This is a genomic window from Streptomyces sp. NPDC048415 (genome assembly GCF_040651675.1).
Lineage (GTDB): Bacteria > Actinomycetota > Actinomycetes > Streptomycetales > Streptomycetaceae > Streptomyces.
In genome coordinates, this window is the sequence record NZ_JBEZKJ010000029.1 from 1 (window position 1) to 57,216 (window position 57,216).

General features: G+C 71.4%; 47 protein-coding genes (1 of these 47 only partly in view). 21 read left to right on the plus strand and 26 right to left on the minus strand.

Going from position 1 to position 57,216, the window contains the following annotated elements; genetic code table 11:
* Positions 1-109: 109 nt before the first annotated feature.
* The 9 genes from AB0D27_RS20330 to AB0D27_RS20370 form a co-directional block, all read right to left on the minus strand.
* Positions 110-1,861 carry an FAD-dependent monooxygenase gene (locus AB0D27_RS20330; protein WP_362510379.1) on the minus strand — a complete coding sequence of 584 codons (1,752 nt, stop codon included), beginning with the start codon at positions 1,859-1,861 and terminating at the stop codon, positions 110-112.
* A 149-nt stretch (positions 1,862-2,010) separates the two neighbouring features.
* Positions 2,011-2,469, minus strand: a complete 459-nt coding sequence (locus AB0D27_RS20335; protein WP_362510382.1) for a pyridoxamine 5'-phosphate oxidase family protein — start codon at positions 2,467-2,469, stop codon at positions 2,011-2,013.
* The gene (locus tag AB0D27_RS20340) at positions 2,466-3,593 is read right to left on the minus strand and encodes a GntG family PLP-dependent aldolase (protein WP_362510385.1); all 1,128 of its coding nucleotides are present in this window, start codon (positions 3,591-3,593) and stop codon (positions 2,466-2,468) included. The genes AB0D27_RS20335 and AB0D27_RS20340 overlap by 4 nt, the downstream gene beginning before the upstream one ends.
* 6 nt (positions 3,594-3,599) lie before the next feature.
* Positions 3,600-5,177 (minus strand): aldehyde dehydrogenase family protein, encoded by a 1,578-nt coding sequence (locus AB0D27_RS20345; RefSeq protein ID WP_362510388.1) that lies wholly within the window; start codon positions 5,175-5,177, stop codon positions 3,600-3,602.
* Positions 5,174-6,274 (minus strand): hypothetical protein, encoded by a 1,101-nt coding sequence (locus AB0D27_RS20350; protein ID WP_362510391.1) that lies wholly within the window; start codon positions 6,272-6,274, stop codon positions 5,174-5,176. Before AB0D27_RS20350 ends, AB0D27_RS20345 begins: the two co-directional genes overlap by 4 nt.
* The gene (locus AB0D27_RS20355; RefSeq protein WP_362510394.1) at positions 6,213-8,054 is read right to left on the minus strand and encodes an asparagine synthetase B; all 1,842 of its coding nucleotides are present in this window, start codon (positions 8,052-8,054) and stop codon (positions 6,213-6,215) included. Before AB0D27_RS20355 ends, AB0D27_RS20350 begins: the two co-directional genes overlap by 62 nt.
* Positions 8,042-9,046 carry an alpha/beta hydrolase-fold protein gene (locus tag AB0D27_RS20360; protein ID WP_362510397.1) on the minus strand — a complete coding sequence of 335 codons (1,005 nt, stop codon included), beginning with the start codon at positions 9,044-9,046 and terminating at the stop codon, positions 8,042-8,044. Before AB0D27_RS20360 ends, AB0D27_RS20355 begins: the two co-directional genes overlap by 13 nt.
* Positions 9,043-10,449 (minus strand): MBL fold metallo-hydrolase, encoded by a 1,407-nt coding sequence (locus AB0D27_RS20365; protein ID WP_362510400.1) that lies wholly within the window; start codon positions 10,447-10,449, stop codon positions 9,043-9,045. The genes AB0D27_RS20360 and AB0D27_RS20365 overlap by 4 nt, the downstream gene beginning before the upstream one ends.
* Positions 10,449-11,771, minus strand: coding sequence for an SUMF1/EgtB/PvdO family nonheme iron enzyme (locus AB0D27_RS20370; protein ID WP_362510403.1), 1,323 nt, complete (start codon positions 11,769-11,771; stop codon positions 10,449-10,451). Before AB0D27_RS20370 ends, AB0D27_RS20365 begins: the two co-directional genes overlap by 1 nt.
* A 357-nt stretch (positions 11,772-12,128) precedes the next feature.
* On the opposite strand from AB0D27_RS20370, the gene AB0D27_RS20375 reads away from it, so the two are divergent.
* Positions 12,129-12,926: a phytanoyl-CoA dioxygenase family protein gene (locus AB0D27_RS20375; protein ID WP_362510406.1), complete on the plus strand. Its 798-nt coding sequence runs from the start codon at positions 12,129-12,131 to the stop codon at positions 12,924-12,926.
* 37 nt (positions 12,927-12,963) lie between these two features.
* On the opposite strand, the gene AB0D27_RS20380 is transcribed toward AB0D27_RS20375, so the two are convergent.
* On the minus strand, positions 12,964-14,241 hold the full coding sequence (locus tag AB0D27_RS20380; protein ID WP_362510409.1) for an ATP-grasp domain-containing protein: 1,278 nt from the start codon (positions 14,239-14,241) through the stop codon (positions 12,964-12,966).
* Between the two features lie 78 nt (positions 14,242-14,319).
* Here AB0D27_RS20380 and AB0D27_RS20385 point away from each other — a divergent pair, with 78 nt between their 5' ends.
* Together AB0D27_RS20385 and AB0D27_RS20390 are read left to right on the plus strand one after the other, a co-directional pair.
* A complete protein-coding gene (locus tag AB0D27_RS20385) occupies positions 14,320-15,519 on the plus strand; it encodes an MFS transporter (protein WP_362510412.1) in 1,200 nt (399 codons plus the stop codon).
* Between the two features lie 131 nt (positions 15,520-15,650).
* Positions 15,651-16,919, plus strand: a complete 1,269-nt coding sequence (locus AB0D27_RS20390) for a nucleotide disphospho-sugar-binding domain-containing protein (protein ID WP_362510415.1) — start codon at positions 15,651-15,653, stop codon at positions 16,917-16,919.
* Positions 16,920-16,973: 54 nt separating this feature from the next.
* On the opposite strand, the gene AB0D27_RS20395 is transcribed toward AB0D27_RS20390, so the two are convergent.
* Positions 16,974-18,491: an alpha/beta fold hydrolase gene (locus AB0D27_RS20395; RefSeq protein ID WP_362510418.1), complete on the minus strand. Its 1,518-nt coding sequence runs from the start codon at positions 18,489-18,491 to the stop codon at positions 16,974-16,976.
* A 191-nt stretch (positions 18,492-18,682) separates the two neighbouring features.
* Here AB0D27_RS20395 and AB0D27_RS20400 point away from each other — a divergent pair, with 191 nt between their 5' ends.
* The 4 genes from AB0D27_RS20400 (at position 18,683) to AB0D27_RS20415 (ending at position 24,121) form a co-directional block, all read left to right on the plus strand.
* Complete coding sequence (locus AB0D27_RS20400) at positions 18,683-19,039, plus strand: VOC family protein (protein ID WP_362510421.1); 357 nt, start codon at positions 18,683-18,685, stop codon at positions 19,037-19,039.
* Between the two features lie 132 nt (positions 19,040-19,171).
* Positions 19,172-21,565 (plus strand): excinuclease ABC subunit UvrA, encoded by a 2,394-nt coding sequence (locus tag AB0D27_RS20405; protein ID WP_362510424.1) that lies wholly within the window; start codon positions 19,172-19,174, stop codon positions 21,563-21,565.
* Positions 21,566-21,755: 190 nt separating this feature from the next.
* Positions 21,756-22,736, plus strand: a complete 981-nt coding sequence (rfbB, locus tag AB0D27_RS20410) for a dTDP-glucose 4,6-dehydratase (protein WP_362510427.1) — start codon at positions 21,756-21,758, stop codon at positions 22,734-22,736.
* Positions 22,733-24,121, plus strand: a complete 1,389-nt coding sequence (locus AB0D27_RS20415) for an NDP-hexose 2,3-dehydratase family protein (protein WP_362510430.1) — start codon at positions 22,733-22,735, stop codon at positions 24,119-24,121. The genes rfbB and AB0D27_RS20415 overlap by 4 nt, the downstream gene beginning before the upstream one ends.
* A gap of 68 nt (positions 24,122-24,189) precedes the next feature.
* Here AB0D27_RS20415 and AB0D27_RS20420 read toward each other — a convergent pair whose 3' ends face one another.
* Positions 24,190-24,642 (minus strand): carboxymuconolactone decarboxylase family protein, encoded by a 453-nt coding sequence (locus tag AB0D27_RS20420; protein ID WP_362510433.1) that lies wholly within the window; start codon positions 24,640-24,642, stop codon positions 24,190-24,192.
* A gap of 134 nt (positions 24,643-24,776) precedes the next feature.
* Positions 24,777-25,520, minus strand: coding sequence for a gamma-glutamyl-gamma-aminobutyrate hydrolase family protein (locus tag AB0D27_RS20425; protein WP_362510436.1), 744 nt, complete (start codon positions 25,518-25,520; stop codon positions 24,777-24,779).
* A gap of 230 nt (positions 25,521-25,750) precedes the next feature.
* On the opposite strand from AB0D27_RS20425, the gene AB0D27_RS20430 reads away from it, so the two are divergent.
* The 3 genes from AB0D27_RS20430 to AB0D27_RS20440 all read left to right on the plus strand — a co-directional run bounded on the left by AB0D27_RS20430 (position 25,751) and on the right by AB0D27_RS20440 (position 28,845).
* The gene (locus tag AB0D27_RS20430) at positions 25,751-26,677 is read left to right on the plus strand and encodes an ATP-binding cassette domain-containing protein (RefSeq protein ID WP_362510438.1); all 927 of its coding nucleotides are present in this window, start codon (positions 25,751-25,753) and stop codon (positions 26,675-26,677) included.
* Positions 26,674-27,507 (plus strand): ABC transporter permease, encoded by an 834-nt coding sequence (locus AB0D27_RS20435; protein ID WP_362510441.1) that lies wholly within the window; start codon positions 26,674-26,676, stop codon positions 27,505-27,507. The genes AB0D27_RS20430 and AB0D27_RS20435 overlap by 4 nt, the downstream gene beginning before the upstream one ends.
* A gap of 144 nt (positions 27,508-27,651) precedes the next feature.
* Positions 27,652-28,845 carry a ParB N-terminal domain-containing protein gene (locus AB0D27_RS20440; protein WP_362510444.1) on the plus strand — a complete coding sequence of 398 codons (1,194 nt, stop codon included), beginning with the start codon at positions 27,652-27,654 and terminating at the stop codon, positions 28,843-28,845.
* 10 nt (positions 28,846-28,855) lie between these two features.
* On the opposite strand, the gene AB0D27_RS20445 is transcribed toward AB0D27_RS20440, so the two are convergent.
* Positions 28,856-29,716 (minus strand): AraC family transcriptional regulator, encoded by an 861-nt coding sequence (locus AB0D27_RS20445; protein ID WP_362510447.1) that lies wholly within the window; start codon positions 29,714-29,716, stop codon positions 28,856-28,858.
* A gap of 344 nt (positions 29,717-30,060) precedes the next feature.
* Positions 30,061-30,435, minus strand: coding sequence for a hypothetical protein (locus AB0D27_RS20450; protein WP_362510450.1), 375 nt, complete (start codon positions 30,433-30,435; stop codon positions 30,061-30,063).
* 10 nt (positions 30,436-30,445) lie between these two features.
* Here AB0D27_RS20450 and AB0D27_RS20455 point away from each other — a divergent pair, with 10 nt between their 5' ends.
* A complete protein-coding gene (locus AB0D27_RS20455; protein WP_362510453.1) occupies positions 30,446-30,859 on the plus strand; it encodes a DUF4232 domain-containing protein in 414 nt (137 codons plus the stop codon).
* A gap of 693 nt (positions 30,860-31,552) precedes the next feature.
* A complete protein-coding gene (locus AB0D27_RS20460; RefSeq protein ID WP_362510456.1) occupies positions 31,553-32,341 on the plus strand; it encodes an HAD family hydrolase in 789 nt (262 codons plus the stop codon).
* Between the two features lie 98 nt (positions 32,342-32,439).
* Here the strand turns inward: AB0D27_RS20460 and AB0D27_RS20465 are convergent, their stop codons facing one another.
* The 5 genes from AB0D27_RS20465 to AB0D27_RS20485 form a co-directional block, all read right to left on the minus strand.
* Positions 32,440-32,649, minus strand: a complete 210-nt coding sequence (locus AB0D27_RS20465; RefSeq protein WP_362510459.1) for a hypothetical protein — start codon at positions 32,647-32,649, stop codon at positions 32,440-32,442.
* Between the two features lie 69 nt (positions 32,650-32,718).
* Positions 32,719-33,831: a ketoacyl-ACP synthase III gene (locus AB0D27_RS20470; RefSeq protein WP_362510462.1), complete on the minus strand. Its 1,113-nt coding sequence runs from the start codon at positions 33,829-33,831 to the stop codon at positions 32,719-32,721.
* A gap of 28 nt (positions 33,832-33,859) precedes the next feature.
* Positions 33,860-34,750: a hypothetical protein gene (locus tag AB0D27_RS20475; RefSeq protein ID WP_362510465.1), complete on the minus strand. Its 891-nt coding sequence runs from the start codon at positions 34,748-34,750 to the stop codon at positions 33,860-33,862.
* A gap of 138 nt (positions 34,751-34,888) precedes the next feature.
* Positions 34,889-35,512: a hypothetical protein gene (locus AB0D27_RS20480; RefSeq protein ID WP_362510468.1), complete on the minus strand. Its 624-nt coding sequence runs from the start codon at positions 35,510-35,512 to the stop codon at positions 34,889-34,891.
* A 69-nt stretch (positions 35,513-35,581) separates the two neighbouring features.
* Positions 35,582-36,373 carry an AfsA-related hotdog domain-containing protein gene (locus tag AB0D27_RS20485; protein WP_362510471.1) on the minus strand — a complete coding sequence of 264 codons (792 nt, stop codon included), beginning with the start codon at positions 36,371-36,373 and terminating at the stop codon, positions 35,582-35,584.
* A 262-nt stretch (positions 36,374-36,635) separates the two neighbouring features.
* Here AB0D27_RS20485 and AB0D27_RS20490 point away from each other — a divergent pair, with 262 nt between their 5' ends.
* From AB0D27_RS20490 to AB0D27_RS20520, 7 genes are all read left to right on the plus strand, one after another.
* On the plus strand, positions 36,636-37,238 hold the full coding sequence (locus tag AB0D27_RS20490; RefSeq protein WP_362510474.1) for a TetR/AcrR family transcriptional regulator: 603 nt from the start codon (positions 36,636-36,638) through the stop codon (positions 37,236-37,238).
* Positions 37,239-37,495: 257 nt separating this feature from the next.
* A complete protein-coding gene (locus tag AB0D27_RS20495) occupies positions 37,496-38,284 on the plus strand; it encodes an SDR family oxidoreductase (protein ID WP_362510477.1) in 789 nt (262 codons plus the stop codon).
* Between the two features lie 59 nt (positions 38,285-38,343).
* Entirely contained in the window at positions 38,344-38,574 is a 231-nt protein-coding gene (locus AB0D27_RS20500) for a tautomerase family protein (RefSeq protein WP_362510480.1), read from the plus strand.
* A 78-nt stretch (positions 38,575-38,652) separates the two neighbouring features.
* Positions 38,653-40,080, plus strand: a complete 1,428-nt coding sequence (locus tag AB0D27_RS20505; protein WP_362510483.1) for an MFS transporter — start codon at positions 38,653-38,655, stop codon at positions 40,078-40,080.
* A gap of 227 nt (positions 40,081-40,307) precedes the next feature.
* The gene (locus AB0D27_RS20510) at positions 40,308-41,903 is read left to right on the plus strand and encodes an acyl-CoA carboxylase subunit beta (RefSeq protein ID WP_362510486.1); all 1,596 of its coding nucleotides are present in this window, start codon (positions 40,308-40,310) and stop codon (positions 41,901-41,903) included.
* Positions 41,900-42,115, plus strand: a complete 216-nt coding sequence (locus tag AB0D27_RS20515) for an acyl-CoA carboxylase epsilon subunit (protein WP_362510489.1) — start codon at positions 41,900-41,902, stop codon at positions 42,113-42,115. The genes AB0D27_RS20510 and AB0D27_RS20515 overlap by 4 nt, the downstream gene beginning before the upstream one ends.
* 26 nt (positions 42,116-42,141) lie before the next feature.
* Entirely contained in the window at positions 42,142-42,585 is a 444-nt protein-coding gene (locus AB0D27_RS20520) for a MerR family transcriptional regulator (RefSeq protein ID WP_362510492.1), read from the plus strand.
* On the opposite strand, the gene AB0D27_RS20525 is transcribed toward AB0D27_RS20520, so the two are convergent.
* Entirely contained in the window at positions 42,510-43,670 is a 1,161-nt protein-coding gene (locus tag AB0D27_RS20525) for an acyl-CoA dehydrogenase family protein (RefSeq protein ID WP_362510495.1), read from the minus strand. The genes AB0D27_RS20520 and AB0D27_RS20525 overlap by 76 nt on opposite strands.
* A 120-nt stretch (positions 43,671-43,790) precedes the next feature.
* Between AB0D27_RS20525 and AB0D27_RS20530 the strand changes: the two genes are divergently transcribed.
* A complete protein-coding gene (locus AB0D27_RS20530; protein ID WP_362510498.1) occupies positions 43,791-44,402 on the plus strand; it encodes a TetR/AcrR family transcriptional regulator in 612 nt (203 codons plus the stop codon).
* Here AB0D27_RS20530 and AB0D27_RS20535 read toward each other — a convergent pair.
* The gene (locus tag AB0D27_RS20535) at positions 44,372-45,475 is read right to left on the minus strand and encodes a ScbA/BarX family gamma-butyrolactone biosynthesis protein (RefSeq protein WP_362510501.1); all 1,104 of its coding nucleotides are present in this window, start codon (positions 45,473-45,475) and stop codon (positions 44,372-44,374) included. The two genes, AB0D27_RS20530 and AB0D27_RS20535, sit on opposite strands and share 31 nt — an antisense overlap.
* A gap of 130 nt (positions 45,476-45,605) precedes the next feature.
* Between AB0D27_RS20535 and AB0D27_RS20540 the strand changes: the two genes are divergently transcribed.
* The gene (locus tag AB0D27_RS20540; RefSeq protein ID WP_362510503.1) at positions 45,606-46,268 is read left to right on the plus strand and encodes a ScbR family autoregulator-binding transcription factor; all 663 of its coding nucleotides are present in this window, start codon (positions 45,606-45,608) and stop codon (positions 46,266-46,268) included.
* Positions 46,269-46,281: 13 nt separating this feature from the next.
* On the opposite strand, the gene ccrA is transcribed toward AB0D27_RS20540, so the two are convergent.
* The 4 genes in view from ccrA to AB0D27_RS20560 are tightly spaced (at most 23 nt apart) and all read right to left on the minus strand, a layout consistent with a single transcriptional unit that may run on beyond the window.
* The gene (ccrA, locus tag AB0D27_RS20545) at positions 46,282-47,526 is read right to left on the minus strand and encodes a crotonyl-CoA carboxylase/reductase (protein ID WP_362510612.1); all 1,245 of its coding nucleotides are present in this window, start codon (positions 47,524-47,526) and stop codon (positions 46,282-46,284) included.
* 23 nt (positions 47,527-47,549) lie between these two features.
* Positions 47,550-47,738 (minus strand): MbtH family protein, encoded by a 189-nt coding sequence (locus AB0D27_RS20550; protein ID WP_362510506.1) that lies wholly within the window; start codon positions 47,736-47,738, stop codon positions 47,550-47,552.
* The gene (locus tag AB0D27_RS20555; protein WP_362510508.1) at positions 47,735-51,514 is read right to left on the minus strand and encodes a beta-ketoacyl synthase N-terminal-like domain-containing protein; all 3,780 of its coding nucleotides are present in this window, start codon (positions 51,512-51,514) and stop codon (positions 47,735-47,737) included. The genes AB0D27_RS20550 and AB0D27_RS20555 overlap by 4 nt, the downstream gene beginning before the upstream one ends.
* On the minus strand, positions 51,507-57,216 hold the 3' portion of the coding sequence (locus tag AB0D27_RS20560) for an amino acid adenylation domain-containing protein (protein ID WP_362510511.1). It continues 1,886 nt past the right edge of the window; the window shows 5,710 of its 7,596 coding nt (coding positions 1,887-7,596); its start codon lies off the right edge, out of view; it ends in the stop codon at positions 51,507-51,509. Before AB0D27_RS20560 ends, AB0D27_RS20555 begins: the two co-directional genes overlap by 8 nt.

Genomic DNA, 57,216 nt, shown 5'->3' on the forward strand with positions numbered 1-57,216 from the left:
GTTTGTTGTTTTTATTGTGGTGTATGTCCGAGCTTCGGTGTGTGCCCGCCAACCGCTGGCGCGCGCCCAGCCCCCGGGCCCCCCCCACTTCTCGTTTCTCGTCGGGAGATCAGCGGTCCAGGAGAGCGGCGAACACGTCCGCCAGAACCTGCTTCGGGTCCTCCGTGCCTTCCGTACTGCGCCAGGCGACGTGCTGGTCGGGGCGCACCACGATCGCGCCGGCGTCGGTGATCTGCCGGACGGCCTCCCACCCGCCGTCCACGTCGGCGAACTCGGCGCCGGCGCCGATGCGGGCCGTGACGACCGGGATCGAGAACTTCTCCGCCACCCGCTCGGCCGCCTCGCACCACGGCATCCCCTGCGGGCCGGTGATCAGCGTGAAGCCGGTCGTGCCGGTGAGGTCGAGAGTGGACAGGCGGTCGCCGTCCCGGGTGATCCAGGCGTGCGGCAGCCGGTGCCCGGGGCGGGACGTCGGCTGGTGCACGTTCCGCATGGGGACGCGGACCGGCGGCTCGCTGCCGTCGCGGACGATCGCGCCCGCCTCGTAGCCGAAGCCGATCTCCATGTCGAGCGACTGGCATCCGCCACGGTGGGTGTGGAAGATCTCCAGGGCGCGCGCCCGCACGGTGTCACCGAGCGGAGACGGGTCGAAGTACGCCTGGAGCCGCTGCCCACGGCGCCCCGCCGGGATGTTGTGGCCGGCGCCGATGGCGTCGATGACCGCCTGGTGGTGGACGGCGGCGGACGTCGCCCAGTCGACGTTCTCCCTGCCCACGGGCCGGCGCTCGGCCTCGTAGGTGTCGATCAGGCTGTCGGGCGCGCGGCCGGTCAGCACCGCGGCCAGCTTCCACGCGAGGTTGTGCACGTCCTGGATGCCGGTGTTGAGGCCCAGTCCGACGGCGGGCGGCTGGCGGTGCGCGGCGTCACCGGCGATCAGTACCCGGCCGACCCGGTAGCGATCGGCGAGGTGCGCGTGCACGATCCAGTCCGTCACCTTGTGCACGGTCACTTCCAGGTCCGGCAGGCGCAGGAGCTCACGGATCCTGGGGATGACCGTCTCCGCGTCCCAGCGGCCGGGCGGCCCTGGAGCGAAGTGCAGACCCCACTGCTCGCAGGCCTTCCCCCAGCTCGGTCCCATCTCGATCAGGTTGCTGGAGAGGTCGGGGTCCTCCGGGCTGAGGAAGTGCGTGATGAGCGTGCCCTCCTCCCACCACTGGGACAGATCGGCGGAGAAGTACGCGGTCGTGGTGTTGACCAGCCCGGGCGGGCCCTGCATCTCTATGCCGGCCGCGGGTCCGACCATGCGGCCGCCGTCGGCGCCGATGAGGTATTGCGCCTTGACCGTGGTGATCTCACCGCTCTCGAGGTTGCGCACCTCGGCGACGACGTGGTCGCCCTCGTCGGAGAAGGTGGTCACCTCGTGGTGGAAGCGAATCCGCCCGGGATTGCGCTGTTCCGCATGGCGGCGCAGGATCGGCTCCAGCCACATCTGCGGCAGCTTGGCGGGCAGGACGGGCCCGACCGCCGCGTAGCTCTCTCGCAGCTCACCGCCGCCGAAGGCGTCCATCTCATGGATCAGGCGCCGGTCCATCGGCCCGTCGCCCGCGAGCGTGGTCTGCCAGCGCACCTTGCCGAACAACTCCAGCGGCGCCGCCTCCGCGAGCACGTCGTCAATGATGCCGTGCTGGCGGAAGATCTCCATCGTGCGCTGGTTGAGATAGTGCGCCTTCGGAATCCTCGACGTGTCCGGGTGCCGTTCCACCAGCAGATGATCGACGCCCTGGTCGGACAGGAAAACGGAGGCGGACAGACCGCATCCGCCGCCGCCCACGATCAGGACCGGAACCTCGATTGCTTCCATTTTCGCCCTTCCAGAATTGACGGATGCCTTGCCTTCGCAGCGTGGCAAAGCCCTCTTCAGCTCCGGTCAAGAACGACTGGACTCCGCCTGCTTCGGCCGGTCACGCGGGCGACCGGCCGACCCAGGCGGAGAGGCCGGGTTCCGGGTGGTCAGCCGAGCCAGGCGCCGTCGCGCATGAGGCCGCGTCCCGCCAGCTCGTTCGCCTCCCGCCAGGCCTGGACTCGCCGCGGCCGGATCCGGAAGTACTGGTAGGGCGCGTCGGTCTCGAGACGCGGGTCGAACCCGGTCTTGGCCGCGAACGCGTCGCCCGTCTCCTGACCGAGCTCGGCGATGTCCACCGGTTCCGCGACGCCGTCGACGATCACGACGTCTCGCGTCGGTCCGAGGCCGAGGCGCACCCGGTCGTCCGCCAGCAGGTTGCGGCCGGTGACCGAGGTCCGCGGCGTCGAGATGAGGAACGCGGTCCCGTCCCAGAGGTACGAGAGCGGGATGAGGTGGACGCCGCCCGAGGCGCCCGACGTCGCGACCCAGAGATCGACGTCGTTCTCCACTCTCGCGCGGGTGTCCCGCAGCCTCTCCTCCAGGCCACGCGGTGGCACGTCCGTCATGCTTCCTCCATGCAAGTCATGGAGAGTCCCCGGCCGGGGAGGTCTCCGTCGGTTGTCAGCCGGGCCGCGGGCACCGTGGCCGCCACGGCCGCCAGCGCGCTGACGGCCTCGCGCACACCGATCATGTCGTGTGCCCGGTGCGTCACGAAGCGCACGTATCCGTTCGGCAGCGGCAGTACGAGCACGCCGTGGCCGGCGAGGCGCGCGGCGCACTCGTCCGGGGTCAGCCCGGCAAGCCGCGCCATGACCATGTTGGTCGGCCGTGGCGGGCGCATCAGCTCGACGCCGGGCACCGACTCCAGCCCGCAGGCGAGCGCGGCGGCCGTCTCGTGATCGGCGGCCAGGTCGGGCAGGCGCCCCAGCGCGAGAAGCGCGGGCGCCGCGACGACTCCCGCCTGGTGCATGGAGCCGCCCAGCCACCCCCTCAGCTCGCGGGCGCGCGCGACGTACTCGCCTGACCCGCACAGCAGTCCGCCGACCGGCGCGCCGAGCCCCTTGGAGACCGAGAACGCGACGCTGTCCGCGGGCTCCGCCAGCTCTGCGGGACGGACCCCGAGCGCCACGGCCGCGTTCGCGAGCCGGGCGCCGTCGAGGTGGAAGTGCGCGCCGTAGCGGTGGGCCAGCGCGGCCACGGCGCGCGTCGCCGCGGCGTCGAGGGCGTTGCCGGAGCGCATCATGCTCGTGTTCTCGAGACAGACCACGGTCGGCGGGCCCGCTCCGGTGGAGAGCAGCGCGGTCAGCACGTCGAGGTCGGGCAGGCCGTCGGGACGCTGCTCCACCGGCAGCAGCTCGACCCCGCCGAAGCGGCGCAGCCCGCGTGACTCGAGGAACGCCATGTGGGTGTCGGCGCCGACGATCAGCCGCGGCGCGGGCGATCCCGGCGGGCCGAACGCGGCGAGCGGGGCGAGCAGGTTGGCCATCGTGCTGGTGGGCGTGAGCAGCGCGGCCTCCGTGCCGAGCAGTTCGGCCACCCGCTCCTCGAGGACGGCGACCGTGGGGTCGTCGCCGTACACGTCGTCCCCGACCTGCGCCCCGGCCATCGCCGCGCGCATCCGCGCGTCCGGCACGGTGCGGGTGTCGCTGCGGAAGTCGAGCCGAGGGGAACCGGAACCGGCCCGCGCCATCGCGGCCTACCGCCCCGGCCGGTGGGCCACCCAGACGGCGCGGGGCCTGGTGTAGCCCTCCACCGCGTGGATGCCCAGCTCACGGCCGTATCCGGACTGACCGAGACCCGAGACGCTGACCGTCTCCTCCGTGTCGCCCCAGGTGTTTACCCACACCATGCCGGCGCGCAGGGCCCGGCTGAAGCGCTCGACCCGGTCGGCGTCCGACGTCCAGACCGAGGCGGACAGGCCGTACGCGGTGTCGTGCGCGAGGGCCAGGGCCTCGGGGTCGGTGTCGAACGACGCGACGGACAGTACCGGGCCGAAGATCTCCTCGCGCCAGGCACGGACATCGTGCGGCGCGTCGTCCACGATGACCGGGTTGACGAAGAACCCGCCGTCGAGATCGTGCCGTACCTCGGAACAGCCGGGCGGAAGGATCACCTCCGCGCCCCGCGCCGCCGCCTCCTCGACCACCTCGGCCGCGCGGTCGGCGGCCGCCCGGCTGATCAGCGGGCCGAGATCGGTGCCGGGCTCCTCCGGCGGGCCGACCCGGAGGGCGGCGGCCAGCTCGGCCACGCGGCCGACGAACTCGTCGTGCACGGCCCGGTCGACGATCAGGCGTGTCCCGGCCACGCACATCTGGCCGGTGTTGCCGGTGAATCCCGTGACGACCGCCCGCGCGGCCGCGTCGAGGTCGGCGTCGCGGAAGACCACGACGGGACTCTTGCCGCCCAGCTCCAGGGAGACGGGCTTGAGGCCGTCCGCGCAGCGTCGCGCGACCTCGCGCCCCGCCGTCGTCGAGCCGGTGAAGGAGATCATGCCGACGGCCGGGTGGTCGCAGAGCAGCCGGCCGGTCTCGGCGCCACCGTAGACGGCGGTGAGCACGTCCTCGGGAAGCACTTCGGCGGCGCGGTCGACCAGGCGGCGGATCGAGAGCGGTGTTTCGGGTGCCGGCTTGACGACGACCGTGTTGCCGTACGCGAGCGCCGCGGCGATCTTCCAGACGGCCAGCAGGAGCGGGTAGTTGTTCGGGGAGATCGCCGCGCACACCCCGACCGGCACACGGTCGGTGTAGGTGCGCATGCCGGGGCCGGTCGGATGGGTTTCCCCCACCGGGTACCGGGCCGCCGCAGCGAACCAGTCGACCACCCGGGCGGCGAAGTCCACCTCTCCGACGGCGCGTGCCGTGGGCTTGCCCGCGTTGCGCCGCTCCAGCGCCGCGAGCTCGTCGCGGTCGTCGCGCAGCAGGTTCCCGAGCTCGCGCAGGAGGCCGGAACGGTGGGCCGGGGAGGTGTCGGCCCAGACCCCGCGGAACGCCGCGTCCGCGCGTGCCACGGCGTCGGCGACGCCGGGCCCGTCGGTGTCCGGCACGCGGGTGACGGCGCGACCGGTGGCGGGGTCGAGGATCGGCCGTCCCGCCGCGGCCATCCCAACACCCCGGACGACGCCGAGCCCGTCGCGACCGGTCACGGGGTCCAGGACCCGCCGCCCCGCCGCGGCCATCCCAACACCCCTGACGACGCCGGGCCCGTCGGAGTCCGGCACGCCGGTGACGGCGCTACCGGTCGCGGGGTCCAGGACCGGCCGTTCCGGGGCGGTCATCCCAGCACCTCGGCGTTGCCGGTGAGCCGCAGCGCGGCGTCGATCTCGGCGACCAGGCCGAGGAACGTCTCCCGCCCCATGCCCGTACCCGCGCTGCCGAGGAGCCTGAGGTCGTACCCGTCAGGGTGCTGCCACCAGGCGTCGCAGGCTCCGAACTCGGCGTTGAGGTAGCCCAGGTGCACCGGGCGGCCGTCGAGATCGCGGAGCTCGTCGGTGGCAGGGTGCTTGTCCCGCGTCGGCGGGAACTCGAGGCGCCCGCCGCCGGTGCGCTGCGCCGTGAGGCGCAGCTCGCCGCCGGATGCCGAGGCGTAGACGACTTCCAGCTCACGAACGGCACAGCCGTCGCCGAACGTCGCGGCGCTGTCGGCGTGGAATCCACCGGCCGACACCGGCACTCCCTGCTCGGTGAGGAAGGCGGTGACGTCGCCCGACGGAATCCAGTCGCCCTCGTGCTGCCGCCCGCGCCGGTGGAAGGAGAAGACGCCGGTGGGCACCGACACCATGTCGGCCGGGTGCCTGGCCCAGTAGCTCAGCTCGCAGAACGGTGTGGCCAGCACCCTCGCCACCGCCTCCGGCACGGCCGGCCGCAGCGCGGCGAACAGCGCGACGATCTCGTCGTCGGAGAACTCGCCCTCCAGCACCGAGAGTTCGACCGTGGTCCGCGCCATCCGGGCGCTGCCGGCCTGGTGGCCCAGGTAGTCGGTCCCGAGCCAGACCACCCGGCCCTCGCCGATCTCGAACGGCCGGGTCTCACTGCCCCAAAGGCACGGGTGGTCGGCGGCGGGGAAGGCCCAGTCGTAGAGGAACTGCTTGAGGCGCAGCCGGCGTCCGCCGCCGGAGATCTCGGTGCGGTAGCCGGACGGGTTGGCGTCGCTCCACGGACTGCGGCCCACGGCGTCGACGCGTCCGGGGGGAGCCTCGCGGCGAAGCGTTCCGACGCTGGTGTCGCAGCCCTCGGGCAGGCTGGACGGCCGCCACAACACGAAGTCGCACCAGTCCTGGGCTCGCGCCTCCTCGATCACCGGGGGCACCGGATCAAGGTCGGCCGCGCTGTCCAAGATCTGCCAGCGCCACCGGGGGACGGAACTGCTCACCATGGCTCCTCGGGTCGGTTCTGAGCTCCGCGAGGTGGTCGAGCCAAGCGGAGCTTGATGAAAGAAACATCCATTCGCCGACTCCCAGCTCGGCGCGGATCCCGGCCGGCAACCGCGGCAGCCCGAAGGGGGTGCCGAGCCCGTCGGCCAGCTCGGCCAGCCGTCTGACGTAGCCGGGGTCGGTGGGAGTCGGGAAGCCCTGTTTGCGACGGCGCCGCACCGAGTCGGGCAGCAGGTCGGCGAGCCCGGTCTTGAGCAGCTCCTTGTGGCTGCCGGGCTCGCCGGTGTCCTTCAGGTACTCGGGACAGCGGAAGGCCAGCTCGGCGAGGGTGACGTCCTGGAAGACGGGCCGGTCCTCCAGGGTGAAGGTCGACGATGTGGCGTCCACCATGTCGTTGACGTAGACCAGGAAGCGCCGCATCAGGTGGTACCTGCCGCGTTTGAGCGGATCCGGCGTCGCGAGCGCCCGATACTCGGCCATGGTGCGTTCCCACACCCGTTCGGCCACCGCCGTCATGTCGACGTCGAGTTCGTGCGCCAGCCAGCTGACGAGCCGGGCCCAGACCGGCCGTTCGTCGCCGTGGAGCCGGTGGGTGAGGTAGTGGCGCCCGTGGATGTGCGTGGGCGCGGCGGGGTCGACGACGGGGAAGTACCGGCCGTCCTGGTACCCCCAGAGCTCGTCGGCTCCGTGTCCTGAATAGACGACCACGTTCCCGTCGCCGGCGATGGTCCGGTAGAGCTGGTGCATCGCCAGCTCGGCGCCGTGCAGCAGCGGTCGCATCAGCCGGGTGGGCAGGACCGGCACCAGGTCGGCGGCGGCGTGGCGGTCCAGGTCGCAGACGGTCAGCGGCACACCGAGACGGTCGGCGACCTCGGCGGCGTGCGCCACGTCGTCGCCCGAGCCGCCGATGCCGTCCTGGTAGCGCAGCACGTACGCGTCGATGGGCACTCCCGCCGCGGTCAGGCCCGCGACGATCGCCGAGCTGTCGACGCCACCACTGAGCACCGCTGCCCGGGGGACGTCGGACACGGACCGCTCCGCGACCGCCCGGTCGAAGGCCGCCCTGATCTCCTCGGGACCGACCGGGACGTCGTCCGGCTCGGGCCGCCAGTAGCGGTGCGTGCGCGTCCGCGGCGGGTCGACCACCAGGTACTCGGCGGGCTGCAGGGACTTGACGCCGCGCAGCCAGGTGCGGTCGTCGGCCGCGTCCATCCGGATCCAGGAGCGCAGCACGAACTCCTCGGGGTCCGCCTCGGGTGCCACCAGGCCGGTGCGCAGCAGCACCCCCGCCTCCGAGGCGAACAGCAGTCCGCCGTGGGTGAAGGCGTAGACCAGCGGTTTCACGCCGAAGTGGTCGCGGGCCAGCACCACGCGGCCGGTCGCGGTGTCGTGCCAGGCGAGCGCGAACATGCCGGACAGCGGCCGCAGCGCGGCCGCGGGATCGGACTCGCGGCAGACCTGCTGGAGCACGAACTCGGTGTCACAGGTGGTGCGGCGCGGCCACAGCGGTGGCGCGGGCGACCGGGAGCCGTAGACCTCGCCGTTGTGCACCAGCACGACCCGGCCACCGGGGTCGGTCATCGGCTGGTCGCCCGCCGCGGTGCGGTCGCGGATCGCCAGCCGCGTCGCGCACAGCATGACGGTGCCGCACGACGAGACGTACGGGGCGCAGGCCCCCTCGCCGCGGTGCGCCATGGCCTCGGTCATCGTCCGGCCCAGCGCGTCCAGCCACGCGGCATCCCGCCGTCCGTCCAGGCTGATGAAGCCCGCTATGCCGCACACGTGTCACGCTCCGATTCCCGCCACACCCGCCAGAGCTCCGCCAGTGCCTCGGTGAACACGTACTCGATGCCGTGGTGTCCGCCCTCGTGCTCGCGGTAGACGTGGGGGACGCCGTGCGCGCCGAGGGCCGCGCGCAGCGCGCGGACCCCCCAGTGCATGCCGTACTCGTCGCGTTCGCCGACGCCGAGGTGGAGCAGACCGAGTCCGGCGAGACGGCCGGCGTGGGCGGGGAGCATCCGCACCGGGTCGTAGGTGAGCCACCGCCGCCACACCTCGTCGCGGAACAGGCCCGTCGCCGGGTCGCACGGCAGCGCGTCCGACGGGGTGGTCAGAGGGTCGTCGGCGTAGCACATGCCCATCGCGACGATGCTCATTGCCACCATGAAGGGGACGTCGTGCGGGCCGCTGTCCCGGCGGGCCAGCAGCCCGTCGACGCCGCCGGCCGCCCTGACGGTGTCGAGCGTGGCGGGGAGCAGCGGCAGGTAGCAGTGCTCGAACCCGGCGTCGGGCGAGCAGGCGATCACCGCCCCGAACAGCTCCGAGGTCATGCCCGCGACGAGCGCCCCGTAGCCGCCGCTGGACTTCCCCGCGACGGCGCGCCAGGCCGGCTCCGGCCGGGTCGCGAACCGCCGGTCCACCTCCGCGACGACCTCGGCGAGGTAGGCGGCGTACCGGCCGGAGGCGGCGGAGTCGAGGTACTGCGAGCCGCCGTAGACAGTCGTGCAGTCGGGTACGACGAGCAGCGCGGGCGGCACTCGGCCGTCCGCCATCGCCTGGCGGAGGCGGTCGGCGACGGATCCGCCGAAGGCGAGCGCCCGGCCGCCGAGGCTGGGGTGGGCGCCGAACCCCGGCAGCCAGTACACGACCGGGTACCGCCGGACGCCGTCGTAGCCCGGCGGCAGGCACACCTCGGTCCGGCGGCGGTGCGGGTCGCCCAGCGGGTTGCCTCGCAGGCAGGCGCTCTCGTGGTCGAACACGACCGGGTCGCTCATGGGCCGCTCGCCTCCCGCAGCGCGCGGTCCACGTGGCGTGTGTAGAACGACGGGTGGTGGAAGACCGCGGAGAGCAGGACGCCGTCGCTGGCCCACAGGCCGAAGGAGCTGCCGAACAGCAGGTCGGCGTCGAGCATGGCCTCCAGCGTGCTCGCCGCCGTCTCGGTCCAGCCCTCACCGCCGGCGACGTGGCTCCGGGCCGGCCCCGAGCCGAGCCGCGTCACCCGGCCCGCCACCGGGTCGAGCAGAAAGGCGGTCTCGCCGCCGTCGTCCTCGTACAGCGAGATGACGTGCCGTCCGGCGCCGTCGTCCAGCGCCCGGTACCAGTAGTCGGTCGCCACCAACCGGTCCAGCAGCTCGCGGAGCATGTCCTCGCAGGCGCGGGTCTGGCGACCGTACCGGTCGAGGGCGGCGTCGAACGGCGGCACCGCCGTGCCCGGGTCGAGCGTCACCTCGGAATAGACCTGATCGAAGTCGTACGCGCCGGGCGCGACCGGCCCGGCGGCCGGGGCGGCCTTGCCGTCCGCCACCTCGATCACCTGGCCAGGGCCCCACAGCAGGCCGTCGCGGCCCAGCTCGTCCAGGCGCCGCAGGGCCTCGGTCGGGGTGAAGGGGAACATCGTCCGGTTGCACCAGGAGTAGTCGCGCTCGCCGTCGCCGCTGACGCGCCAGCCGAACGAGGAGGGCACCGTCAAGGCCGCGGGGATCGCCTCGATGTACCGGTCGAAGTTCGCGACGGCGCGGGCGCGGGCCGCGTCCGGGTCCGTCAGCGGGCGGCGCTCGGTGAGCACACCGGGCGGCGCGATGCTGTGCGCGGGGACGAACACGGCGTCGAGCCGGGGCGCGTCCTCGCGGCGGAAGGCCTCCACGGTCGCCTCGTCAAGGAGCGCGTCCCCGCACAGCAGGACTGCCGCGTCGGCCGTCTGAACCAGCACGCTCATCTCGGGGAACGGTACGGCCGAGGGGAACGTCCGCAGGGTGGCCCCGCCCAGGGTGATCGTGTCGCCCGGCGTCACCGGGCGCAGGCGTTCGAAGCCGAAGCGGCGCAGCGTCCAGGCGATCGCCTGGTGCCCGAGCCCCGAGGCGGTCAGCTGCGGCGGCACGGGGCCCGCGGGGTACACGCAGGTGACGCCGGAGCTCTGGCGCGGGCCGTCGTCGAAGTCCACGTCGGTGCCGTCGACCAGGCGCAGCAGCGAGGGGAAGTGGTGGTGGTCGAAGTGGTGATGGCTGAGGACCACGTAGTCGACCCCGTCGTCGAGCACCTCCCGGACCAGGTCGTCCGGCAGCGGCGGGTGGTGCTCCCAGAAGCGGTCCAGGCGCTGGGTGAGCCACGGGTCGAAGAGGATCCGCTCCGTCCCCGTCTCGACGAGGACCGCGGCATGCCCGAGCGAGGTCAGACGCATCAGCCGCTCGTCTCGTACACGCAGCGGAAGCCGACCTCGTTGTGCCGGTCGGTGATCAGGTCCTTGCCCCGGTAGAACGTGGTCAGGCAGGTCGGCGGCGACGTCCAGGTGCCACCGCGCAGGACGTGGAAGGCATCCTTGCGGTTCATGAAGTCCAGCGGGTGCCGTCCCTTGAAGAAGGGGTCCATGTCCTCGCCGGTGTAGAAGTTGGTCCGGGTCAGCTCCCAGACGTTCCCCGACATCTGCAGGACGCCGTACGGGCTGGCGCCCTGCGGGAGGGCGTCCGCGGGCAGCACCGGATGGGCGGGGTTGTCACCCTGCGAGATGGTGACCAGCAGCGCCTCGAGGGAGTCGAGGTCGGCCACGGCCTCGCCGAACGAGCGCTCGACGTAGTTCACCCGGTCGGGGTCCCACTCCTCGCCCCACGGGTAGCGGCGGCCGTCCACGCCACGTGCGGCCTTCTCCCACTGGACCTCGCTGGGCAGCGAGCCACCGGCCCACTTCGCGAAGGCGTAGGCGTCGTACCAGTCGAGGCCGACGACCGGGAGGTCGGCTGCGTTGAAGCGCGGGTCGTGCCCGTGCGCGGGGCGGTGCGAGCGCTCGAGCGGCTGGTCCGGGTGGTCGAACTCGCCGGAGTCGCCGACCTCGTCCAGGAACTCCCGGTAGCGCGCGTTGGTGACGGTGGTCCGGTCGATGAGGAACTCGGGCACGTCCACGGCGCGCAGTGTGCTGTCGTCCTGCGCCATCCGGAAGGCGTCGGGCTTCGCGTGCGCGCCGATGATCGCCGGACCGCCCGGCACCAGGACGACGTCGGCGTGGCGCCGGGGCCGCCCCCGCGCAGCATCGATCCGCGCCCGCATGTCGGTGAAGTACTCGTCCTCGAGACGGCGGAGTTCGGCGGGGTCGCGGGTGCCGAAGACGGCGATGAGGGCGCGCTTGGTGAGCGCCGCGCCGCAGCCGACCGGCTTGCGCTCCCAGCCGGGCCGGGCGAAGTTGCTGGGCCAGCCGGAGATGCGGATGAGGTCGGGGACGGCGGCGGCGATCCGGTACTCCGCGATGACCTTGAGCGCGGTGAACGCGACCCAGTCGACCGTGTCGTGTGTCGCGGCGGCCACAGCGGCGTCGGCGGCGGGGTCGCCCACGTGATGCGCGGCCAGCAGCCGCACCGCGCCGGCGCGCACCGGCCACTCCGGATGAGTGACCACGAGGCTCGCCAGCAACGGCACCCCGTCGGCGGCCCGGCCCTTCTCCTCGGCCAGCTCGACGACGCGCTCCACCGATGCCCAGTAGCGGTCGTCGGAGGAGTCGTCGATCACCAGCATGTCGGCGGGAATGTCGATGACTTGTGAAACGCGATTACCTACCATCTCAACCTCTCTCAGGACGACGTGCCGCCCGTACGGAATTCAATTCCGTACGGGCGGCGTATTTCACCGTCAGAGGACTACCACTTGCTGGTTTCCTCGTCCGCGTCACGGGTCTCCATAAAGGTACGGTCGCTCATTTTTCACTCCTTCCGCCACAGCTATTCATGCGGCCGAATGACCTCATGGCCCGAGAGGATACGCAGGGCGCCGAAGGCACGGCAACGGCCATTACTGGCAAACCTTGAACATGAACATCCCGTGATACATGCGGGTAAGTTCGCGGCGATCCGACGTTAAGAGAGGGAGGAAAGAATGGTTGACACGGATTCCCGTGACATACGGGAGAACGGGTTCGTGCGGCTCCCCGCGCTCGCGACCGGCGACGCGCTCGCCCGGCTCCGGCGCGCGGTGGGCCGACTCGAGGAGCTCGCTCACGACCGCACGGTCTCGACCGGGGACTTCGTCCTCGAGGCGCCCGGCATAGGCGGATGGGCGGCCTGGCAGCAGGGGGCCGGGGCCCTCACGGGTGTGCTCCGGTCAGCCGACCGCATCCATGTGCACGTCCCCGAGTTCGACGCCGTGCAGCGGTCGCTGGGCCTGGCCGACGGGCCGGTCGCCCGGGCCGCCGGCGGCCCGGGCACGCTGGTCAACGCCTTCCTGTGGGCCAAGCCGCCCGTGGTGGGCTCGGCGAAGCCCTGGCACCAGGACATGGCCTTCGCGCCGCCCGGCTTCGGCACGCAGGAGCACGGTGTCGTGACGATCTGGGTCGCGCTCGAGCCCGCCACCCCGCGCAACGGCTGCCTCGAGTTCCTCCCCGGCTCCCACCTGCTCGGGCTGCTCCCGCACACCGGGCACCGCGAGCGTCTGCCGGGCGAGCCGCCGCTGGAGGGGGCGGTCGAGCCGCACGTCGCGGACGAGCATCTGCCGCGCGCGGCCGAGCCGGTCGCCGTGCCCCTCGAACCCGGTTCGGCCGTCATGTTCGACGGCATGGTGCTGCACCGCTCGGCGCCCAACGCGACGGCTTCGGAGCCACGCACCGCCGTCAGCTTCGTCTACAAGGTGCCGCGGCCGTCCTGGACGCGGCGGGAGCCGGCCGCGGCCCGGCTGTGATGTTCGACCGCGGCGGGTCAGCGGTTGAACGGCGTGTTCAGGAGCGGGCCCCGCGGTCGAGGACGTAGAAGGCGGCGCCGTCGAGGTGGCGGATCGTGTTCAGGTCGCGCTGCACGACTTCCTCGAGGTCGTGCAGCAGCGTCACGATGACCGGGTAGGTGAGGTCGTCGACCGTCCGGTGGATCTCCTGGCCCGGTTTCACTGGAGTGGCCAGGGTGTGGAAGCTCTCCAGCTCCTCGATCTCCCCGATGCCCCGGTATTCGCTGAGCAGGCCCTGCACCGGCGAGACCATGCCGGCGATCGCGCAGTACCGCCGCACCGCGTACGGGCTTTCGGCCCGGGCGTGGAACCGCTCGGGACGCAGGTAGGCGTCGACGGTCCACTCCAGCTGTGACTCGCCGATGCCGAGGCCGGCGCAGGCCGGGATGCCGCCGCCGGCTATCCGGGCGCCGACCTCCACCAGGCACGGCCCGGACGGCGTCATCCTGATCTCTACGTGCGCCGGGCCGTGCCGGATGCCGAGGGCGTCCAGGACCTGGAAGGCGTAGTCCCCGAGGGGCTCCACGACCCGGCTCCTCGAGTCGATCAGCGAGAGGGCGTCGCAGAGGTCGACGACACCGTTCGCGCTGACGCGGCTGGTCCGCCAGACGTCGCACACGTGGTGGCGGCCGTCCCGGCTGACGGTGTTCACCATGTACTCGGTGCCCGGCAGGTACTCCTGCGCCACGGCCCCGTTGTTGGGCTGGGAGAAGACGTCGTCGGCGTCGGCGAGGGACAGGAAGGCCGCGACCGACTCCTCCGGTGTGTCGCAGAAGGAGACCCCCTGGCTGCCCGCGCTGCGCGGCGGCTTGACGACGACGCGTCCGCCGAGCTCGCGGTGCCAGGCGGCGAGCTCGTCCCCGTCGGTGGCCCACAGCTGCCGGGCCGCGCGGAGCCCGGCGGCGCGCACGGTCTCGACCATGAGGTGCTTGTCGCGCCGCGCGGCGCTGAGGGCGGTTCCGTTGCCGGGCAGGCCGAGTCGCTCCGCGAGCAGGTCCGCCAGCTCCACCCCGACCTCGCCACCCGAGATCACCGCGACCGGCGCGAACGCCGCGACCTCGTCGACCGTGGCCGCCAGGTCGCCGTCGTGGACGATATCGGCGACGAAGTCATCGGGGACGTGAGGAGCCGACCGGTATACGAACGGCACGTCACGCGTGCTCTGCACACGGACGACGGAGCACCCTTGCTCCCGGAATTCCAGAACGAGTGAACGGACCGCGGCGTAGGCATCGACCATCACGATGCACGGGCTGCCCTCAATGGCTGCTTTCATATGTTCAACGATAGACAGACTTTCCCCTCGCCGAAATGCGTTCAGCTCTGACATCCTCCAGTCCTGGAGGAGTACGTGATGACATTTTTTCCGGCGACTTTTCGCTCGCCGCATTTCATTCCGGTATTGCTGTTTGTCAACACGTGCGGGAGTTTTCTGGTTCTCGTGAGCCTTTCCACGCACGTGGGGTCGGTCACCGGGTCGGGACTGCTCGCCGGAGCCGTGCTGAGTGCGCCGTGGCTGCCCGCGCTGCTGCTGGCCGGACCGCTCAACCGGCTGCTCGGGCGGCACGCCCCGGAGCGGCTCGTCCGGCTGGCCGAGGCGGCGAGCCTGCTGATGACCGCGGCAGCCCTCGTGGCACCGGGCCGCGCACTGCTCGCGGTCGCCACCGCTCTCGTCCTCGCCCGCGGGTTCTTCGAGACGGTCACCCGCTCGGCCACGTCGGTCGCCCTGCGCGGCACAGTCCCGCCGCAACGGCTTGACCGGGCCAACACCGTCGCGGAGATCGGCAAGTTGACCGGACTCAGCGTCGGCGCGGCGCTGGCGGGGCCGGCCGGGGCGGTCCTGCCGCTCCGGGGCCTGATCGCGGTGAACGTGGCGACGCTGGCGCTCTCCGCGCTCCTCGCCTGGGCATTGCCGTCGCCCCCCGAGGGGGCCCCCGTGGAGGGCCGGGACGGTGCGGGCTCCGCGACCGGCACGCGCCTGCGTGTCGAGGACCCGGTGCTGCGCAGGCTGTTCGCCCGTTTCCTCCTGGTGGCGTTCTGGCAGGGCTTCCACACGGTGGCCGTCACCGTGATCCCGCTCCATGTGCTGGGCGGCGGAACCCGCCTGGTGGGAGTGTTCGTCGCGATCTCGGCGATCGCCATATTCGCCGGCTCGCTCGCCGCCCTACCGGCCCAGCGCTACCTCGACCGCGTCCCCTCGGCCGCATGGGCCGTGCTCCCCATGCCGCCCCTGCTGGCGGCGGTGCTGGTCGGCCGCACGGTGCCGACGCTCGTGCTGTACGCGCTCTTCCTGGTCCTCTTCGAGGTTGCCTACGTCCACTACAACAACCGGCTGCTGGCCGCGGCCTCCGCCGAGGAGCTCTCGTCGGTGGTGACTCTCCGGGCCACGCTGCTCCCCTCGGGTGTGGCGGTCTCCATCCTGGTCATGGGCGCGCTCTGCGACCTGGTGGGCCCCCTGCCCGCGGCCCTCGTGGTCGCCGTCATCACCTTCCTGGTCACCGCCGCGACCGGCACCATCCGGCAAACGTGGAGAAGACCTGTACGGGACGCGTGATCATGATGGCAGGGGCCGGAAAGTGCGGCGTTCACCAGTGAATTCCTACGCCCCTGAATCTAAGGAAGTCCGTCGTGCGGGTTCTCATTGTGCCGTTTCCCTTTAAAACACATCTGTTCAACCTGGTTCCGTTGGCGTGGTCCCTGCAGACGGCCGGGCACGAGGTGCGCATGGCCGGCTGGCCGGATCTGCTCGACGCCGTCACCGGGGCCGGGCTGACGGGCATAGGCGTCGGTCCTGGCGAGACCGCGGAGCAACGGAAGCAGCGGGACCAGCGGGCCCAGCGCAAAACGGCTCCCGCGCCCGCCGCGGGAGGGCCTCCGCAGGGAGGCCTCGGTCCGCTGTTCGACGTGCGGCCGGATCGTGAGCGGCTGAGCTGGGAGCAGGTCACCAGGCTCTTCGACACCCTGGTGCTTCCGCAGGCACGGCGATCCAACGACTCGATGATGGACGACCTGGTCGGATTCGCCCGTGAATGGCGGCCCGATCTGGTGCTCTGGGGCGCGAAGGCGTTCGCAGGAGCGGTGGCCGCCGCCGCGGTGGGAGCGGTGCACGCCCGGGTGCTGTACTCGGTCGACGTCTACACCCGCATGCGTGAGGACTACCTGCACGCCAAGGCCCTGCAGCCACCGGAGGAACGCGTCGACGGACTGCGTGACTGGCTGGCGGGCTGGGCCGGGAAGTACGGCTGCGAGTTCTCTGAGGACCTGGTGAACGGACAGTTCACGATCGACCCGCTTCCGGAGGCGTTCCGGCCCGACCCCCGGCCGACCACGCTTCCCGTGCAGTTCGTTCCCTACAACGGGCCGACCGTCGTGCCGCGGTGGCTCGCCGAGCCCCCGCGGGCGCCGCGGGTCCTGATGACGTTCGGCGACTCGGTGAACGACGGGCCGGTACAGCACCTGCTGCCCGTCGAACGCATCCAGGAGATCCTCGACTCGGTGGGCGACCTGGAGATGGAGCTGGTCCTGACCCTGCCGCTGGACTCCCAGCGGCGGCTGCGCCGGGTGCCGGCCAACACCCGCCTCGTGGAGTCCGTTCCCCTCTCCGAGGTCCTGCCGACCTGCGCGGCCATGGTGCATCACGGCGGCACCTGGTCGTTCGGCTGCGCCCTGCGCTACGGCGTCCCCCAGTTACTGATCAGCCGGGCGTTCGACGTTCCGCTGAAGCTCCGGTGCCTCGACCGGACGGGGGCGGGGCTCTCCATGAAGCCCGCCGAGGTGGACGGGCCCGAAGTCCGCGCCGCGATCGTCCGCCTGCTGGAGGACGGAACCATCCGGGCGAACGCCCAGCGGCTCCGTCAGGAGGTGCTCGCCATGCCCGCACCCAACGCACTGGCGCGAACCCTGGAAGAACTGGTCGTCGCCCACCGGGCCGGCGCGGCCCCCGCCACGCGCTGACCCGGAGAAGGCGGGCCCCGCATGATGATCATGCGGGGCCCGCCCGGTGACGGATCAGGGCACCGGCACCGGGTCTGCGGCCGCCTGGCAGGTGGCATCGACGCCCACCTGGGAGGCGGGACGGGTTCCGTCCCTCAGGTAGTCGCTGACGTAGGCGTTGAGGCAGGTGTTGTTGTTCGCCGACAGCGCCGCGCCGACGTTGTGGCCGCCCTGTTCCAGGATGAGCCGGGAGTTCGGGAACAGCGCGTGGGTCTCGTAGGCGCCGCTGACGCCGTGCGCGGTGTCGAACTCCGGCTGCACCAGCAGGACGTCCACCTTGCGGTTGCCGACCTTCCGCGCCTTCTGGGCGGGCACCGGCCAGAAGGCGCACGGCGCGCTGTACCAGGCGTTGGTCCAGGTCAGGAACCGGTTTCCGGCGGCGTACTGGCGGGAGTAGTCCGTGTGCCAGCGGTTCCAGTCCCGCGGACCGGGGGCGTCGACGCACTGGACCGCGTTGGTCATCGCGTGCCTGTTCTGGTGCGGGAAGCCCGGGTCCGTGTAGTTGGCCCGCAGCGACGTCGGGTCACCGCGCAACGCCCAGTCGGCGAGTATCTTCGCGCGGGAGAGCCAGGTCCAGCTGCGGTAGACGACCGGCTCGAAGACGTCCGCCCACTCGGCCGGGCCGATCTTGCCGTCGAGGGGCGCCGCGCTGAGCGCGTCCTGACCCTTGTAGTAGTTCGCCTCGACCTCGGCCTCGGTCGTGCCCAGGTGGTAGACCGCGTCGTACTTGGCGACCCAGGTGAAGAAGATCTTGGCGTTCTGCTCGGACGTCACGTTCTTGTCGAGGTTGTTCTGATACCACGCGCCGCTGGGACGCACCACGCTGTCCAGCAGCATCCGGTGCACCCGGTTCGGGTACATCGAGGCGTATACCGAGCCCAGGTAGGTGCCCCAGTCGGTGCCGAAGTAGGTGATCTGCTCCTGGCCGAGCGCGATCCGCATCTGGTCGAGGTCGCGCGCGGCGTCCTTCGTGCTGAGGTGCTTGAGCACGTCGCCGTACTTGTCGCCGCAGCTCTCGGCGTACGCGCGGGCCCGGTCCGCCCACTCCTGCTCGGCGGCGGGGGTGCTCGGTACGGGATCCGGCTGCGCGTGCCCCGGATAGACGTAGTCACTGTCGCAGACAACCGCCGGCTCGCTGGCCCCGACGCCGCGCGGGTCGAAGCCGATCCAGTCGTAGGCGGCACCGACGTCCTGCGCCAGCCCGGTCGTGCCCTTGGCGTACCGGGTGGGCAGGTCGCGCCCGATGCCGCCGGGCCACTGGCCGCGGTTCAGCAGCACGACGCCCTTGTACTGGGCGTCGGGGGCGGTGTGCTTGGCCCTGGTCAGCGCCAGGGTGATCTTCTGGCCGGCGGGCTGACTGTAGTCGAGCGGCACCTGAACCGAGCCGCACTCCAGGCCCTTGAGCAGAGCGCCGAGGACCGGGTCGGTGTCCGGGCACGGCGACCAGGCGACGCTTCCGACGGCCGGCGCGGTCGCGTCCTCCGCCGCCGCCACCGGGGCGACGGTCGGACCCAGCAGACCGGTCGCAATCACTGATGCGACCAATGCGAGCTTTTTCACGTGATTCCCCATTCTGGATGCAACGCGCTCGCAGCCTGACAAGGGCCTCTTTAATTCCGGTCAAAGATGGCTGGAACCGCGAGGGAGTGAGCAAGAACGGAGAAGCGCCGCGTCTTGGAATTTCCCTAGCATGAAATAACGAGATCCCAACCCCAGGAGTGATCATGGCTGACCCTGCCGTCCAGGGAATCAAGACCGTTCTGCATCCCGTCGTGGACCTGGCAACGGCCAAGAAGGTGTACACCGCCCTGCTCGGCGTCGAACCGCAGACCGACGGGGACTTCTATGTCGGCTTCGATGTCGCGGGTCAGCACATCGGGCTGGTGCCGGGAGCGGGAACGCAGGGGATGACCTCGCCGGTCGCCTACTGGCACGTCCCCGACATCGAGGCGAAGCTGGCCGAGGTGACCGCCGCGGGCGCCACGGTGAAGAACGCCGCCGCCGACGTCGGCGGCGGCCGTCTGGTGGCCACCGTCACCGACCTCGACGGCAATGTTCTCGGACTGCTGCAGGACCGCTGAGGTCGGAGCGTCCCCTTGAATCCCCCTTCAGTCCCCCTCGAGTCCTCCTCGAGGGGGATTCGAGGGCTGCGCTCTAATCTCGCCGGATGGGACCGGGCAAAGGCGGTCCGCATCCTGAGAGATGGAGACACGATGAGCAAGGACACCAGGACGGACGCGCGCTCGTCCGAGCCTCACGTCGCCGACCGCCACGATCTGATCCGCGTGCACGGTGCGCGTGTGAACAACCTCAAGGACGTCAGCGTCGAGATCCCGAAGCGCCGGCTGACGGTGTTCACCGGGGTGTCCGGCTCGGGCAAGAGCTCGCTGGTGTTCGGCACGATCGCCGCGGAGTCGCAGCGGCTGATCAACGAGACGTACAGCGCGTTCGTGCAGGGTTTCATGCCGACGCTCGCGCGTCCCGAGGTCGACGTCCTGGAGGGGCTGACGACCGCGATCATCGTCGACCAGCAGCGGCTGGGTGCCGACCCCCGCTCCACGGTCGGCACCGCCACCGACGCCAACGCGATGCTGCGCATCCTGTTCAGCCGCCTCGGGCAGCCGTATGTCGGCCCGCCCAGCGCGTTCGCCTTCAACGTCCCCAAGCGGACGGCGAGCGGGGCCATGAAGGTCGACAAGGGCAAGGGCGAGCGGATCGTGGTGCGCAAGGCCGTCTACCACGGCGGCATGTGCGCGCGCTGCGAAGGCCGCGGCCTGGTCTCCGACATCGACCTCACCCAGCTCTACGACGACTCCAAGGCGATCGGCGACGGCGCGTTCACCATCCCCGGCTGGAAGCAGGACAGCTTCTGGACCACACGGGTCTACGCCGAGTCGGGCATCCTCGACCCGAAGAAGCCGATCCGCGAATTCACCGAGAAGGAGATGCGGGACTTCCTCTACGGTGACTCGACCAAGGTGAAGATCGACGGTGTCAACCTGACCTACGAGGGCCTGATCCCGAAGATCCAGAAGTCGATGCTGTCCAAGGACAAGGCATCGCTGCAGCCGCACATCCGGGCGTTCGTGGAGCGGGCGGTGACCTTCACCTCCTGTCCCGAGTGCGGCGGTTCCCGGCTCAGCGAGGAGGCCAGGTCGTCGAAGATCGGCGGGATCAGCATCGCCGACGCCTGCGCGATGGAGATCAGGAACCTGGCCGCGTGGGTGCGCGAGCTGGACGAGCCGTCGGTGGCGCCGCTGCTGGCCAAGCTGCAGCACACCCTGGACTCGATCGTGGAGATCGGCCTCGGCTACCTCTCACTCGAACGTCCGGCGGGCACCCTGTCGGGCGGTGAGGGACAGCGCGTCAAGATGATCCGCCACCTCGGCTCCTCGCTCACCGACACCACCTATGTCTTCGACGAGCCCACCACGGGCCTGCACCCCCATGACATCAGCCGGATGAACGACCTGCTGCTGCGGTTGCGCGACAAGGGCAACACGGTGCTTGTCGTGGAGCACAAGCCGGAGGCGATCGCGATCGCCGACCACATCGTCGACCTCGGCCCGCGCGCGGGCGCCGACGGTGGCGCGGTGATGTTCGAGGGTTCCCTCGCAGGGCTGCGGGACAGCGGCACGCTCACCGGCCGCCACCTCGACGACCGGGCCACCCTCAAGGAGACGGTCCGGGAGCCGAAGGGGTGCCTCGAGATCCGCGGCGCCGCGACGCACAACCTCCAGGACGTCGACGTCGACATCCCCCTCGGCGTGCTGTGCGTCGTCACCGGGGTGGCGGGCTCCGGCAAGAGTTCGCTGATCCACGGCTCGGTGGCACGCCGGGACGGCGTGGTGGCCGTCGACCAGTCGCCGATCAAGGGTTCACGCCGCAGCAATCCGGCGACCTACACCGGCCTGCTCGACCCGATCCGCAATGCCTTCGCCAAGGCCAACGGTGTGAAGCCCGCGTTGTTCAGCGCCAACTCCGAGGGTGCCTGCCCCACGTGCAACGGCGCGGGCGTCATCTACACCGATCTGGCGATGATGGCGGGCGTCGCCACCACCTGCGAGGACTGCGAGGGCAGGCGTTTCGAGGCGTCGGTCCTGGACTACCGTCTGGGCGGCCGCGACATCAGTGACGTCCTCGCCATGCCGGTCGACGAGGCCAAGGACTTCTTCGGCGCCGGAGAGGCGCGCGTCCCCGCCGCCCTCCGGATCCTCGAACGCCTCTCCGACGTGGGTCTCGGCTACCTCGACATCGGCCGGCCCCTCACCACTCTGTCGGGCGGCGAACGCCAGCGGCTCAAGCTGGCCACCCACATGGCGGAAAAGGGCGGCGTCCATGTACTGGACGAACCCACCACCGGCCTCCACCTCGCCGACGTCGAGAACCTGCTCGGACTGCTCGACCGTCTTGTCGACGCGGGCAAGTCGGTGATCGTCATCGAGCACCACCAGGCCGTGATGGCCCACGCCGACTGGATCATCGACCTCGGCCCCGGTGCCGGCCACGAGGGCGGCCGGATCGTCTTCGAGGGCACTCCCGCCGACCTCGTCGCCGGCCGGTCGACCCTCACCGGCGAACACCTCGCGGCGTACACCGGTCGGTAAGGCCTGCTCGGGGGTGGTGGCGGGACGAGACCCGCCACCACCCCCGACGTTTTCAGCGGTTGAACCGGCAATCTGAAAGATGCCCGGAATCAGGCACTTCTTTAGCGTGAATTGCGCGGCATCCATCCCCTCATCGAAAAGGGAAAAGACACATGCTTCGACCGTGGAATTCCGACTGCGATGTGCTCTCATGAGAATCCTCGTCACCGGCGGAGCCGGATTCATAGGCTCGCATTACGTACGGACCATGCTCGACGGGGGATATCCGGGTTTCGAGGACGCGCACGTCACCGTTCTGGACCAGCTGACCTACGCGGGAAACCGTGACAACCTCCCCGCCTCCCACCCACGGCTCACCTTCGTGCGGGGGAACATCCTCGACCGGGAGCTGCTGCGCACGGTGCTGGACGGCCAGGACACGGCGGTGCACTTCGCGGCCGAGAGCCATGTGGACCGTTCGATCGAGAGTGGCACCGCGTTCGTCCGGACCAATGTGGAGGGCACGCAGGCGCTGCTCGAGGCCTGCCTGACGGTCGGCATCGAGCGGGTGGTGCACGTCTCGACGGACGAGGTGTACGGGTCCATCGACGAGGGATTCTGGACCGAGGAGTCCCCCCTCCTGCCGAACTCCCCTTATGCCGCGTCCAAGGCCGCGTCCGACCTCATCGCCCTGGCCTACTTCCGCACACACCGGTTGAACGTCTCGGTCACCCGCTGCTCCAACAACTACGGCCCCTACCAGCACCCCGAGAAGTTCATCCCGCTCGCCGTCACCCATCTGCTCGAAGGACGCCCCATCCCCGTCTACGGGGACGGACAGCAGATCCGCGAGTGGCTGCACGTGGACGACCACTGCCGGGCCGTGCACCGGGTGCTCACCGGGGGCAGGGCGGGCGAGGCCTACAACATCGGCGCCGGTACGGCCGTGCCGAACCTGACGCTGGCGCACCGGCTCGCCGAACTGTGCGGAGCGGAGCCGGACATGATCCGGCACATCACCGACCGCAAGGGCCACGACCGGCGCTACGCCCTGGACCAGACCAAAATCGAGCGGGAGCTCGGCCACCTTCCCCTCACGCCATTCGACAAGGGTCTTGCCGAGACCGTCGCGTGGTACCAGGACAACCCGCAGTGGTGGAAGCCGGTCGAGAAGAGCGGTGGTCGGCCGTGAGCGCACGGGCACGACTGGTTCCGCGTTCCGGAGCCGGGATCTCCGAAAGGCTGGCCCTGTCCGCCGCGACGGCGGAGGGCGTCCACATCGCGACCTCCGACGTGCCGGGCTGGCTGGACTTCCACCGGCTGTCCTGTGGGACGACGATCCGGCGGATCCCGTTCGCCGAACTCGACCACTGGTCGTTCGCGCCGGAGACCGGCGACCTGCGGCACCGCAGCGGACGGTTCTTCACCGTCGAGGGCCTGCACGTCGTCCGGCCGGCGGCCGAGTGGCAGCAGCCGATCATCGTGCAACCGGAGATCGGCATCCTCGGCATCCTGGCCAAGGAGTTCGACGGGGTCCTCCACTTCCTCATGCAGGCGAAGATGGAGCCCGGCAACCCCAACCTGGTGCAGCTCTCCCCCACCGTGCAGGCCACCCGCAGCAACTACACGAAGGCCCACGGCGGGGCGGAGGTGAAGTACCTGGAACACTTCCTCGCCCCGGACAGGGGCCGGGTGCTCACGGACGTCCTGCAATCCGAGCACGGCGCCTGGTTCTACCAAAAGCGCAACCGCAACATCATCGTCGAGGTGGACGGTGACGTACCCGTCGACGACGAGTTCCGCTGGCTCACCCTCGGACAGATCGTGGCGATGCTCCGCTTGGACAACGTCGTGAACATGGACGCGCGCACCGTGCTGGCGAGCGCTCCGATGGCCCCTCCCGAGCCCGGGGCGCTGTCGTCCGACTCCGACCTGCTGGCCTGGTTCACGGGGGAACGGGCCCGGCAGGACATCCGCACCCGCCGCATGCCCCTGCGGGAGGTCGCCGGGTGGCGGCGCGACGAGCAGTCCATCCGCCGAGTCGACGACAGGTTCTTCCGGGTGGTGGCGGTGTCCGTCGAGGGCGCGGGCCGTGAGGTCGTCGGCTGGACCCAGCCGATCATCGAACCGGTGGGTCCCGGGATCGTCGGCTTCGCCCACCGCGTGTTCGACGGCGTCCCGCACGTCCTCGTGCACGGGCGCGTCGAGGGCGGCTTCCTCGACACCGCCGAACTCGCGCCGACCGTGCAGTGCGTTCCGGCGAACTACGTCCATCTGGCGGCGGAGCACCGCCCGCCCTTCCTCGACCTGATGCTGAACGCGTCCCCTGACCGCGTCCGCTACTCGGCGATCCACTCCGAGGAGGGCGGCCGGTTCCTCAACGCCGAGAGCCGCTACCTGATCGTCGAGACCGACGAGGCCACGACGCCCGCCCAGGCGCCCCCGGGATTCCACTGGGTCACCCCGGGCCAGCTGAACTGGCTCGCCGGGCACAGCCGCTACGTCAACGTGCAGGCCAGGACCCTGCTCGCCGTCCTCAACACCAGCGCGGCCAGCCGCGCCCACCTGTACGTGTGAGTCCGGAAACAGCACAAGGCCCTGTTCGGTGGATCGTCCACCGAACAGGGCCTGAGAACGAAATGCGCTTACCGGGTCCCGGCGAGCCGAGAGGTCATCGGGGTCCACTTCTTGGGGTTGATACGCCAGTCCACCGGCTCCTGCTTGGTGACGACATTGACGCGGTTCCAGAGATTGACCAGACCGATGTGGAGAACCACGGCGCCGAGCTCCTGCTCGCTGAAGTGCTTGGCGGCCTCGTCCCAGACCTCGTCCGGCACCGGGTCCACCTGGTCGTTGATGCGCGTGGCGGCCTCGGCCAGCGCCAGCACCGAGCGCTCGGCGTCGGTGAAGCAGGTCTGCTCCCGCCAGGTCGCCACCAGGGGGAGGCGGTAGTCCTCTTCCCCCGCCTCCTCGAATTCGCGCTTCTTCACGGGGATCTGGACCGGACGGCCGTTGATCTGACTCACCCGCAGATGGATGAGCACAAGCGTCTGCAACGGCACACCGACATTGTTGATGGCCCTGACCAGCGCGCGCATGGGCGGCAGAACATCGGGTACAACCAGAGACGGGTTAGGCATCCGTGGCGACATCTGTAATTCTCCTTCAGATTGGGATCAGATATCAGCTTGCCCGCAGGGCAGCCTTTTCTCAAGTTTGTGAATTTCGGCGGCTAGCTGATTTTCGGAAACTCGGCGGCTTGGGCGAGTGCTTGATGAAGTCGTTTGTCGGCCGTTTGCCCGGCTTCCCATTGCACGCCGATCGCGAAGGGGTGATCCGTGACTTCGATGGCCTCGACGGTCCCGTCCTGCGCCCAGCCGGTGGCGGTGAGGCCGGCGCCGAGCCGGTTGACGGCCTGGTGATGATGACAGGCCGATTCCGGCTCGTCCTCATCGAGGACGCCGGCGATCCGGCTGCCCGACTGGAGCTTCAACCGGTGGTGGCCGAGCTCGAAGGACGGCGTTCGCGGACGGTGGCCGTCGTGGCCCGTGACGTCCGGCAGGTGCTGGTGGAGGGTGCCTCCGTGCAGCACGTTGAGCAGTTGCATACCGCGGCAGATGGCCAGGACGGGCAGCTGGACGTCGAGTGCCGCCCGGACCAGCGCCAGTTCGGCGCGGTCGGCGTCCGGGCTCATCGCCCGGGTCACCGGGTGCGTGGCCTCGCCGTACAGCCCCGGATCCAGATCGGGGCCGCCCGGGATCAGCAGGCCGTCGAGCCGGTCGACCAGACGTTCGACGCCGGGCAGCAGCGGAAGCAGCAGGGGCGTGCAGCCCGCCGCGGACAGGAAGGCCACGTGCGACTGGAGCGCGAGGCTGACGACCAAGTCGCTGCCCTGGAGCGTGACCGGCGCGGTCCGCGCGCAGATCCCGATCACCGGCCGCCCGGCGCTCGCCGGATCATTCACGACTGAATTCATGACCACCCTCATGGGTTTCCGGGTTCAACTGAGGAAAACACGCACATGAAACAACCCGCTTCCGCGGACAGTCATCGCCGTCAAAATAGCCATGTGCGTGAAGCGGAGGCCATCGTTCAGAACCCGGCAGGCCGGCACCTACTGAACGGAATCACACTCCTGGTACCAAGGTGGGTGGGAAGCATTTCATCCCCCGTAAGTCTCTCGCAGCCCATTCAACTGAGGTAACTATGATCGAGGCCAAGAACCTCACGAAACGCTACGGCGACAAGACCGCGGTGAACGATCTGTCGTTCACTGTGGAGCCCGGCCGGGTCACCGGCTTCCTGGGCCCCAACGGCGCGGGCAAGTCCACCACCATGCGACTGCTGCTGGGACTCGACCGGCCCGACGGCGGCGAGGCCACCGTCAACGGCGTGCGCTACCACGATCTCGCGCAGCCCATGCGGGTGGTCGGCGCGCTCCTTGAGGCGCGCGCCGTCCACACCGGCCGCAGCGCCCACGACCACCTGCTCTGCCTCGCCCAGACCCAGGGCTTCGGCAAGCGCAGGGTCAAGGAGGTCATCGAGCAGGTCGGCCTGGCTTCGGTGGCCCGCAAGCGGGCGGGCGGCTTCTCGCTCGGCATGGGGCAGCGACTCGGCATCGCCGCCGCGCTGCTGGGCGACCCGGCGGCGCTGATCCTGGACGAACCGGTCAACGGTCTCGACCCCGAGGGCATCCTCTGGATCCGGAACCTGATGAAGTCGCTCGCGGCGGAGGGCCGCGCCGTCTTCGTCTCGAGCCATCTGATGAACGAGATGGCCGTCACCGCCGAGCACCTCATCGTCATCGGCCGCGGCCGGCTGGTCGCCGACTGCTCCACCGAGGAGTTCATCGAGCGCAGCACCGAGCAGTCCGTCCTGGTCAAGACCCCCGACCGGGAACAGCTCGCCGAGCTGCTGAAGGCCGAGGGCGCCACCGTCACCGACGCCGACGAGGGCGACCTCGACGTCACCGGGCTCGACGCCCCCCGCATCGCCGAGCTCGCCGCCGCCGGCGGCCTGGTCCTGCACGAGCTCGCGACCCGACGCGGATCGCTCGAGGAAGCCTTCATGGAACTGACCAAGGACGCCGTCGAATACGACGCCGGCGTACCCACCTCCGGAGGTGTGAAGTGACCGCCGCGACCGCCCCCGCGTCCGTGTCCGTCGCCGAGGCGTACAAGCCGACCTTCGGGCGGCTGATGCTCTCGGAGTGGACCAAGATCCGTTCCGTCCGCTCCACGATCTGGTCGCTCGCCATCCTGGTCGTGGTCACCCTGGTCTTCACCGCGGTGTTCATGCAGATGGGTATCGCCAACTGGGACAAGAGCGACCCGTCCCAGCAGGCCACCATGAGGCTCGATCCGACCGGCACCATCCTGGGCAGCGGCATCCTGCTCAGCCAGCTCGCGGTCTGCGTGCTGGGGGCGATGGTCATCGCCTCCGAGTACTCCACCGGCATGATCCGCGCCAGCCTGCTCGCGGTGCCCAAGCGGGTGCCGGTGCTGGCGGCCAAGGGCGCGGTCTTCGGGCTGCTGGTCCTGGCGGTGGGTGAGCTGACGGCGTTCTCCTCCTTCTTCATCGGCGCGCCGATCCTGCACAGCAAGGCGCCGGTCGCGATCGGCGACCCGGGCGTGCTGCGGGCTGTCGTCGGCTGCGGTCTCTACCTGTCCCTGCTCGGCCTGTTCGCACTCGCCCTCGGCGCGATCATCCGGCACACGGCGGCGAGCATCACCGGCGTCATCGCCTTCGTCCTGGTGCTCGCGCCGATGACCAGGCTCCTGCCCGGCAGCGTGGGCAAGCACATCCACGGCTACCTCCCCACGGAGGCCGGGTTCCTGATCACCCAGCAGCACTCCCGCGGGGGCGACGTGCTGGGGCCGTGGCAGGGCCTCGGAGTGCTCGCACTCTGGACGGCCGTCCTGCTGGCCATCGCGGCGGTGCTGCTGCGACGCAGGGACGCCTGACCTCCGCGCCCACCGCGGGCGTCCGCCGGATCGGCGGGCACCCGCGGTGTTGTGTTTCCAGGGAGCGTCCACCTGCCCTCGACTACAGCTAAAGACCCTCCTGCGACGCTCATTGACAGCCGCAGCAGAGAGGGAGTGAACGGAATGGCTCAGAGCAGTGGGCAAGCCGTCTTGATAACGAGTGCATTCAGTCCCGTCAGGACGGAGAGCGCCGAATCATCGACCCGCAGCGAATTCGATCTGAAGAATTTCGAGACACTGCCGGCACGCGATGTCCCCGTCAACGCGCTGTCTCCCGGAGTATCCCTGCGCCAGGGCGGAACGGACGCCGCTCACATCCAGCTTCTCATCGACGCAGCAGGCTCGGCGGAATTGCCGCCCATTCTCGTCCAGATGGACGGCTATCGCATCATCGACGGGCTGCACCGGCTGGAGGCCGCCAGGCTCCGTGGCGACGACAGCATCAAGGCGCGCTTCCTCGACTGCTCGAATTCCGAGGCGCTCGTCATCGCCATGAAGGCGAATGGCGCGCACGGACTGCCGCTGTCGAAGGCCGACCGCGTGTCCGGAGCCCAGCGTGTCCTGAGCTCCCACCCCGACTGGTCCGACCGCGCCATCGCCGGGATCACCGGGCTGAGCGCGAAGACGATCGCGTCGCTGCGCGACCGGTCGGCGGACGGAGCCCCGCTCGAGGGCAAGCGCATCGGCCGGGACGGAAGGCGGCGTCCGGTGGACGCGGGCGAGGGCAGGCGGCGCGCCGCCGAGTACATCGCCGCCCATCCGAACGCCCCGCTCCGTCAGGTCGCCAAGGAGACCGACGTGTCGCTCGGCACCGTCCACGATGTGAGTGCGCGGCTCCGGCGCGGCGACACCCCCGAGCGGGACGGACGCCAGACACCCGCCGCACTGCCGCAGTCCGTCCGGCCCGTGCAGTCCGTGCAGTCCGTGCAGTGCATGCAGTCCCTGCGGCAGGAAACAGAGGCGACGAGGCCCGCCGGCGCGGTTCCCGGCGGCGCCACCCGTGTGCCGCTGCGGGTGGCCCCGAGCGTCGACGCCGCGCCGCCGCAACGCAGGAACCACACCGACGCGCCGCCCGCGTGGGCGACGGTGGCGGCCAAGATGGCCACCGACCCCGCCATCCGGTACACCGCGGGCGGCAGGGAGTTCCTCCGCTGGATGCAGCTGCACGCCACCGACCCCAACGAAGACTGGCGGGAGCTCATCGACGCCGTCCCGCCGCACTGGCTCGGCGTCATCGCCCCGATCGCCGAGCGCATCGGCAGGGAGTGGAGCCTGCTCGCCGAGCAACTCAAGACCAAGCAGGAAATGGTGCCGTGATCCACCGCCCTCACGACCGTGACGGCACCGGTGCCGCGGACGCCACCCGGAGGTGGCCTGCGGCCTGGCGCCGTCCGGCGGGATCCGGACTCGGGGCGACGGAGGCGCAGCCGGGGTGTGCCATGACGGTGGCCGGGGGTTCGAGCTCGGGCAGCGCGAGCAGAACCGGCGGGTCGGCCGGCCGAATCGGGCGCAGACGCACCGCCGCGCTCGTGACGCCGTCAGCGGTCACGGACACGGTCATCGAGCCGTGCCCCCCGACGAGCGAGGTCCGCCGGGCCGCCGGATCGGGCCCGATGCCGTCGGCCACCGCCACCGCGAGCAGGTGCCAGCCCCCTTCGGGAACGTTCTTCAGCGAGTAGCAGGACGGACGGCCGCTCGGCACGTCGACGACGATCGAGGCGACGGACGGATGCTGGACGATGGGCGTGCGGAAGGCGCCCAGGTACACGCGCGCGTTCCCGTGGCCCTCCGGCAGACTGATCGTCCCCGCGACCATGCCGCATCCCGACCGCGAGCTCGGCTCCGGTCCTGGCAGCCCGTCCCCCCCGTCCCGCGACAGCCGGCGGAACCGGCTGGGAGACACTCCGACACTGGCCGTGAAGGAGTTGGTGAACGAACCGAGGCTGTTGTATCCGACCGCGAAGGATATCTCGGTGATACTCATCGAGGTGCTCTCAATCAGCCGCTTGGCCTGCTGAATGCGGATCGCGGCCAGGAATCTGCCGGGAGTGAGCCCAGTCTCCTCTTTGAACAGCCGTGTGAAATAGAAGCGGCTGAGCAGAGCGCTTTCGGCGATCTCCGTGAGAGTCAGCGGCTCGCCGTAACGCTCCCGAATGCACTCGATCGCCCTTTCTACTGCGTTATCCATACGCACCTCACTACGTCTCGAACCACGCAGCAGTGTGACCCGCGAAGATCGCGCTTAACTCGAGTAACGCTAGTGCTCTGAACACATAGGTCACCGGATGGGCGATAATGCGCTGAAGCCTGTGGGATGGTGGCGGACATCCGGTGCAGCGTGGGGAAGCGTGGTGGCGGGGCTGGTCAAGGTACGGAGACTGACCGACCAGGAGGGCCGGCCCGACCTGAGGCTGCTGACAGGGCCGGCTCCGTGCCACCCACCTGACGGCCATCCACCGACGGCCATCCACCGACGGCCGATCAGCGTCGGGGCGGTTGCGGTGATCCCTCCCGGATCTCGTCACCGCTGTGTCACAGGTCGGCGGCGAGGCGAACCCGTTGGCCGCCGGCTCTGTCTGCATGGGCGAGGGCCGGCGTGGACCGGCCTCTGTGCGAGACGAATTCGGGGGACGACATGCAGTACGGGAACGGCATCCGCAGATCCGTGATGGTGATGGTCGCGGCCTCAGCCGCGCTGATGGTGACCGGGTGCCAGCCCGACGGCGGCGGGTCGGGGGCGGCCGGGTCGCCCTCGGGTACGCCGAGCGCCTCGGAAACCCGTTCCGGTTCACCGGGCTCCGCCACCTCGCAGCCCGCCAAGGACACGGCATCAACAGCGCCCGCAACCACCGCCGCCCCTTCCGGATCCGGATCGTCGGGCGACACCGCCAGGACCTGCGCCGGCACCAGCCTGGACGTGGCCGCGTATCAGGCCGCCGTTCGCCCCGACGGCACGGGAACCGGAGCGGCGGTCATCGAGTTCACCAACGTCTCCGGGCAGCCGTGCCTCCTGAGCGGTCACCCGTCGGTGGCGGGCGCCGGCAATGGTTCCCCGGAGCACAACTCTCCGCTGTCGGTGACACCCAGCGGCGCGGAGTCGCCGGTGCGGGTGGCCCCGGGCGGCAAGGCGTGGGTGAAGCTGACCTTCGTCCAGGTCCAGGGCGAGGCCGACGGCTACTGCGAGTCCGGCTCACATCCGGTGGTGTACCCCACGCTGGTGGTCGGCCTGCCGGGGGCGGGATCACACCAAGTCGCGCTGGATGACGGCCAGTTCGCCGAGTGCGACAACAAGGTGACCGTCACCGCGGTGTCAGCGGCCAAGCCTTCCTGACCCCGGAGGCCCTCGGCTCGAGTCAGTGCCCGAGACCACGTCGACGGCCGGTCGGCGGTGGGCGGCGAAGAGTTCGGGGGCGGCAGCGGTGCCGCGGGCACGGAGGGCGGCGACGAGCTCGCGGTGCTCCTCGGGACACGGGCGAGGCAGCCCTCCGTGCTGTGGGTGATCCAGGCCGGCAGGAACAGGTGGACCTGGCAGCGGACGGTTTCCCACGCCTGCGCGAGGCGCTGACGCCGGGCGGCGGCGAAGACGGTGTCCTGGAAGGCGATGCCCAGGCGCACCACCTCGTGTCCGCCCGCGGCACGCGCCGCGCAAACCCGCCCGGCCTCGTATTCCTCCGCGGCACGCGCCGGGACGACCCGCCCGGCCCCGCGTCCGTCCGCGGCACGCGCGCCGAAGACCCCTCCGGCCCCGTATTCCTCCGCGGCACGCGCCGCGACGACCTCTCCGGCCCCGCATCCGTCCGCAGCACGCGCCCCGACGACCCGCCCGGCCCCGTGTCCGTCCGCAGCACGCGCGCACCCGCCCGGCACCGCGCATCAGACCCGCCGTCTCCCCCTCCTGCAGCAGAGGTCGGCGAAAACCAGCCTGGGGCTGCCGCCCCGCACCCTGGAATTCCCGCCCGAGCGAGTGATACCTTCCCGAAGGAATGTTTTTCACGAGGGGGAGGTCTGACTGATGAGTCTTGCCGTGACTGAGGGAGTAGGGGCCGGGGGCGGGGTGCGTCGGCCGCCGTATCTGGTGTTCTGTGATGTCGACGAGACGCTGATCGACTGCAAGAGCATGTTCGAGTTCCTGCGGTTTCAGCTGGTGCGGCGGCAGGGAGCGGACGGGGAGGCGCGGTATCAGCGGATCGCCGGGGAGTTGCGGCGGCAGTCGGCCGACGGGGCGCCCCGGGAGAGCGTCAATCGGGCGTACTACCGCGCCTACGCCGGCCAGAGCGTGGCCGAGATGACCGCGCTGGGTCGGGAGTGGTTCGCGCTCAGCTCCGCCGACCCGGGCTTCTTCATCCGGGACACCGTGGCCGAGCTGGAGCGTCATCGGGCCGCCGGGGCGCAGATCGTCCTCGTCTCGGGGTCCTTCCTGCCCTGTCTGGCCCCCGTCGCCGAGCGGGTGGGGGCTGATCACGTGCTGTGCACCTCTCCCGGCGTCGAGAACGGGCACTACACCGGTGACGTGACCGAGCCGGTCATCGGCGAGGGCAAGCGGGCCGTGGCGCTGCGGATGCTCGCCGAGCACCCCTGGGTCAACCCGCGGGACTGCTTCGCCTACGGCGACCACCCCTCCGACTTTCCGCTGCTCGACTGCGTCGGCAACCCGCGCGGCGTCGGCGACGACCCCGCCGTACGGGCGTATCTGGACCGGCGCCGGGAGCAGACCGCGAGCGCCGACTCCGGTTGCGCGCTGGCCTGTTGGTCCATGGGTCATGACGAGCTCTCCGGGGCCTGCTCCGGCAACTGCGCCCTGCCCCTCGATTAGGAACTCCCCCCGTACGAGTTGAGGGACGGTCGCCCTTTCCGGGTCGCCGTCCCTCAACTCGTATGCGGGGGTGGGAGGTTCGTGGTGTGCTCGCGCGCTCAGTCGATGCTCCGGCAGATGTGGGGTTCCAGTACCTCGTCGTCGGTGTCCCCCGCCAGGCGCAGAACGGGCGCCTTCGCTCCGGGGCTCGTATCTATCAGGTACCAGCTGCCGTCGCGCTGGACCGAGGCGAGCGTGCCGTTGGCCAGGACGTACAGCCTGGGGGCGGCCGTCAGGGGTGTCATCGGTGCGGTGTCCAGGATGGTCATCTCGGTTCCTCCATGGGTGGGTTGGGGCTGAGCCGGTGCGTCGTGCTCCCGCCGCCGAGCCTGTCTCCTTCAGCGCGCTCCCGCCAGCGCAGGCTCACGGTGTGCCGCGGACGGTGTCCGCAGCCCGGCGGCGGCCTGCGCGCTGTGCCGGGCGGGCCGGGCGTGCCGCGTCGGTGCCCACCGCAGCAGGGTCGAGCCGACCGACATGCCCCCGCCGAACGCCGAGAGGACCGTCACATCCCCCTCGGTGAACAGACCGCGCCGGTGCGCCAGGTCCAGGGTGATGGGCACCGAGGCCGCACCGGTGTTGCCGTAGTGGGCGAGGGCGAGGTGCATGCGGGCGGCGTCCAGGCCGAGGTCGGGCCAGACCTCGGCGAGCATCACACCGTTGGCCTGGTGGGGGACGAAGTGGCGGACCTCGCGGCCGCCCACGGCGGCCGTGGCGAGGAGTTCGTGGATCGCGCCGGGCAGGTTCTCGTGCACGAAGCCGCGCACGCCTCGGCCGTCCATCGTGAAGTAGTGGGCGCCCTCCTCCAGGGTGGCCGCCGAGGCCGGGCGCCTGCTGCCGCCCGCCGGGACGCTGATCAGCCGGTGCTGGTCGCCGCGCGTGGTCAGGTTCGTCACCATGCCGCCGAGCCGGGACGGCACCGGACCGAGGACCACGGCGCCCGCGCCGTCACCGAACAGGATCGCCGTCTTGCGGTCGGCCCGGTCCAGGATGCGGGAGTAGATGTCCGCGCCGATCACCAGGGCGTACGGGCCCTTCGCCCCCTTCCCGTCGTCGCGGGCCGGCTCCGCTCGCAGCATCCGTTCCGCCGCCGTCATCGCGAACATGAAGCCGCTGCACACGGAGTTGACGTCGAACGCCGCGGCTCGGGTCGCGCCGATCAGGCCCTGGACGATGGCGGCGGTGGCGGGTTGCGGGTGGTCGGGGGTCGAGGTGGCGACGACGACGTACGCGACCTCCTGCGGCGTCAAGCCCGCCTGTTCCAGGGCTTGCTGGGCCGCCCTCGCCGCGAGGTCCGACGTGGCCTCGTGGGGTGCGGCGCGGCGGCGCTGTCGTATGCCGGTCTTGTGCTCGATCCATTCCGCGCTCACCCCGGCCTCGGCGCCTACCTCGGCGTTGTCGACGACGGTGGCGGGCAGATACGAACCGGTGCTGATGATTCCGATGGTGGTCATGGTCGAACTCCTTGTCGGGGAAGGGCGGTCAGGACGAGGACGCCGGGATCGTCGTGAACTCCAGGAAGCTCGGGCCCTTCAGCTTCAGCTGGGCGTGGATGTCGCCGCCGAGTCCGAAGTGGCCGATCGCGCCGCCGTAGTTCTGCTGGTAGCTCATCCACAGCACCACCACGTTGATCACCCGGTTCGAGCCCGGGGTGCCTGCCGCCGGAAACGGGTTGGGGAGCGTGGCCCGGTAGTGCGCCATCCCGTTGCTGTCGCTGATGAAGGCGTTGGGCACGCCGAGCGGTCCGGGGCGGGTCGGGCCCGCCGGGTCGAGGTCGTGCTCGCGCAGGGACATGACCGTGTAGAGGCTGTCCGGGATCAGGCCGGTGAAGGCGAACTTGAAGTCGGCGGCGCGCCGGTGGGCCGGTACATGGACCTCGAGCTGGGCGCGGGCCTTGACCCACTGGCCGAGCATGATGGGCGCGCGCACCTTGGGTCCGTCCTCCTCGCGCAGGTCCGGGATCGGCGCGCCGTGCAGCGGATAGCTCGGGCGCCTGACCTCGTGTGCGTCGGGACGCTGCTCCGGGGCGAAGAGCATCGGGTAGTTGTTGCACGGCAGAGGGAGAGGGAGGGTGTGGAGCTGGGTCTCGGAGTCGGCCGACGTGGGGTCCGCGCAGTCGAGCTCGCGGAGGATGTCGTACGGCAGGTTCTGGCCGAGCGGCGGCAGCGGGCTGCCCGGGGAGACCACCGCGCTCCCCCACTCGGAGACGGTGGCGCCGTCGGGGCCGGGGCGGTTGATCCGCCCGATGACGACGAAGTCACCGTTCTCGTCGACTATTTCGCTCGGCGGGTACAGCGGGCCCTGGGTGGTGACGCTCAGGTCGTAGGTCCGGGTCATCGCGGTGGCGGGGGCCACCTCGGACGTGATGGTCATGTCCGCACTCCTTGTCCTTATGTAGGTGCCGGTACGGCCCATACGCGGGTGCCGGTACGAACGGCCGGCCGCGGGACGCCTTACGAGGGGTCCCGCGACCGGCCGCGGGGCGGGCGGGCCCAAGGGCCCGGCAGGGGATCAGGCAGCGGTGACGCGCTCGTAGATGCGGGTGTACAGGCCGTTGTCGCCTCCGGTGATGTAGGTGTCGCCCGCCTCGCGGACGATCTGCTGGTAACGCGGGGAGGTGAAGGCCTCCATGTATTTCGCGGGGTCGGCGTTGAAGCCGGACACGAACATCACGCCGGGCTCGGTGCTGGCCAGCGAGTGGAACGCCTGGAAGCTCTCGACCTCGGCGGAGGTGCGCACGACGTCGAAGATGGTCTCCTCGCGCCAGGCGCGGTACTGGCGGTAGACGCGCGGCACGACCTCGACGTGGCGCATCTGCACGTACCGGGTGTCGGGCAGGGCGCCGGCGGCCGGCTTGGGCGCCTCGACGAACTGCAGGAACTGGCGGCGGAAGTCACCCTCGCCCAGCGGGCCGACGGCCTCCCACAGCTTCCACCAGTCGGCGCGCAGCTTCTCCATCTGCTCGAAGCCATCCAGCGGCGCGAGCTCCAGGACGGAGTTGCTCTCCAGACCGCGGTAGAGGATCCGGCCCGCGAAGCCGGACGCGTCGTTGTGCTGCTGCCAGGCCTCGGCGACGGCGTCGAGCTGCTCGGGCTTGGCGAAGAGCTCGGTGGCGGTGATCAGGGCGGCGGACATGACGGTCTCCTTGAGGTGTGTGGTGATCGGTGAAAGGGGCGATACGAAGCGGTAGTTGACGAAGGTTGCTCAGGCTCCGACGAGCACCGGCGCGTCGACCGGCACGGCGGCCGAGTCCGTCCGTACCGCGTGCTCCACCGCGAACCGCGCCCGGCGGTGCTCCTTGGCCTCGATGACCCGCGCGTCGAAGGCGGTGTACGTGACGGTGGTGACCGAGGCCCGGCGGCCGGCCTGGTGGACGCTGATCTCCGCGGCGAAGGAGAGCCGGCCGGGGTTGTCCGTCTCGGCCCTGAGCGTGCGGTACTCGATCGTGGCGTCGAGCGGGAAGAGGAAGTTCTCGAAGTCGGTGTTCATCGACTCGATGACGTAGTAGTACGACCTCTCCAGGTGCCGGGAGGCGTGGTAGCGCTCGCTGACGGCGAGGAACATCTGCCGGGCGGTCTCCACGGCCACCATGCCCTGGACGTGCTCGCCGGTCTGGTGGTCGATCAGCAGCTCGTTGTCGTTGTGGACGCGCAGGTTCGCCGTGAAGAGCGTCTCCTCCGCGCGCCGCAGGTCGGCTATCAGGGTGTTGCTACTGCGGTGTTTGTGCGCCTCGCCGCGGGCCGCGAGCAGCGGTTCCTCGTAGTGGAAGTCGAGCCGCGAGGCGAGACCGAGCAGCAGGGCCTGCTCGTACACCACCTCCCAGGCGTCGGCGGTGACGCCCTGTCCGGCCCGGACCTGGATCGGCTGGGCGTCCCACGAGTACACCCCCAGCCGCATTTCCTCGATGAACTGCGTGACGGTGAGTACGTCCTCTTGCGCGGCGAATCCGACAAAACGGTCACCGACGATCAGCAGGGTCCGGGTGGTGGCTGACATGTGGATCTCCTTGATGGGGCGGTCCTCACCGAGGGAGGTGTGCCGCGGGCGGGAGGAGCAGGTGCAGCTGTCACTGACTGACGTACGAGGCCTGCCGCGGAGCGGGGAGCTGAACTGCCGTTCCCAGCACCGGATTTCCGGGGCGGCGGGGCCGATGTGAAGAACCGTAGAGGAGTACCGGCGTGGATGCAACCATCTAGTTGGTTTTTCTGCGGACACCGAGAACTATCCAGTTGGTTTTGCTCTGGACTAGGCTCGCCCCATGGCAGAAACACCCAAGGGACAGCAGACGCGCGAGAAGCTCCTGGAAGCCGCCGAGGCCGAGTTCTCCGAGCACGGGCTCGCCGGTGCGCGCGTGGACCGGATCGCCGAGCGCTCCGGCGTGAACAAGCAGCGCATCTACGCCTACTTCGGCAACAAGGAAGCCCTGTTCGCGGCCGTCATGACCCGCGTGTACGCGCACATGTCCGAGGTCGTCCCCATCCCCACCACGGAGGAGGGGCTGCGCGCCTACGTGGGCGAGGTCTTCGACTACCACCGCGAGTCCGACCTGGTCCGACTGCTCGCCTGGGAGGGTCTGCACTACCGCGACCGCCCGATCCCGGACGAGAAGGAACGCGAGGCGTACTACGTCCACAAGACCGTCGCGCTCAGCATCGCGCTCGGCATCGACGACCCCACGGCGGCCGCCCGGGTGCTCATCGCCCTCGTCGGCCTCGCGTCCTGGGCGTTCATCGTGCCCCAGCAGCGCCGGCTGATGCTGGGCCCGGACGGCGACACCGAGTCCGGCTGGGCACTGCTGCGTGCCAGCATCGTGGCGCACGGCCACTCCATCATCGACAACGTGCTGGAGGGGTCCGTCTGAGCGGACAATTCGCGGTCCCTTGAGGGGAGTTCGGCATGGCCGGCCTCCCCTTTTTCATGCCTCCACCTGCGCGTCCCGACAGAAAACCAACTAGATGGTTGCGCGCGCTCCGAGATCCCGCTACCTTCTTCATCACCAGGCCGGACGCGCTCATCAGTCCACCGGAGCAGTCCAGCGGCCCCCTCAACTCCGGCTGCCTGTACGCCTGTTGCCCACACGCCACCGACCGGGACCGACCCCGGGAATGTGAGGACACCGTGGAAACCAACGCCCCCGTCATCGCCGTCAGCGGCGCCACCGGCGGCATGGGCACGGCCGTGGTCGAGGAGCTCGCCCGGTCCGACGCCACCGTGGCGCTGCTCGGCCGGGACGCCGCCCGCCTCGAGCGCACCCGGCAGCTGATCGACGCCCGCACCGGCGGCGCGGGCCGCCTGGTGACCTACGAGACCGACATCAACGACGCCGCCGCGGTGGACGCCACCGTCGCCGGCCTGGTCGCCGAACTCGGCCGGGTGGACGCCCTGGTGCACACCGCCGGTGATGGTCCGCTGGCCCCGCTGGCGGAGACCACCGACGAGATGTGGCAGGCCACCTTCAACGGCAAGCTGATGGGAGCGGTCCGCCTCACCCGGGCGGTCGCCGGTCCCATGGCCGAGGCCGGGGGCGGATCGGTCGTCCTGGTCAGCGGTGTCTTCCGCAAGGATCCCGACCCGCTCTTCCCGGTGAACAGCGCGGTCAACGCCGCCCTCGCGACCTTCGCCAAGGCCGTCTCCAAGGACCTCGGGCGCTCCGGGATCCGGGTCAACGTGGTCGACCCCGGTGCCGTGCGCACCCCGCTGTGGGACGAGATCGCCAAGACGCTCGGCGACCGGACCGGCGCCACCGCCGACGAGGTCACCGCCTCGGTGGCCGCCGGGACCCCGCTCGGCACGCTCGCCGAGCCGCAGGACGTGGCGCGGCTCGTCGCCTTCCTGCTCTCCCCCGCCGCCCGGCACATCGCGGGCGCGGCGATCACCCTCGACGGTGGGGCCTCGGCCGGCCTGTAGCGGGCCCGGTCCTTCTCCTTTCCGCAACTCAACTGCCGCACGACACAAGGAGCTTCGCCATGCCCATCCTCTCCATGACCACATGGCCCAACCAGACCGACGAGAAGTGCCAGGAGCTCATCGAGGAGCTGACGCAGACGGTGCACCGCGTGATCGGCGCACCCCTCGACAAGATCACGGTCTACATCAACGAGATTCCGCAGAACCGCTGGGGCGAGGGCGGGGTCATCGGCACCAACCCGGAGTTCGCCGAGCTCAGCCGCCGCAGGGCCGCGCCCGCCGACGCCTGACCGCCCCTCACCCTTCCCCCCGATTCCCCCCATCCCCCCATCCCCCCACCAACTCGCCCTCGCACAAGGAGAGTTCCCATGGCCATCCTCACCCGGGCCCCGCGGACCGACCGGACTCCGGTCGCCCCGGCCGGCGAACCGCCCGCCCCCCGCCGCTCGTCCACCACCACCGTCCTCGCGGCGGCCCTGCTCGCCTTCTTCGTCATCTCCCTCGACGGCTCGGTCGTCAACGTCGCCCTGCCCGCCATCTCGGACAACCTGCGCGGCTCCATGGCCGACCTGCAGTGGATCGTCGACGGCTACACCCTGATGTTCGCGGCCTTCATGCTGTCCGCCGGTACGTTCTCGGACCGGATCGGTGCCAGCAGGGCGTACGCCTGGGGTCTGGCCGCGTTCACCGTGGCCTCGCTGGCCTGCGGCCTGGCACCGAACCTGGGCACGCTGATCGGCGCCCGGATGGTGCAGGGCGGCGCCGCGGCGCTGATGGTGCCGGCCTCGCTCGCGCTGATCCGGCAGACCTACACCGACCCCGGCAAGCGGGCGCGGGCCATCGCGATCTGGACGGCGGCCGGTTCCGTGGCGGTCGCCGTGGGTCCGGTGGTCGGCGGCATGCTCACCAGCGGTCTGAGCTGGCGTGCCGTGTTCTACCTGAACCTGCCGGTGGGCGCGATCGGTCTCGCCCTGCTGACCCGGATCGCTCCCTCGCCGCGCCGTGCGGCCCCGGTCGACCTGCTGGGCCAGCTCTCCGTGGTGGTGTCCCTGGCCGGACTGACGTACGCCGTGATCGAGGGCGGACGTGAGGGCTGGGGCAGCGCGGGCGTGCTCGGCACGCTGGTGGTGGCCGCCGTCGCCGTCGCCGTCTTTGTCCTCACCCAGTCGCGCTCCAAGCAGCCGATGGTGCCGCTGAGCATCTTCAAGTCCCGCACGGTGCTGGTCTGCCTGGCGGCCGGGTTCAGCATCAACGCGGTGTTCTACGGTGCCATCTTCCTGCTCGGCATGTACTTCCAGCAGGTGCGGGGCGCCTCCCCGGTCAGCGCGGGCGCGATGTTCATTCCGATGTGCGCGCTGATCTCCATCGTCAACATGGCGGGTGTCAAGCTGGCCGCACGCAAGGGTGCCCGGGTGCCGATGGCGATCGGCCAGCTGATCATGGCCGGCGGTTCGCTGCTGATGCTCACCGTCACCCCGCACACCTCGTTCTGGATCCCGGTCCTGCTGCTCGTCCCGATCGGCCTGGGCGGCGGGCTCGCCGTACCGTCGCTGACCGCGGCGATCCTGGAGAACATCGACGCCGAGCGGGCGGGCACCGCGGCCGCGGTCCTCAACACCTTCCGCCAGGTGGGCAGTTGCCTCGCGGTGGCGGCGTTCGGCGCCCTGATCGCCGACACGTCCCACTTCCAGCACGGCATGGACACCAGCTTCGTCATCAGCGTCGCGATGCTCCTCGTGACGGCCGTCGCCACGGCACTCCTGCTGCCGCGGCTCACCCACCGGTCGGGCGACTAGGCAGGTCACGGCGGTGCCACCGCCACGACTCCTTCACCCACCGCGCGAAGGCCCCGGCCCGGACTCCCCTCCGGCCGGGGCCTTCGCGCACGCCGGTGCGCGTGCCGCGTCGGCTCGTGCCGGCGGGTCCGCCCGGCAAAGACCAGATAAAATACCTTCACGAAGGAATCTAAATCGCGCATGATGGACGCACGCTCACCGCCGACCCATCGGAGGCAGGCCCAGGCATGACCGTCATAGAAGAGCGCACCGTCGCTCAACCCCCACCCACCGACACCACCCGCACCCGCCTCACCGAACTCGAGCTCATACGCCGGCTCGCGCACGAGGGCCCGGCCCCCGGCGCGAGCGCCCAGCAGCACGCGCGCGGCAAGCTCACCGCCCGCGAGCGCGTCGAACTTCTTCTGGACGAGGGCTCGTTCACCGAGATCGAGCCGCTGCGCAGGCACCGGGCCACTGGCTTCGGGCTCGAGGACAAGCGCCCGTACACGGACGGCGTGGTGACCGGCTGGGGCACCGTCCACGGCCGCACCGTCTTCACCTACGCCCATGACTTCCGCATCTTCGGCGGCGCCCTCGGCGAGGCGCACGCCGCCAAGATCCACAAGGTGATGGACCTCGCCCTCGCGTCCGGGGCGCCGCTCGTCAGCCTCAACGACGGGGCGGGTGCCCGGATCCAGGAGGGCGTCTCGGCGCTCGCGGGCTACGGCGGCATCTTCACCCGCAATGTCGCGGCGTCCGGGGTGATCCCGCAGATCAGCGTGATGCTGGGCCCGTGCGCGGGCGGTGCGGCCTACTCCCCGGCGCTGACCGACTTCGTGTTCATGGTGCGCGGCATCTCCCAGATGTTCATCACCGGACCCGACGTCGTCCAGGCGGTGACGGGCGAGCAGGTCACCCACAACGGACTCGGCGGCGCCGATGTGCACGCCACCGTCTCCGGGGTCGCCGCCGCGGCTTACGACGACGAGGCCGCCTGCCTGGAGGACGTACGGCATCTGCTGTCGCTGCTGCCGCCCAACAACCGCGAACTGCCGCCCCGTGCGGAACCGTTCGACGATCCCGGGCGGCGCTGCGACGCCCTGCTCGACCTGGTGCCGGCCGAGCCGAACCAGGCGTACGACATGCATCGCGTGGTCGAGGAACTCGTCGACGACGGCGAGTACTTCGAGGTGCAGCCCACCTGGGCGGCCAACCTGATCTGCGCGCTCGCCCGGCTCGACGGCCATGTGGTGGGCGTGGTCGCCAACCAGCCCGCGGCGATGGCGGGCGTGCTGGACATCGCGGCCTCCGAGAAGGGCGCGCGCTTCGTCCAGTTCTGCGACGCCTTCAACATCCCGCTGGTGACCCTCGTCGACGTACCCGGCTTCCTGCCCGGCGTCGGCCAGGAGCACGAGGGGATCATCCGCAAGGGCGCGAAACTCCTGTACGCGTACTGCAACGCGACCGTCCCGCGGATCTCGCTGGTGCTGCGCAAGGCGTACGGCGGCGCGTACATCGTCATGGACTCCCGTTCCATCGGCGCCGATCTGGCCCTTGCCTGGCCGACCAACGAGATCGCCGTGATGGGCGCCGAGGGCGCCGCGAACGTCGTCTTCCGGCGGGAGATCGCCGCGGCGGACGACCCCGAGGCGGTACGGGCCCGCCGCATCCGGGAGTACAAGTCCGAGCTGATGCACCCCTACTACGCCGCCGAGCGGGGCCTGGTCGACGACGTGATCGACCCGCGCGACACCCGGGCCGTACTCATCCGCTCGCTCGCCATGCTCCGCGCCAAGCACGCCGACCTGCCCTCCCGCAAACACGGGAACCAGCCGATATGAGCGCCGAACCCGCCGACACCGAGGCCGCGTTGCTGCGCGTCCTGCGCGGCGCGCCCACCCCGGAGGAGCTCGCCGCCGCGACCGCGGCCCTGCTCGGCCTGATGCGCCGCGGCGTACCCGCCGGCGCTCCCGAGGACGAGTCCCCGCTCCCGGCCGGATGGGGCAGGACCGCTCACTCCGCCCACCGCGGCGCCCTCTCATGGCGCCGCTGATCCCACCCCACCGAAGGGCCACCACCATGTCCGCACCCGGATCCACCACCCACACGAAGACCTACTCCCTGGACGAGGTCGTCCGCATCAGCGGTCTCGACCCGCAGACGCTGCGCTGGTACGAGGACCAGGGGCTGATCGAGAGCGCCGAGGAGGACCCCTACGGCGAGCGCGCCTACAGCCCGCTGCACCTGCGCTGGCTGGAGTTCCTCAACCATCTGCGCAGCACCGGGATGGCGCCGGCCGAGATGAACCACTACGTGGAGCTGTACCGGGCGGGCGACTCGACCATCGCCGCCCGCCGCGAACTCCTCGAAGCGCACCGGGATGTGCTGCGCATCCAGGCCCGGGACTTCGACTCCACACTGCGCTACCTCGACTGGAAGATCGGCTTCTACCTGGAGCGCGAGGCGGCGTTGGCCCGGGCGTCCGCGGCTGCGGACGCGTCCCCCAGCGCGGCCGAGGCGTAGGCGGCGGCCACCGGCTCCAGGCGCAGGACGCCGTGCGAGGTGACGGTGTGCACGTCCCGCCACAGCCGCTGGAGTTCACCGCCGGCGTCGCGGATGTGCGCGCCGCCGGTGCGGAAGAGCCGGTCCACCGCGCCGGCCAGCAGCTCGGCGGCGACGGCGGCGTCCCGCTGGTTCCCGGCGACCAGGAGGTCCGTGACGGGTTCGGTGTCCGCGCGGCGGGCGGCCCGCTCCAGCAGCAGTCCGGCCGCGTCGATGCGGGCGGAGGCGGTGGCGAGCGTGTCACGCACCGCCGCGCTGTCGTGGTTCGGCCGGCCACTGCCGGCCGACTTGGCGGCGGCCCACTGGGACCACACCCGCAGCGCCCGGCGCGCCGCGCCCAGGGCCGGGGCGCAGAACAGGATCCCGCCGGCCAGCTGGGCGGGCGCGGTGTGGCACCGGGCATGCGCCGGGTTGTCGCTGCCGCCCATCAACTCGGCCTGGAGGAAGGAGAGGTGGTGCGGGACAACGGCGTCCCGGATCACCACCGTGTGGCTGCCGGTGCCGCGCAGCCCCGTGCTGTCCCAGGTGTCCTCGACGGTCACCTCCCGGGCGGGCACCGCGAAGACCCGTACCCGCCTGCCGTCCTCGTACGGCTCCGGGGCGGCGACCAGGACCCAGTCGGCGAAGTCGACACCGCTGACGCAGTGCCAGGTGCCCCGCAACTGCCATCCACGGGAGGTCGGTTCGGTCGATCCCCAGGGCGGCATGAGGGCTGCGGCGATGCGTATGTCGGGCGTGGCGCCCCACAGTTCACGCTGCCCTTCCTCGGGCAGCAGGGCGGCGAAGCGTCCGTGCGCGGCCCAGAGCATGGCGCACCAGGCGGCCGAGGTGCAGCCCTCCGCGAGGGCCGCGACCGCGTCGAGCACCGCGCCGAAGGTCCCCTCCGCCCCGCCCCAGCGGTGCGGCACGAAGTGCCGGGGCAGCCCGGTCCCGGTCAGCCCGGCGACCACGTCGTCCGCCAGTCTCCTTTGCCGGTCGGCCAGTCGGGCGTGCTCGGCGGCCACGCGGACGGTGTCGGTGTCGGTGTCGGTGTCGGTGTGGGGCATACGACTGCTCCTTGTCCGAAAGTGCGGGGATTCGACGTACGGAAACAGAAAAAGTGCGTTCAAGAAGGTATTCTTTTCGTGGTACCCGGGCCGCACCTCACCCACCGGAAGGGACTCGCGATGGCCAAGCAGGCGCGCTCCCGCCGCACCCATGAACTGGTTCTCGACGCGGCCGCCGCCGAGTTCGCCCGGCACGGCTACCCGCGCGCCAACCTCCAGCACGTGGCGGACCGTACGGGCCTCACCAAGGGCGCCCTTTACGGCCATTTCGCGTCCAAGGAACAGCTCGCCCTGGCGCTGACCGGGCATCTCGACGAGGTGCTGGAGAAGCTCGCCACGCAGACCGCCCCGGAGGACGGCCCGCCGCGCGAGAGGCTGCGCGCGCTGTCGTGCCGGCTTGCGGAGCGCATCGAGTCGGACGTACGGGTCAATGCCGCGCTGCGCCTTGTGCTGGACGAGGCGCACTCCGCGCCCGAGCCGCCCAGGCTCCTCGACGATCTGCGCCGCCTCGCCGGCGAGGTGGTCCAGAGCGCCAGGACCGAGGGTGCGCTGGGCGACCGGCCGCCCACCGCACCGCTCGCCGATCTCGCCACGGTGATCCTGGTGGGCGCCTACTGCACGGCCCCCGACATGGAGCGACGCGGACTGGCCGACCGGGTACGCGACCTGTGGGACACCCTGCCCGCGGACGGCGCGGACGGTCAGGCCGTACGGGAGACGACGACCCGGTGATCCAGCGCACCGCCAAGACCCTCGGCGCCGCCCCAGGTCGCCCGGCAGGTCGTGAGGACCTTGCCGCCCTGTACGGCGTCGGTGGCCAGGCGCACCGTGCCGGGGCCGGAGCCGGGACGCCGCTCGCGCACGACGAGGTCGATCGGTTCGTCGAGTTCACCGAAGGCCAGGCAGTCGACCTCCATGCCGAGCAACGAGTGCCCGGCCGACCGGCCGGTGTCCCCGGGGTTCAGCAGCAGATGGCCGAGCTGACGGAAGCCTTCGAGCGTGACCATCAGCGGGACATGGTCACTGGGGTGGTCGAAGAAGATGGGGTGCTCGACGTCGACGAGCAACTGCCAGGGCATATCAGCCCGTTCGCGCACCAGGACGCTGTCCTTGGAGCGCAGCCGGCCCACCGCCGCCGGGTGCACCCGCTCGAGGGCGCGCGGGGCGGGGCCGCGCACCGCCGCGCCGGCGGGCCTGGCACCCCGGCCGCGCAGCATCGCGTACCGCTTGTCGTCGACGGCGACGACGTGCAGGGCGCCCCGGCCGCAGGTCCGTCCGCCGACAGTGAGGATGACTTCGAGGCGCATGCCGAAGCGGTGCGGGGGGCGGTTGCCCACCCACAGCCACTGCGCCTCCAGGACCACCGGGACCGGCTCGCCGCCGATGCGCAGCGCGGCCGGGTCGGTTATCTCGAACTCCGAGCCGAAGCCGATGAAGCGGTGGGTGAGCGGGACGCCGTAGAAGGCGTGCGCGAGAAAGACGAGCGACTGCCGGATCGTCTCCATGAACAGCAGCGGATCGCTCCTGCGGTCACTGCCCGGCGAGTAGAGGGCGTGGTCGCGCGGCCACTGGGCGGCGACGAGGAAACTGTGCTCGCCGGTGCGGACGGCGTCGGTGAGGAAGACCTCGGCTATCGCGGCCCGGTGGACCATGTGGCGCGGAACGGGCTGCAGAAAGCTGAGCTCGGAGCGGTCGGACCGGCTCGCCGGTTCCTGCCCGGCGAGCCGCCCGGCGGTCGCGTCGACAGGGATGGCGCCAGGGACGGTCGCGGGTATGGCGACAGGGATGGTGGCAGGCTGATGCATGGTCTGAACCCCCAGTGAATGCATTCACGCAGACGGCAACATCGGCACGACGCTTGAGCTCATCGAGCCGTCACTTACAATACATTCCCGAAGGTATATTTCAAGGAAGATCCAAGGAAGCTCAGCGAGGATGGACACCATGGCCGCGGAAAGCAGCTCCCGGACGTCCCGGCTCACCCGGTACGCCACACCCCGCCGCAAGGACACGGGGCTCAAGCAGGAGCGCGCCGTGCGCACCCGCGGGCAGGTGCTCGACGCGGCGGCCGAGGCCTTCGCCACCCGGGGCTTTCCCGCCGTCACCGTCATGGACGTGGCCGAGCTGGCCGGCGTGACCAAGGGCGCCGTGTACTTCCACTTCGCCAACAAGGAGGCCCTCGCCCAGGCCGTGGCCGAGGAGTTCTACCACCTCCTCGGGGTGATCGGGCAGGAGGTGCAGGAGGCGGACCTGTCACCGCTCGACGCCGTCTCCCAGCTCCTGGTGCGCACGGCGCTCGCCTTCCGCGACGACACGATGGTCCAGGCGGGCGCCCGGCTGCAGATAGAGCGCTCCCTCATCGGCGCCGACCTGCCCATGCCGTACCTGGGCTACACCGAATCGCTGGTCACCTGGTTCCAACAGGCCCGTGAAGAAGGGCAGTTGCCCACCAAGACGGACCCGGACGTCACCGCCCGGGTCCTCGTCTCCGCGTTCTTCGGCGCCCAGCACATCTCCTGGGTGCTCCACGACCGCGCCGACATCGCGGAGCGCGTCCAGGAGATCCTCGACACGGTGGTGCCGCGTCCGCTGAAGTAGCGGACGTGACACGTCAGTCGGCCGCCCCCTCCTGCGGGTGCCGCGCGCCGACCAGGACCGCGAGGTTGCCCGGCGGGTGCGCGTTGTCGTGCAGCAGCTGGTGGGCGTCGCCGATGTGCTCGAAACCGTAGGTCAGTGACAGGCAGGGGTCGATGATGCCGCGGTCGATCAGCTCGGTGACCTCACGGGCCTGCCGGGCGTTGGCCGCGTGCGAGCCCTGCAGCCGCTTCTGCCGCATCCACAGGAAGCGCAGGTCCACATCGCCGTTGTAGCCGGTGCTGCCGCCGCAGATGACGACCATGCCCGCGTTGTCGCACAGGTACATCGACGTCGGGATGGTGTCGGCGCCGGAGTGTTCGAGCACCACCCGCGGTGCCCGGCGCTCGCCCAGGACCTCCCAGAAGCGGCGGCCGAAGGCGCGGGCGCCGCTCAGCCAGCGTTGCATCGCCTCCTGGTCGTCGGTGTGCGGCAGCCGCCCCCAGTGGTCGAAGTCGCGCCGGTTGATGTAGCCCTTGGCACCGAGGCGTACGCACTCCTCGCCCCGCTCGTCGCTGGAGACCACGGCGACGGGAACTCCCCCGGCCCAGCGCACCAGCTGGATGGCCATGCAGCCGAGGCCGCCGGCCCCGCCCCAGATCAGTACCGGGTCGCCGGGGCGCACCGTGTGGGGCTGCCAGCCGAACAGCTGCCGGTACGCGGTGGCCGCGGTGACCATGTAGCAGGAGGCCGCGGCCCACGACAGACGGCGGGGCTTGGGGTGGCACATGTACTCGTCGGCGACCGCGAACTGCGCGAAGGAGCCGAAGTTCTCCTCGTACCCCCACACGGTCTGCGAGGACGACGTCGCCGGGTCGGCGCCGAGCCGGATGTCCTCGGCGCTCTCGTCCCACTGGTTGCCGAGCACCACCACCTCGTCGCCCGGCTTCAGCGCGCGCACGTCCTCGCCCACCGCCCACACCACTCCGGACGCGTCGGACCCGCCGATGTGGAAGGCCTCGGTCTCTCCGCGCCGCTGCCGGGCGGCGATCACGTCGACCGGGTGGCCGAGCGCGGCCCACACGTTGTTGTAGTTGACGCCTGCCGCCATCACCTTGATCAGCACCTGGCCGCGGCCCGGCCGCGGGGTGTCGACGACCTCGGTGCGGAACGCGTCGGCGGGGCGGCCGTAGCGCTCGGGCCGGATCACGGAGGCGTGCATGAGCTGGGGCATCGTGCCCAGCGGCGGGGCGTCACCGAGTTCGTAGAGTTCCTTGATCATGGTGTCGCGCGTCAGGGCGGTGGTCATCGCGGGTCTCCCTCGAGGTGGGCCGTGCAGGCGCGGTGGGTGGTGGCCGGAACGCGGACGGTCCAGCCGTCCGGCACCTCGGCGAAGGCAGGCCACAGACTGTGCTGTCCGGCGTCGTTGGCGAGCAGCAGATAGCGGGCGTCGGGGTCGTCGGCGGGCTCGAAAGGACTGGGCACCGGGGTCATTCCTCTCCGGGAACGGGGCGGGCGTCGAGCGCCTCAAGCGCCCTGGCCAGTACGTCACCGACCTGGGCGATGTGTTCGGGCCGGGTCATCTCGTAGTGGCCGCAGGGCAGTTGGTGGTCGTGGACGGTGCCCGCGATGTGCCGTCGCCACTGGGCGGTGAGCGGCTCGCCGCCCGTGGTCGCGGGGAGCCCCTCCGGTACGGAGCCGGGGCCGTCGGCGGTGAAGAAGAGCAGGTCGCCGTCGAAGGAGCCGAGTTCGAAACCCGGTGAGATTCGCAGGTTGTTGGCGAAGACGCGGCCCATCGCGCGGACGTCGGCGTCGCCCATCGGCACCTCGGAAGCGTCGCCGCGCAGGATCGCGGCAACCGTCCGCTCGGCCTCCTGCGGGCCGGGCACCGGCAGAGCGGCCAGCCGCTGCGGCAGCGGGGAGTCCATCATCGCGAGCAGCTCCACCTCCTCGCCCTGACGGCGCAGTTCGGTGGCCATGGCGTGCACGACGACCCCGCCGTACGACCCGCCGAGCAGCCGGTAGGGGCCGTGCGGCTGGACGGCGCGCACGTGTCCCAGGTAGTCGGCGACCATCCGCCCGGCGTCCTCGGCCACCGGGAGCCGGCCGTCGAGTCCGTGTGCCTGCAGCCCGTACACCGGCTGGTCGGGGCCGAGCCGGGGCAGCAGCGCCGTGTAGCACCAGGCCGTCCCGATGCTGGGGTGGACGCAGAACAGGGGGCGCCGGGAGCCGCCCGAACGCAGCGCCAGTACCGGCGCGTACCCGTCGCCGTCCGTGTCGGCGACCAGGGCGGACACGGTGGGCGCGGCCAGCAGCCGGGTGACCGGCACGTCGAGAACACCGGCCGTGCGCAGCCTGCCCGCCAGCAGCACCGCCCGCATCGAGTCCCCGCCCAGGTCGAAGAAGTTGTCCTCGACCCCGATCCCGTCGATGGCGAGCACGTCCTCCCAGTGCGCGGTGACGGCTCGCTCGAGGTCGGTGCGGGGAGCGGTGTACGGGAGGGCGAGGTGGGGGCGGGGCGGGCGTTTCCGCTCGACTTCCGTCGCATGGGTGGTCGCGCGGGCCGTCGCCCGGGGCGCGGGGATCCAGTGACGACGGCGGTCGAAGGGGTACGGCGGCAGAGGCACCCGGCGCGTACCGCCCGAGCCGTTCCAGCGGTCCAGGTCGGCGCGCGCGCCCGCGCTCCACAGCCGGCCCAGGGTTTCGGCGAAGACCTGGGTGTCGGGGCGGGCCGCTTTGGCGTGGCGGAGGGTGGGGACGGAGGTCAGGGCCTCGCCGGACAGGACGGACCCGGCGAGCATGGTGAGGACCTGGCCGGGGCCGACCTCGAGGAGCAGCGGGGCATCGCGCTCCCACAGCGTCCGGATGCCGTCGGCGTAGCGGACCGTCTCGCGGGTGTGGGCGATCCAGTGGCGCGGGTCGGTGACCTGCTCGTCGGTGATCCAGGTACCGGTGACGTTGGTGACGTACGGGATGCGCGGCGGCCGGAAGGTGACGCCCTCCAGGGCCGAGGCGAAGGTTTCCAGGACGGGGTCCAGCACGGGCGAGTGGGCGGCGGCGGGCATGCGCAGTCGCCGGTGGTCCACCCCGTTCGCGGTGAGCTTCGCCTCCAGCGCGGCGATCGCGTCCTCGCGCCCCGCGACGGTGCAGGCGGCCGGGCCGTTGACGGCGGCCAGCGAGACGCCGTCGACGAGGTGGCCGCGCACCTCCTCCTCGCCGAGTGCCACTCCGGTGGTGGCGCCGCCCGCCGCGATGATCAGCCGGACGCGGGCGGCGACCAGCGGCAGCATCTCCTCCAGGGACAGCGTCCCGGCCAGGCAGGCGGCGGTGTACTCGCCGAGCGAGTGCCCGATCAGCGCGGCCGGGCGCACGCCGTGCTCCAGCAGCGTGCTCGCCAGCGCGTACTGCGTGGCCACCAGCGCCACAAACGCCTCCGGGCTGCCCGGCGCGGTGCGCTCGTACAGATCCGTCCGCAGATCGTGGCCGATGTGCGGGCGCAGGATCCGGGCACAGGTGTCGATGGCGTCCCGGTACACGGGCAGCGCGTGGTAGAGCCCGGCGCCCATGCCGACGTACTGCGTGCCGCCGCCGGGCAGCAGGAAGGCGACGGGCGCTACCCGCCCCGGCGGCACGTGGTCGGGGGCCGGCAGGGGGGCGGTGAGCGTCCGGGCCGCGTCCGCCGCGTCCCGTACGACCACGGCGGTGCGGTACGGCATCTCGGAGCGGTTGGTCCGCAGGCCGTGGGCGACCTCGCCGAGGGGGAGGGCGGCCTGACCGACGAGGTGGGCGGCCAGGTCGGCGCCCATGGCGGGAAGGGCGGTGGGGGTGCGGGCGGAAAGGGGAAGGATGCGCCAATGCGGGTCTGCGGAAAGGGAGTTCGGGGCTTCCTCTCGTACGGGATCCGTGGCGCCCGCCGGCTCCGGTGCCTCCTCCAGTACGACATGTGCGTTGGTCCCGCCCACCCCGAACGCGCTGACGGCGGCGCGACGCGGCCCCTGCGGGCTCTCCCAGCGCTCCAGGCGGGTCGGCACCCGAAACGGGCTCGACGCGAAGTCGATGTGCGGGTTCGGGGTGTCGAAGTGCAGGCTCGGCGGGATGGCCCGGTGTTCGAGGGCGAGGACGGTCTTGATGAAGCCGGCGAGGCCCGCGGCGGCGCCCAGGTGTCCGATGTTGGTCTTGGCGGAGCCCAGTGCGCAGTACTGCCGCCGGCCGGTGGTCTCACGGAACGCCCGGGTCAGGGCGGTGACTTCGATGGGGTCGCCGATCCGGGTGCCCGTGCCGTGCGCCTCCACGTACGTGAGGGAGTCCGCGGCCACCCCGGCGGCGGCCTGCGCCTCCAGGATCACCTCCGTCTGCCCCTCGGCACTGGGCGCGGTGAAGCCCATCTTGCGGCGGCCGTCGTTGTTGACGGCGGTGCCCTTGACCACGGCCCGGATGCGGTCCCCGTCGGCCAGCGCGTCCTCCAGCCGCTTGAGAACGACGACGCCGACTCCGCTGCCCGAGACGGTGCCCCGCGCGTCCGCGTCGAAGGCCCGGCAGCGGCCGTCCGGCGAGAACGGCCCGTCGGGCACATGGCGGTAGCCCAGCGCCCCCGACGGGTTGACGCTCGCGGCGGCGGCCAGCGCGATGTCGCACGTGAAGCCGAGCAGTTCCTGGCAGGCGGTGTGCACGGTGACCAGCCCGGTCGAGCACGTCGTCTGCAGGCTCACACTCGGCCCGGTCAGACCGAGTTCGTACGACAGCCGGGTGGCCAGCGCGCCCAGCGAGTTGCTGATGGCGGCGTGCGTCTGTGCCACGGAGGCGGGTCCGCCGCCGAGGCGCGGGTGGACGTGCGCGGGGTAGTACTGGCTGTCGTCGGCCCCCGCGTACACGCCCGCGATCCGCTCGTCGGGGAGCACGGCGTATCCGGCGTCCTCCAGGGCGTGGTAGGCGCACTCCAGCAGCAACCGCTGCTGTGGGTCGAGGAGTTCGGCGTCGGCCGGGCTGTATCCGAAGAAGGCCGCGTCGAACAGGTCGATGCCGTCGGGCGCGAAGACCTTGCGGACGAGCGACGGGTCGTCGAGGTCGGCCGGGTCACCGCCGGCGGCGAGGAACTCCTCGTCCCCGACGTCCCTGCCGCCCTCCCGCCCCTCGGCGAGCAGCCGCCAGAACTCGTCCGCCGTCGCCGCTCCGGGAAAACGGCCTGCCAGCCCGACCACGGCGATGTCGAACGCTTCCGTCGGCGCGGCCGAGGAATCGGAGCCATACGGCTCGGGGGTGGGGTCAGACATGACGGACGGTCCCTTCGGTGTCCAGGGGACGGCGGGCGGAGCGGGCGACGCGGTGCCGTGCGGCACGGTCGCGGGCCCGCCGGAGGGTGGGGGACGAGCCGCCGGGCACCGGGGCACCGGCACGGGCCAGCAGATGGGCAGCGAGCGCCCGCACGCTGGGATGGTCGAAGAGGTCGACGACGGTGAGCTCGTGGCCGAGCCGCTGCCCGGCCAGCGTCTGGACGCGGACCAGCAGGAGGGACGTACCGCCCAGCTCGAAGAAGTTGTCCAGCGGGCCGATCCGGTCGGTGCCGAGGACTTCGCGCCAGATGCCGGTCAGTTGCTCCTCGAGGGCGAGCACGGCCGAGTCGCCCTCGGTTCGGCTGTCCGGCGAGGGCGCGGCGCTCCCGGCCGCCCGCAGCACCCATCGCTTCCCCGCGCCGATCCGTACGGCGGCCTCGGCGGCGGCGCGGTGCAGGGCGCCGAGGTCGGTGTCCTCGGCGAGGGTGACGCGGGCCGCGAGCCGGTGCAGCGGGCGGGACGGGGCGACGACATGGCTGCCCACCCACACCGCGTCGCGGTCCGCGCCGATCAGCAGGTGCGGCTCGTCGATGCCGAGCGCGGCCCGAAGACTGCGCAGCCCGGACGCCAGGTCGACGGTGCGATAGCCGCGGGCCTCGGTGAGCGCGGCCAGTCCGTAGCCGCGGCTCATGCCGAGCTCGTCCCAGCGGCTCCACGCGAGACTCCGCGCCGCCACGCCGACGACCCGGCGCTGATGCACGGCAAGCGCGTCGAGGAAGGCGTTCGCGGCCGAGTACGCGCTGCTCAGAGCCCCGCCGAAGAAGCCGTTGACGGAGGAGAAGGCGGTGAACGCCGCTCCCGGGTGCGCGGCCGCGAGCCCGGCGAGCACCCGGCCGCCGGTGACCTTGGCGGCGAGAGCATTCCGCCACTCGTGCGGGGAGTACTCCACGGCGGGCCGCTGGTCGAAGCCGCCCGCGAGGTGGAAGACCCCGGCGAGCGGCACTCCCCAGTCCCGCGCCGCACGCTCGACCGCCGCCCGCACCCGCTCCTCGTCGGTGACGTCGACGCTCTCGTAACGGACCTGGCCGAGTTCGCTCAGCCGCCGGTACGCGACGCTGCGCGCGTCTTCGTTGTCCCCGGGGGCCGGTTCGGTACGGCCGAGCAGCAGCAGCCGGGTGCCCGGGGTGGCCAGCAGGTGCGCGCAGACCTCGGTGGCGAGCCCGCCGAGGCCGCCGCTGACGACGTGGAATCCGCCCGTCGGCAGGGCCGGCGCGGGTGGCAGCGGTCCGGCGACGGGAGCCAGCCGGCGGACGAAGCGGAGCCCCGCCCGGTACGCGACCTCGGGCGCGGTATCGCGGCTGCCGGTCTCCGCCATCAGGAGCGGGACGTCCAGCTCGTCGAAGTCGAGGTGCCGCCCCTCCAGCCAGGGCAGTTCGGCGCGCAGGCTCTTCAGCAGCCCGCCCGCCGCGGCATGGGCGTACGAGGGCCGGTCCCGCTCCTCCACCGCCCAGGCGTTCACCGTCACCAGATGCACGGCGACCGGCCTCGGCCGCGCGGCCAGCGCCTTGGCCAGCACCAACAGGTTCTCGGAATCGTCCAGCTGATCCCCGTCCGGCTCGTGGACACCCAGCTGCATCACCACGTCGGGCGTGCGCCCGTCCGCCGCCAGCCGCTCCAGGAGTACGGTCCAGTCCTCGACGGAGTCGGCCCGCAGCCTGTACTCGGCGGCGTCGCGGCGTACGAACGCGTCCGCCCACGTCACTACCGTGCACAGCCCGCCGACCGCCCGCCACTGCCCGGCGATCCGCCCGGCCGCTTCCACATCGCGCCCGGCGACGACAAGAGCCGCACCCGACTCGCCCGGGAGAGCGCCCAGTTCGGCGCGCTGCCAGACCGGCCGCAGGAACCAGTCCGGCACCGTCGACACGGTCCCCAGCAGCCGCTCGGCCCGGCGGACGACGGCGTCGAACTCGCCCGCCTCGAAGCGCCGTCGCAGCAGCGTGCGCTGGATCTTGCCGATCTCCGTCTTGGGTATGTCCTCCGGTCCGACGGGCACCAGGTGGGCGGGAGCGACCCCCGTCTCGCGGGTGACCTTGCCGCGCAGCTCGCGCAGGGCGGCGGCCTCGTCGGTGCCGGGGGTGAGGTGGACGAAGAGGGCGAGGGAGTCGGTGGCCGCGGAAAGGTCGGTGCGTACCGCGCAGGCGGCGGTGAACGACCGCTGCACGAAGGGGAGTTCCTCGGCGACGGCCTCGATCTCGTGGCTGTAGTGGTTGACGCCGTTGATGATGATGACGTCCTTGGCGCGGCCGGTCAGGTACAGCTCGCCGTCGTGCAGGTAGGCCAGGTCCCCGGTCTCGAACCACCCCCACCGGGTGAAGGCCTCCGCGTTCTGCTCCGGGTTGTCGTGATAGCCCTCCGTCACCGAGGTGCCGCGGACCTGGAGCCGCCCCGGCGTGCCTTCCGGCACGATCCGTTCCTCGTCGTCGACCACACGCATCGCGAACCCGGGATAGGGCAGTCCGCAGCTGACGACGGCTCCCTCGTCCGGGCTCGGCTCGGCGGCCAGTTCGGCGTCGGTGACCACGGAGGACGTCTCGGACATGCCCCAGCCCGGATGCATCGCGGTGCGCGGCAGGCCGTAGGGGGCGAGCAGCTCCAGGAAACGGCGTGCCGTGGCGGCGACGACGACCTCGCCCGCGTTGGTGATGAACCGCAGCGCCGACAGATCCCACGTACGGTCCGCCATGCGGTGGGCGTGCTCGGCGAGCAGACCGAAGGCGAAGTTGGGCGCCCAGGTGACGGTCGCCCGGTGCCGGTGGGCGAGGTCGAGCCAGCGCAGCGGGTCGGCGAGCACCCAGGAGGTGGGCGCGTGCACCTGCCGGCAGCCGAGATACACGTCCCGCAGATGGAACATCACCACGCCGGTGACATGGTCCATCGGAATCCAGTTCAGCGACGTCTCGTCCGCTGTAAGGGAGTTGACGGCCGCGGTGGCGGCGGACCGCGTGAGGATGTTGCGGTGACTGAGGCGCACCGCCTTGGGCAGGCCCGTACTGCCGGAGGTCAGCAGCATCAGCGCGGTGTCCTCGGGCCGCGCGGGGTGGACGGCGGTGTCGGGGTCGGCGTTCCGCAGGGCGCCGACGGTGGCGACGCGAGGGACGGCGGCAGCGGCTCCAGCTCCCGGGAGGGCGCCGGCATCCCCCTCGTCGCTCTCGTCGCTCTCGCGCTCCACGCCGAGCACCGCCCGTACCGCCTCCGCGTGCCGCCCCGAGGTGATCACCCACGGCCGCCCGAGCATGCTGTGGACGCCGACCAGCTTGGCGCGCGCCGCCGACGCGGTGTCGTACGAGGGCGGCACGGTCAGCGGTACGACGACGAAGCCGCCGAGGAGGCAGCCCCACAGCGCGGCCAGGAAGTCCTCGTTGTCGTCGCACTGCAGGATCACGGCGTCGCGGGGTGCGAGCCCGTGGGCGCGCAGCCCGCCCAGCACCCGGGTGGCCTCGGCGTACAGGCTCGCGTAGCCGCGGCGCACCTCGGTGCCGTCGGCCCGTACGTGGACGACCTCGCCGCCAGGGCCGGCTTGTGTGGCCCGCAGCAGCGCGTCGTCGAGCGTGGCGGGGGCGGGTTCGGGAAGCGGGGGCCCTTCACTCAGAGAAGGGGGCGCGTCGGCCGCGACGGGCACCGCCTCGTCCGCGGCCCCCGCGTGCGTCGGGGCGGCGAACTCCAGTGCCGCCCGCTCGGGAGCGTCCGCCTCCAGCGTGACCTCGGCGGCCAACACGCCGGGCAGTGCGCCGAGTTCGCGCCGCCATTCGTCGGCGAGCACCTCGTCGACCGGCTCCAGCGCGCTCAGCACCGCCCGGTCCACGTCCCCGTCGGGCGTACGCGGCAGATCCGAGACGGCGACCACGCGCACCCCGGTCGTCTCGGCGGCCCGGCGTACCGCGCCCTCCCGCTCGGGCACGGCAAGGACGAGTACGTCCGAGCCGGTCCCGGCGACGGAGACGGCGTCACGGATGCCGCCCTGGGCGAGCACACGGGACTCGGGCCGGACGGCCTGCCCCTCTCCGGTATGCCGGGGTGCGGGCAGATGACCGAGGCGCTGTCCGGAGTTGGCGGCGACGGCGGCCAGCAGGGCGCACCAGGCCTCGCCGAGTGCCGCGGCCGTGCCCGGATCGAACAGCTCCGCGCTGTAGTCGAGGCGGAAGTCGATGCCGTCCGGCACGCCGTGCCCGGTGTACCGCTCGACGGCGTCGAAGAACAGGTCGAACTTGGCCGTGGCGGTGGGGTGCGGCTCGAGCCTCAGCACCTCCTCGCCCAGGCGAAGTTCGGCGTCCTCGTTGTTCTGCAGCGCCAGCATCACCTGGAACAGCGGGTGGCGGCCCGGCACCCGGACCGGGTTCACCGCCTCGACCACCGACTCGAAGGGCAGGTCCTGGTGGTCGTAGGCGGCCAGGTCCACGGCCCTGACACGGTCGAGGAGTTCACGGAAGCGGGGATCTCCCGAGGTGTCGGCGCGCAGGACCAGCGTGTTGGCGAAGTGTCCGATCAGCCCGTCGAGCGCGCTGTCGGCGCGGGCGGCCACCGGCGTACCGATGGCGATGTCGCTGCCCGCGCCCCACCGGGTCAGCAGCGCCGCGAGTGCCGCGTGCAGCACCATGAACAGGCTGGCCCCCGAGTCCTCGGCGAGCCGCTTCAGCGCCGCGTGCAGCCGGGCGTCGACGGGCAGGGCGAGGTTGCCGCCCGGCACCGGGGACGGTGCGTCGCCGGGCCGACGGTCGACAGGGAGCTCGGTCCGCTCCGGCAGCCCGTCGAGCGTGTCCCGCCAGAAGTCCCGCTGACGTTCCGCCAGCACTCCCTCGCCCAGCAACGCTTCTTGCCACAGCGCATAGTCGGCGTACTGCACCGGCAGCGGCTCCCACTCCGGAGCCCGCCCGGCCGCCCGGGCCGCGTACGCGTGCCCCAGCTCGCGGGCCAGCGGTCGCAGCGACCAGCCGTCGCCCGCCACGTGATGCAGGACGAGCACCACGACCCGCCCGCCCAGCACGGCACCCCACAGCGGGGCGTCCTTCTCCAGGTCGAAACGGCGGTGCGCGACCGCCGCCACCTGCGCCTCGACCTCCTCCTCCGGGCAGTCCACGACCGCCAGTACGGGGCGCAACCCGCCGACTTCGGCGATCTCCTGGTACGGCGTGCCGTCGACGGCGGTCAGCCGGGTGCGCAGGATCTCGTGCCGGTCGGCGAGGTCGCTGAGGGCCGCCCGCAGCGCGTCGACGTCCAGGGCCCGCCGGGGTCGCAGCACGAGCGGCATGTTGTACGTCGCCCCGCCACCGCCCATCCGGTCCAGGAACCACAGGCTCGACTGGGCCGCGGACAGCGGTACGCGCGCGGGCCTGGGCCGGGCGGTCAGCGGCGGCCGGGCGGCCGGCGCACCGTCGAGCCGCTCGGCGAGCGCGGCGGGGGTGGGCCACTCGTACAGGTCCCGGATCGACAGCTCCACCCCGAGGATGGTCCGTACGAGCGTCGACAGGCGGGCCGCGGTCAGCGAATGGCCGCCGAGGGCAAGGAAGTTGTCGTGCGGGCCGACCCGCTCCAGGCCGAGAACCCGGGCGAACAGCGCACACAGCGCACGTTCCCGGACGGTCCCCGGCTGTTCACCGGCATCCGTCCCGGCCGTCGTGGGCGCCGGAAGCGCCGCCCGGTCC

Bases quoted from the DNA above. Each gene is read 5' to 3' on its own strand.
- AB0D27_RS20330 (WP_362510379.1), bottom strand. From the start codon at position 1,861: ATGGAAGCAATCGAGGTTCCGGTCCTGATCGTGGGCGGCGGCGGATGC.
- AB0D27_RS20555 (WP_362510508.1), bottom strand. From the start codon at position 51,514: ATGTCTGACCCCACCCCCGAGCCGTATGGCTCCGATTCCTCGGCCGCG.
- AB0D27_RS20550 (WP_362510506.1), bottom strand. From the start codon at position 47,738: ATGACCCCGGTGCCCAGTCCTTTCGAGCCCGCCGACGACCCCGACGCC.
- AB0D27_RS20350 (WP_362510391.1), bottom strand. From the start codon at position 6,274: ATGGTGAGCAGTTCCGTCCCCCGGTGGCGCTGGCAGATCTTGGACAGC.
- AB0D27_RS20440 (WP_362510444.1), top strand. From the start codon at position 27,652: ATGGCTCAGAGCAGTGGGCAAGCCGTCTTGATAACGAGTGCATTCAGT.
- AB0D27_RS20425 (WP_362510436.1), bottom strand. From the start codon at position 25,520: ATGAATTCAGTCGTGAATGATCCGGCGAGCGCCGGGCGGCCGGTGATC.
- AB0D27_RS20530 (WP_362510498.1), top strand. From the start codon at position 43,791: ATGGCCAAGCAGGCGCGCTCCCGCCGCACCCATGAACTGGTTCTCGAC.
- AB0D27_RS20485 (WP_362510471.1), bottom strand. From the start codon at position 36,373: ATGTCAGCCACCACCCGGACCCTGCTGATCGTCGGTGACCGTTTTGTC.
- AB0D27_RS20500 (WP_362510480.1), top strand. From the start codon at position 38,344: ATGCCCATCCTCTCCATGACCACATGGCCCAACCAGACCGACGAGAAG.
- AB0D27_RS20465 (WP_362510459.1), bottom strand. From the start codon at position 32,649: ATGACCATCCTGGACACCGCACCGATGACACCCCTGACGGCCGCCCCC.
- AB0D27_RS20540 (WP_362510503.1), top strand. From the start codon at position 45,606: ATGGACACCATGGCCGCGGAAAGCAGCTCCCGGACGTCCCGGCTCACC.
- AB0D27_RS20360 (WP_362510397.1), bottom strand. From the start codon at position 9,046: ATGAGCGACCCGGTCGTGTTCGACCACGAGAGCGCCTGCCTGCGAGGC.
- ccrA (WP_362510612.1), bottom strand. From the start codon at position 47,526: ATGATCAAGGAACTCTACGAACTCGGTGACGCCCCGCCGCTGGGCACG.
- AB0D27_RS20380 (WP_362510409.1), bottom strand. From the start codon at position 14,241: ATGAAAGCAGCCATTGAGGGCAGCCCGTGCATCGTGATGGTCGATGCC.
- AB0D27_RS20480 (WP_362510468.1), bottom strand. From the start codon at position 35,512: ATGTCCGCCGCCCTGATCACCGCCACCGAGCTCTTCGCCAAGCCCGAG.
- AB0D27_RS20445 (WP_362510447.1), bottom strand. From the start codon at position 29,716: ATGGATAACGCAGTAGAAAGGGCGATCGAGTGCATTCGGGAGCGTTAC.
- AB0D27_RS20510 (WP_362510486.1), top strand. From the start codon at position 40,308: ATGACCGTCATAGAAGAGCGCACCGTCGCTCAACCCCCACCCACCGAC.
- AB0D27_RS20490 (WP_362510474.1), top strand. From the start codon at position 36,636: ATGGCAGAAACACCCAAGGGACAGCAGACGCGCGAGAAGCTCCTGGAA.
- AB0D27_RS20385 (WP_362510412.1), top strand. From the start codon at position 14,320: ATGACATTTTTTCCGGCGACTTTTCGCTCGCCGCATTTCATTCCGGTA.
- AB0D27_RS20470 (WP_362510462.1), bottom strand. From the start codon at position 33,831: ATGACCACCATCGGAATCATCAGCACCGGTTCGTATCTGCCCGCCACC.
- AB0D27_RS20345 (WP_362510388.1), bottom strand. From the start codon at position 5,177: ATGACCGCCCCGGAACGGCCGGTCCTGGACCCCGCGACCGGTAGCGCC.
- AB0D27_RS20520 (WP_362510492.1), top strand. From the start codon at position 42,142: ATGTCCGCACCCGGATCCACCACCCACACGAAGACCTACTCCCTGGAC.
- AB0D27_RS20505 (WP_362510483.1), top strand. From the start codon at position 38,653: ATGGCCATCCTCACCCGGGCCCCGCGGACCGACCGGACTCCGGTCGCC.
- AB0D27_RS20365 (WP_362510400.1), bottom strand. From the start codon at position 10,449: ATGCGTCTGACCTCGCTCGGGCATGCCGCGGTCCTCGTCGAGACGGGG.
- AB0D27_RS20515 (WP_362510489.1), top strand. From the start codon at position 41,900: ATGAGCGCCGAACCCGCCGACACCGAGGCCGCGTTGCTGCGCGTCCTG.
- AB0D27_RS20535 (WP_362510501.1), bottom strand. From the start codon at position 45,475: ATGCATCAGCCTGCCACCATCCCTGTCGCCATACCCGCGACCGTCCCT.
- AB0D27_RS20400 (WP_362510421.1), top strand. From the start codon at position 18,683: ATGGCTGACCCTGCCGTCCAGGGAATCAAGACCGTTCTGCATCCCGTC.
- AB0D27_RS20525 (WP_362510495.1), bottom strand. From the start codon at position 43,670: ATGCCCCACACCGACACCGACACCGACACCGACACCGTCCGCGTGGCC.
- AB0D27_RS20405 (WP_362510424.1), top strand. From the start codon at position 19,172: ATGAGCAAGGACACCAGGACGGACGCGCGCTCGTCCGAGCCTCACGTC.
- AB0D27_RS20475 (WP_362510465.1), bottom strand. From the start codon at position 34,750: ATGACCATCACGTCCGAGGTGGCCCCCGCCACCGCGATGACCCGGACC.
- AB0D27_RS20430 (WP_362510438.1), top strand. From the start codon at position 25,751: ATGATCGAGGCCAAGAACCTCACGAAACGCTACGGCGACAAGACCGCG.
- AB0D27_RS20335 (WP_362510382.1), bottom strand. From the start codon at position 2,469: ATGACGGACGTGCCACCGCGTGGCCTGGAGGAGAGGCTGCGGGACACC.
- AB0D27_RS20340 (WP_362510385.1), bottom strand. From the start codon at position 3,593: ATGGCGCGGGCCGGTTCCGGTTCCCCTCGGCTCGACTTCCGCAGCGAC.
- AB0D27_RS20420 (WP_362510433.1), bottom strand. From the start codon at position 24,642: ATGCGCGCGCTGGTCAGGGCCATCAACAATGTCGGTGTGCCGTTGCAG.
- rfbB (WP_362510427.1), top strand. From the start codon at position 21,756: ATGAGAATCCTCGTCACCGGCGGAGCCGGATTCATAGGCTCGCATTAC.
- AB0D27_RS20375 (WP_362510406.1), top strand. From the start codon at position 12,129: ATGGTTGACACGGATTCCCGTGACATACGGGAGAACGGGTTCGTGCGG.
- AB0D27_RS20370 (WP_362510403.1), bottom strand. From the start codon at position 11,771: ATGCTGGTGATCGACGACTCCTCCGACGACCGCTACTGGGCATCGGTG.